The organism is Halobacterium bonnevillei, assembly GCF_009831555.1.
GTDB lineage: Archaea > Halobacteriota > Halobacteria > Halobacteriales > Halobacteriaceae > Halobacterium > Halobacterium bonnevillei.
On the sequence record NZ_WUUU01000006.1, the window covers coordinates 1 to 48,775 of the forward strand.

The 48,775-nt window shown below is 60.7% G+C and carries 43 protein-coding genes and 2 pseudogenes; 23 read left to right on the forward strand and 22 right to left on the reverse strand.

Annotated elements, in window-relative coordinates:
• Both GRX66_RS19375 and GRX66_RS02020 read left to right on the forward strand, forming a co-directional pair.
• On the forward strand, positions 1-735 hold a 735-nt coding region (locus GRX66_RS19375), incomplete at its 5' end, for a PAS domain S-box protein (RefSeq protein WP_201292880.1).
• Positions 648-1,709 (forward strand): sensor histidine kinase, encoded by a 1,062-nt coding sequence (locus GRX66_RS02020; RefSeq protein ID WP_201292881.1) that lies wholly within the window; start codon positions 648-650, stop codon positions 1,707-1,709. The genes GRX66_RS19375 and GRX66_RS02020, both read left to right, overlap by 88 nt.
• A gap of 49 nt (positions 1,710-1,758) precedes the next feature.
• Here GRX66_RS02020 and GRX66_RS02025 read toward each other — a convergent pair whose 3' ends face one another.
• Positions 1,759-2,022 carry a hypothetical protein gene (locus tag GRX66_RS02025; RefSeq protein ID WP_159525029.1) on the reverse strand — a complete coding sequence of 88 codons (264 nt, stop codon included), beginning with the start codon at positions 2,020-2,022 and terminating at the stop codon, positions 1,759-1,761.
• A 161-nt stretch (positions 2,023-2,183) separates the two neighbouring features.
• Here GRX66_RS02025 and GRX66_RS02030 point away from each other — a divergent pair, with 161 nt between their 5' ends.
• On the forward strand, positions 2,184-2,453 hold the full coding sequence (locus GRX66_RS02030; protein ID WP_159525030.1) for a DUF7571 family protein: 270 nt from the start codon (positions 2,184-2,186) through the stop codon (positions 2,451-2,453).
• Between the two features lie 290 nt (positions 2,454-2,743).
• Here the strand turns inward: GRX66_RS02030 and GRX66_RS02035 are convergent, their stop codons facing one another.
• Genes GRX66_RS02035 through GRX66_RS02045 form a run of 3 tightly spaced genes read right to left on the reverse strand, consistent with a single transcriptional unit; the run spans position 2,744 to position 5,468 of the window.
• Positions 2,744-3,568, reverse strand: a complete 825-nt coding sequence (locus GRX66_RS02035) for a hypothetical protein (RefSeq protein ID WP_201292882.1) — start codon at positions 3,566-3,568, stop codon at positions 2,744-2,746.
• Entirely contained in the window at positions 3,565-4,014 is a 450-nt protein-coding gene (locus tag GRX66_RS02040) for a hypothetical protein (protein WP_159525031.1), read from the reverse strand. Before GRX66_RS02040 ends, GRX66_RS02035 begins: the two co-directional genes overlap by 4 nt.
• Positions 4,011-5,468: a DUF58 domain-containing protein gene (locus GRX66_RS02045; protein ID WP_159525032.1), complete on the reverse strand. Its 1,458-nt coding sequence runs from the start codon at positions 5,466-5,468 to the stop codon at positions 4,011-4,013. The genes GRX66_RS02040 and GRX66_RS02045 overlap by 4 nt, the downstream gene beginning before the upstream one ends.
• Positions 5,469-5,579: 111 nt before the next feature.
• Between GRX66_RS02045 and GRX66_RS02050 the strand changes: the two genes are divergently transcribed.
• The 3 genes from GRX66_RS02050 to GRX66_RS19380 all read left to right on the forward strand — a co-directional run bounded on the left by GRX66_RS02050 (position 5,580) and on the right by GRX66_RS19380 (position 9,337).
• Positions 5,580-7,706, forward strand: a complete 2,127-nt coding sequence (locus GRX66_RS02050; RefSeq protein WP_159525033.1) for a DUF4129 domain-containing protein — start codon at positions 5,580-5,582, stop codon at positions 7,704-7,706.
• 2 nt (positions 7,707-7,708) lie between these two features.
• Positions 7,709-8,767, forward strand: coding sequence for a DUF1616 domain-containing protein (locus tag GRX66_RS02055; RefSeq protein WP_159525034.1), 1,059 nt, complete (start codon positions 7,709-7,711; stop codon positions 8,765-8,767).
• A 405-nt stretch (positions 8,768-9,172) separates the two neighbouring features.
• The gene (locus GRX66_RS19380) at positions 9,173-9,337 is read left to right on the forward strand and encodes a hypothetical protein (protein ID WP_201292883.1); all 165 of its coding nucleotides are present in this window, start codon (positions 9,173-9,175) and stop codon (positions 9,335-9,337) included.
• 63 nt (positions 9,338-9,400) lie between these two features.
• Here the strand turns inward: GRX66_RS19380 and GRX66_RS20695 are convergent, their stop codons facing one another.
• From GRX66_RS20695 to GRX66_RS02075, 5 genes and pseudogenes are all read right to left on the reverse strand, one after another.
• Positions 9,401-9,916: an FtsX-like permease family protein gene (locus GRX66_RS20695; RefSeq protein WP_449271460.1), complete on the reverse strand. Its 516-nt coding sequence runs from the start codon at positions 9,914-9,916 to the stop codon at positions 9,401-9,403.
• A 12-nt stretch (positions 9,917-9,928) separates the two neighbouring features.
• Positions 9,929-10,627 (reverse strand): annotated as a pseudogene (locus GRX66_RS20700) (ABC transporter permease); the annotation flags it as partial.
• A 2-nt stretch (positions 10,628-10,629) separates the two neighbouring features.
• The gene (locus tag GRX66_RS02065) at positions 10,630-11,859 is read right to left on the reverse strand and encodes an FtsX-like permease family protein (protein WP_159525036.1); all 1,230 of its coding nucleotides are present in this window, start codon (positions 11,857-11,859) and stop codon (positions 10,630-10,632) included.
• On the reverse strand, positions 11,852-12,580 hold the full coding sequence (locus tag GRX66_RS02070) for an ABC transporter ATP-binding protein (RefSeq protein ID WP_159525037.1): 729 nt from the start codon (positions 12,578-12,580) through the stop codon (positions 11,852-11,854). The genes GRX66_RS02065 and GRX66_RS02070 overlap by 8 nt, the downstream gene beginning before the upstream one ends.
• Before the next feature lie 125 nt (positions 12,581-12,705).
• Positions 12,706-15,042, reverse strand: a complete 2,337-nt coding sequence (locus GRX66_RS02075; protein ID WP_159525038.1) for a PGF-pre-PGF domain-containing protein — start codon at positions 15,040-15,042, stop codon at positions 12,706-12,708.
• A 166-nt stretch (positions 15,043-15,208) separates the two neighbouring features.
• On the opposite strand from GRX66_RS02075, the gene GRX66_RS02080 reads away from it, so the two are divergent.
• On the forward strand, positions 15,209-16,276 hold the full coding sequence (locus GRX66_RS02080; protein WP_159525039.1) for a hypothetical protein: 1,068 nt from the start codon (positions 15,209-15,211) through the stop codon (positions 16,274-16,276).
• A gap of 601 nt (positions 16,277-16,877) precedes the next feature.
• Here the strand turns inward: GRX66_RS02080 and GRX66_RS02085 are convergent.
• The 3 genes from GRX66_RS02085 to glmU form a co-directional block, all read right to left on the reverse strand.
• Entirely contained in the window at positions 16,878-18,134 is a 1,257-nt protein-coding gene (locus GRX66_RS02085) for a transposase (protein ID WP_325063918.1), read from the reverse strand.
• A 482-nt stretch (positions 18,135-18,616) separates the two neighbouring features.
• Complete coding sequence (locus GRX66_RS02090; RefSeq protein ID WP_159525040.1) at positions 18,617-19,045, reverse strand: TRAM domain-containing protein; 429 nt, start codon at positions 19,043-19,045, stop codon at positions 18,617-18,619.
• Positions 19,046-19,390: 345 nt separating this feature from the next.
• A complete protein-coding gene (gene glmU / locus GRX66_RS02095) occupies positions 19,391-20,605 on the reverse strand; it encodes a bifunctional sugar-1-phosphate nucleotidylyltransferase/acetyltransferase (RefSeq protein ID WP_394351505.1) in 1,215 nt (404 codons plus the stop codon).
• Positions 20,606-20,915: 310 nt separating this feature from the next.
• Here glmU and GRX66_RS02100 point away from each other — a divergent pair, with 310 nt between their 5' ends.
• The 6 genes from GRX66_RS02100 to GRX66_RS02125 all read left to right on the forward strand — a co-directional run bounded on the left by GRX66_RS02100 (position 20,916) and on the right by GRX66_RS02125 (position 24,454).
• Positions 20,916-21,230 (forward strand): toxin-antitoxin system TumE family protein, encoded by a 315-nt coding sequence (locus tag GRX66_RS02100; RefSeq protein WP_159525042.1) that lies wholly within the window; start codon positions 20,916-20,918, stop codon positions 21,228-21,230.
• A 34-nt stretch (positions 21,231-21,264) separates the two neighbouring features.
• Entirely contained in the window at positions 21,265-21,684 is a 420-nt protein-coding gene (locus tag GRX66_RS02105) for an HVO_A0114 family putative DNA-binding protein (RefSeq protein ID WP_159525043.1), read from the forward strand.
• Between the two features lie 551 nt (positions 21,685-22,235).
• The gene (locus GRX66_RS02110; RefSeq protein WP_159525044.1) at positions 22,236-22,448 is read left to right on the forward strand and encodes a hypothetical protein; all 213 of its coding nucleotides are present in this window, start codon (positions 22,236-22,238) and stop codon (positions 22,446-22,448) included.
• Positions 22,449-22,488: 40 nt separating this feature from the next.
• Complete coding sequence (locus tag GRX66_RS02115; RefSeq protein WP_159525045.1) at positions 22,489-23,001, forward strand: hypothetical protein; 513 nt, start codon at positions 22,489-22,491, stop codon at positions 22,999-23,001.
• Positions 23,002-23,357: 356 nt separating this feature from the next.
• The gene (locus GRX66_RS02120; RefSeq protein ID WP_159525046.1) at positions 23,358-23,897 is read left to right on the forward strand and encodes a winged helix-turn-helix domain-containing protein; all 540 of its coding nucleotides are present in this window, start codon (positions 23,358-23,360) and stop codon (positions 23,895-23,897) included.
• Positions 23,894-24,454: a hypothetical protein gene (locus tag GRX66_RS02125; RefSeq protein WP_233745251.1), complete on the forward strand. Its 561-nt coding sequence runs from the start codon at positions 23,894-23,896 to the stop codon at positions 24,452-24,454. The genes GRX66_RS02120 and GRX66_RS02125 overlap by 4 nt, the downstream gene beginning before the upstream one ends.
• A gap of 452 nt (positions 24,455-24,906) precedes the next feature.
• Here the strand turns inward: GRX66_RS02125 and GRX66_RS02130 are convergent, their stop codons facing one another.
• Entirely contained in the window at positions 24,907-25,344 is a 438-nt protein-coding gene (locus GRX66_RS02130; RefSeq protein WP_159525047.1) for a hypothetical protein, read from the reverse strand.
• 124 nt (positions 25,345-25,468) lie between these two features.
• On the opposite strand from GRX66_RS02130, the pseudogene GRX66_RS20705 reads away from it, so the two are divergent.
• From GRX66_RS20705 to GRX66_RS02150, 4 genes and pseudogenes are all read left to right on the forward strand, one after another.
• Positions 25,469-25,987, forward strand: a pseudogene (locus GRX66_RS20705) (DUF7342 family protein).
• A 320-nt stretch (positions 25,988-26,307) separates the two neighbouring features.
• Complete coding sequence (locus tag GRX66_RS02140; RefSeq protein WP_159525048.1) at positions 26,308-27,357, forward strand: RNA-guided endonuclease TnpB family protein; 1,050 nt, start codon at positions 26,308-26,310, stop codon at positions 27,355-27,357.
• A 467-nt stretch (positions 27,358-27,824) separates the two neighbouring features.
• A complete protein-coding gene (locus GRX66_RS02145; RefSeq protein WP_201292886.1) occupies positions 27,825-28,436 on the forward strand; it encodes a winged helix-turn-helix domain-containing protein in 612 nt (203 codons plus the stop codon).
• A complete protein-coding gene (locus tag GRX66_RS02150; RefSeq protein WP_201292887.1) occupies positions 28,433-28,915 on the forward strand; it encodes a hypothetical protein in 483 nt (160 codons plus the stop codon). The genes GRX66_RS02145 and GRX66_RS02150 overlap by 4 nt, the downstream gene beginning before the upstream one ends.
• Positions 28,916-28,995: 80 nt before the next feature.
• On the opposite strand, the gene GRX66_RS02155 is transcribed toward GRX66_RS02150, so the two are convergent.
• The 6 genes from GRX66_RS02155 to GRX66_RS02180 all read right to left on the reverse strand — a co-directional run bounded on the left by GRX66_RS02155 (position 28,996) and on the right by GRX66_RS02180 (position 37,259).
• Positions 28,996-29,499 carry a ribonuclease H-like domain-containing protein gene (locus GRX66_RS02155; protein ID WP_201292888.1) on the reverse strand — a complete coding sequence of 168 codons (504 nt, stop codon included), beginning with the start codon at positions 29,497-29,499 and terminating at the stop codon, positions 28,996-28,998.
• Between the two features lie 61 nt (positions 29,500-29,560).
• Complete coding sequence (locus GRX66_RS02160; protein WP_159525049.1) at positions 29,561-31,195, reverse strand: outer membrane protein assembly factor BamB family protein; 1,635 nt, start codon at positions 31,193-31,195, stop codon at positions 29,561-29,563.
• A gap of 118 nt (positions 31,196-31,313) precedes the next feature.
• The gene (locus tag GRX66_RS02165; RefSeq protein ID WP_159525050.1) at positions 31,314-32,570 is read right to left on the reverse strand and encodes an RNA-guided endonuclease InsQ/TnpB family protein; all 1,257 of its coding nucleotides are present in this window, start codon (positions 32,568-32,570) and stop codon (positions 31,314-31,316) included.
• A 269-nt stretch (positions 32,571-32,839) separates the two neighbouring features.
• Positions 32,840-34,642 carry a glutamine--fructose-6-phosphate transaminase (isomerizing) gene (gene glmS / locus GRX66_RS02170; protein WP_159525051.1) on the reverse strand — a complete coding sequence of 601 codons (1,803 nt, stop codon included), beginning with the start codon at positions 34,640-34,642 and terminating at the stop codon, positions 32,840-32,842.
• Positions 34,643-34,891: 249 nt separating this feature from the next.
• Positions 34,892-36,055 (reverse strand): sugar phosphate nucleotidyltransferase, encoded by a 1,164-nt coding sequence (locus tag GRX66_RS02175; protein WP_159525052.1) that lies wholly within the window; start codon positions 36,053-36,055, stop codon positions 34,892-34,894.
• A gap of 274 nt (positions 36,056-36,329) precedes the next feature.
• Entirely contained in the window at positions 36,330-37,259 is a 930-nt protein-coding gene (locus GRX66_RS02180; protein ID WP_159525053.1) for an NAD-dependent epimerase/dehydratase family protein, read from the reverse strand.
• A 225-nt stretch (positions 37,260-37,484) separates the two neighbouring features.
• Between GRX66_RS02180 and GRX66_RS02185 the strand changes: the two genes are divergently transcribed.
• Positions 37,485-38,795, forward strand: coding sequence for a glycosyltransferase family 2 protein (locus GRX66_RS02185; RefSeq protein WP_159525054.1), 1,311 nt, complete (start codon positions 37,485-37,487; stop codon positions 38,793-38,795).
• Positions 38,788-39,645, forward strand: a complete 858-nt coding sequence (locus GRX66_RS02190; protein ID WP_159525055.1) for a polysaccharide deacetylase family protein — start codon at positions 38,788-38,790, stop codon at positions 39,643-39,645. Before GRX66_RS02185 ends, GRX66_RS02190 begins: the two co-directional genes overlap by 8 nt.
• Before the next feature lie 759 nt (positions 39,646-40,404).
• Here GRX66_RS02190 and GRX66_RS02195 read toward each other — a convergent pair.
• Positions 40,405-41,562 carry a sulfatase-like hydrolase/transferase gene (locus tag GRX66_RS02195; protein WP_159525056.1) on the reverse strand — a complete coding sequence of 386 codons (1,158 nt, stop codon included), beginning with the start codon at positions 41,560-41,562 and terminating at the stop codon, positions 40,405-40,407.
• 155 nt (positions 41,563-41,717) lie between these two features.
• Here GRX66_RS02195 and GRX66_RS02200 point away from each other — a divergent pair, with 155 nt between their 5' ends.
• The 4 genes from GRX66_RS02200 to GRX66_RS02215 are packed head-to-tail and all read left to right on the forward strand — an operon-like array spanning position 41,718 to position 45,726.
• On the forward strand, positions 41,718-42,848 hold the full coding sequence (locus GRX66_RS02200; protein ID WP_159525057.1) for a glycosyltransferase family 4 protein: 1,131 nt from the start codon (positions 41,718-41,720) through the stop codon (positions 42,846-42,848).
• A gap of 46 nt (positions 42,849-42,894) precedes the next feature.
• The gene (locus GRX66_RS02205; RefSeq protein WP_159525058.1) at positions 42,895-44,016 is read left to right on the forward strand and encodes a DegT/DnrJ/EryC1/StrS family aminotransferase; all 1,122 of its coding nucleotides are present in this window, start codon (positions 42,895-42,897) and stop codon (positions 44,014-44,016) included.
• 20 nt (positions 44,017-44,036) lie between these two features.
• Positions 44,037-45,086, forward strand: a complete 1,050-nt coding sequence (locus GRX66_RS02210) for a lipid II:glycine glycyltransferase FemX (protein ID WP_159525059.1) — start codon at positions 44,037-44,039, stop codon at positions 45,084-45,086.
• Positions 45,079-45,726 carry a hypothetical protein gene (locus GRX66_RS02215; RefSeq protein ID WP_159525060.1) on the forward strand — a complete coding sequence of 216 codons (648 nt, stop codon included), beginning with the start codon at positions 45,079-45,081 and terminating at the stop codon, positions 45,724-45,726. Before GRX66_RS02210 ends, GRX66_RS02215 begins: the two co-directional genes overlap by 8 nt.
• 60 nt (positions 45,727-45,786) lie before the next feature.
• Here GRX66_RS02215 and GRX66_RS02220 read toward each other — a convergent pair whose 3' ends face one another.
• Both GRX66_RS02220 and GRX66_RS02225 read right to left on the reverse strand, forming a co-directional pair.
• Positions 45,787-47,328, reverse strand: a complete 1,542-nt coding sequence (locus GRX66_RS02220) for a hypothetical protein (protein ID WP_159525061.1) — start codon at positions 47,326-47,328, stop codon at positions 45,787-45,789.
• Positions 47,329-47,721: 393 nt separating this feature from the next.
• On the reverse strand, positions 47,722-48,775 hold a 1,054-nt coding region (locus GRX66_RS02225; RefSeq protein ID WP_159525062.1), incomplete at its 5' end, for a sulfatase-like hydrolase/transferase.

Consider the following 48,775-nt stretch of genomic DNA (forward strand, 5'->3'; position numbering starts at 1 on the left):
CACCCGAGCCGCCCGTTCGTACTCTTCGCGGCAGCCGACGAGTGCGGCGACCGAGGGGAGCCCGGCGAGCGGGCGTACGAGCGGCTCGCCCGGCGCATCCGGAAGACGGTCGCGGACAACGAGCAGGGACTGCGCGACACCGCGGACCCCACGCAAGCGCGTCGCCCTGAGACAGCTGTCGACGACACCGACCTGGATGCGGACGCGGATTCGGGGGCGAGCCGCGAAGTGCAGCGGTACGGTGCCGCGTTCGAGCGCGCGAGGGACGCGATGATTGTCGTGGACGAGGACGGGGCGTGCGTCGAGGTGAACGCCAGTGCCTGCGAACTGTTCGGTCTCTCGCGCGAGGACTTGCTCGGCCGCCACCTCGAGGAGTTCGTGCCCGAGGACTACGGCTTCGAGGTGGACTGGCTGGCGTTCGACACGGAGGCGACGGCGACCGGCACGTTTCCGGCCGTGCGGCCGGACGGCGAACGCCGACTGGTCGAGTACGCAGCTACTGCGAACATCGTCCCCGGCGAACACCTCGCCGTCCTGCGAGACGTCACGGAGCGAACGCGACTCCGGGACGCGCTGGAGACCGAGCAGGCGGCGCTCGGCGAGATGTACCGAATCACGGCCGACCGCGAGGCGTCCTTCGAGTCAAGGTGCGGCGCTTACTCGACCTCGGCTGCGACTTGCTCGACGTTCCCTACGGCTTCCTCACGGAGATCGACGGCGACACGCAGACGATAGTCGCCGCGCGCGGCGACCACTCGCTCCTCCAGCCGGGGGCGTCCTGCCCGCTCTCGGAGGCGTACTGCCGGAAGACCATCACGCGCCCGGAACTCGTCACGGTGCAGAACGCGACCGCGGAGGGGTGGAGCGACGACGTCGCCTACGAGCGGTTCGGACTCGGGTGTTACGTCGGTGCGGAGATCACGGTCGAGGACGACACGTACGGGACGTTCTGCTTCGCGGGTCCCGACTCGCGGACCGAACCGTTCTCAGAGACCGAACGGACGTTCGTGGAACTGATGGCGCGGTGGACGAGCTACGAACTCGAGCAGCAGCGCGCGACCGAGCGCCTCCAGCGGCAGAACGAGCGCCTCGAGGAGTTCGCGTCCATGGTCAGCCACGACCTCCGCAGTCCACTGAACGTCGCGCGCGGCTTCCTCGACCTCGCGCGCGACGACGGAGACCCGGAGCAGTTCGACCGCATCGAGCACGCCCACGAGCGCATCGAGCGCATCGTCAGCGACGTTCTCTATCTCGCCCGCGAGGGCGAGGAAATCGGATCGACCGAGCCGGTCGACCTGGCGGACGCCGCGCGCACGTCCTGGGACGTAGTCGCGACGGAGTCCCTTGACGCCACGCTCACCGTCGAGTCCGGCGTCGGGTCGGTCTGCGGGGACCCCGACCGGCTCTACCAGTTGCTGGAGAACCTCTTCCGGAACGCACTGGAACACGGGGGCAACGCCGTCGCGGTCCGCGTCGAGTCGACCGCCGACGGGTTCGCGGTCGAGGACGACGGCCCCGGGATTCCCGCTGACGAACGAGACGCGGTGTTCGAGCGCGGGTTCACGACAAACGAGGAGGGCACGGGGTTCGGGCTCTACATCGTGCGGAACATCGCTGAAGCCCACGGGTGGACGGTCTCCGTCACCGACGGTGCCGATGGCGGTGCGCGATTCGAGTTCGCTGGCGTCGAGCGCGGGACGGACTGCTGAGGGTCACGCGGCGCGTTGCCATCCAGTCGAGGGCGAATCGCTGTCGGAGTCAGGGTTTCAGCGGGAGTTCGGCGCGGCCGTCCGTGCGCATCACGTCCCGGTTTCGGTCCGGCCAGGCCAGCAGTCGGACCCGGAGCAGGTCGCCGTCCGCTGTTTTCGGGTCGGGTCCGCCGAGTTTCGCGCTCGCGGTCAGGACGAGCCAGCCGCCGTAGCCGGCGACGACAGTCACCCACGTCAACACCGCAATCGACACGAAGAGCTTCCAGAGCCGCCGGCCGAGATTCTGTTCGTTCTCGCCAGGAGGGCTTGTCATGGCTGATGGGTTCTCGGGCAGCGCTATAAACGTACGCGGGGCGTTTCGACGGCTGCAATCGGTTGGGGGGACGGTCACTGTTGCCGTGCGAGTACTGTCACCGTTCTTTCCGGAGGGGGCAGACCTTTGTGGGGTGGTCTCATGGGACAAATTGCATCGCCATGAAACCGTGCCACAACTGCCAGGCGGTCATCGACGAGTACATCCTGGACAAACGACTCGAACCCCTGCGCGACCTCACAGTCGACGACTTCAACGTCTGCGCGGACTGTGCGACCGTCGTAGCTGACGCGTGCGTGGAGTGTGGCGGCGCGGTCTACGTCCCCAGAAGCGTCTCGACGACCCCCGACTACTGTCCGGCGTGCCGCTCGGACCTCATCGAGCGCACCGGCGACGACCCCGGGTGGCATCGCGACGCGATCACGACCTGAGCGGCGCGGCCAGAACTCGTTTCGGATTTTTCTCGGCGGCTCCAGGGCGGGATACCGGCCAGGAACGAATTCGGGCAAGTGGCCATGAACGCCTGCAACGCTGTCCTGCTGTCCAAATCGCTCCGGTCATCAGTCCAGGATTCGGTCGGAGCGTCGGTATCGGAATCCGTTTCTGAGCGTGCGCGGCCCGTGGCGAATCGGCGTAATTTCGACGCGGTGGAACCACCAGCGGGGTGGGAGTAGGGAGCGACGTTCGTCGACACCCATAGTCGGACCCGGGCTGTGCTCGGTCAGGCAGTTTCGAAGGCGACCGTGGTGTCGTCGACGTGGGAGACGGCGATTGGGGTGTCCTGGGTTTGAGCGAGTCCACAGCCGAGCACCGAGACGACTGGGTGGTCGAAGTCGGAGAGTGAGCCGAACGCCGACCCCTCGATGGTGACGACGACGCGGTCGTCAGCGGTGCTTTCGGCGACTCTGATCGCGTCTGCAACTTCGAACTGTTCGACGACCGCGTCGCCGAGTTGCGAGACGGCCGCGCGCAAGGTGTCCGGCGCTGGGCCTGTCCGCGTGCGGTCGAGTTCCGCGACCAGGCGCTGGCCGGACGGTGTCAGTGCGACGCCGCGTTCCGCGTCGCTCCCGGTCAGGAAGACGGCGTCGAGTGACTCGGGAATCGAATACTCTTGGTGCTGTGGGACGAACAACCGTGGGCCGTCCGGCGCGGGGACGTAGACGCTCGTCGCCTGCAATCCGAGTTCGTCGCGGAGCTGCGCGCCGTTGGATGCGACTGCGTCGTAGACGCTCTCGCTGACGCCGACGGTCAGGACGCGTTCCGGCGTGAGATACCACGTGAGAACGCCGCCGAACACGCCGATCGCGCCGAGCACGAAGAGGACGTCGCGGACGCCACGCAACAGGCCGCCGGCGAGGAATGCGAGGACGCCGATCCCGAGCAGTGCAGCGGCAGTCCGGCGGTACGACGTCTGCCGTGCGCGTACGTACTCGGTTCGGAGGCGTTCGTTCTCCTCCCGTAGCACGGCCAGTTGCGTGCGGACCGCTTCGAGATCCGATTCCTCCGGTCGCTCGTCGGACGTACTAGATTTCGGTGTGTTACTCATCCTGAGAGTTGTCCGGTGGTCAGTAGCTCGTATCGATGCACGCCGTACAGCGCCATGCCCGTGCCGGCGAGGCTGACGAGCGCAGCGCCCCACAGGGCGGTCGTGTGTGTTAGCCAGACGGCGCCGGCGAGCGCGGCAACGCCGCCGACTGCAATTCCGTACGTTCGTGCCTGCAGGGGGAGTCGCGGGTCACTAATCGCGAGCGCGAGCACGCCGAGTTCGCCGACGAGAACGATTGGTGGATACGGGGGGTTCGTCACGGCTGCGAGGCCGGCTTGCGCGAAGACGAACGCGAACACTGGCGGGGCAGTGAGCCACGCGATGACGACCGCGGCGGCGAACACTCCGCCCGGAAGTCCGCCGATTGCAACGAGTGTCGGTACTACTACGAGCAGGGCGAGCACGCCGAGTCCTCGTTGGGGGGACAGCCAGTTGCGTGGGTTCATTGGGTTGCTCGCTGCGTGTGTGTGGTCGCCAGCAGTGCTTCGAGTCGGTCGCTGGGGCCGACCTCGAACGCCGTCACGGCCCTGGTCGCCTCGAGTTGTTGTCTGAACGTCTCGAAGTCGCGGTATTCGCCGTAGGCCGCTTCGATGTCCCGGAATTCGGTCGTGTCGAACAACACCGATGGGAGGAGGAACACTGTGACGAACGTCTCCGGGGTGGCGGCCGCGCGAACCGTTTCGAGCAGTTCGGCCCGGTTCGTGTCGTCCGTGACGACGACGAGCCAGGAATCGCCGCTGTTGTCCGCGAGCCGCGTCTGAACGGCCTGGAACAACGGGTCGTCGGCGCGCCGGTCCACATAGCCGGCGACGTCGGCGAAGTACGACCGGAGGGTGCGTGCAAACTCGTCGTCGCTGTCGAGGCCGGCGGCGAGCCTGCGGGCGTCGCGGCTGGAGCGCGGAAGCGCCCGATTGGCACTGCGATTCGAGCGACTAGTGGGTGGCGGCGAGGATTCCGGCGCGGTTGTGAGGTCGAGTAGCTCCTGTCTGATGCGGCGGTAGTGCGCGGCGTCGGCTGCCGGAGTGGTGGGGCCGCTGACGTGGTCGTCCGAAACGAGTGTGAGGCCGAGTGGGTCGTCGAGGCCGGCGGCGTAGTCCGTGAGCCAGGTCGCGACTTCGCGGGCGTAGTCCAGTTTGGTCTGCCCGTCCGGTCCGGTCCGCATCTGGGCTCGGTGGTCGACGATGAGCTGGGTTTGGCGCGTGGTTTCCGCTTCGTACTCGCGAATGTAGGGGTCGCCGAGCCGTGCGGTGGCGTTCCAGTCGATTCGATTGGTCGGGTCGCCGGGCATGTACTCGCGGAGTTCGCCCGGGTCGAATCCGGACCCGCCCTGGTTCGCATCGTGGTCGCCGAAAGCCACTGCGATGCGTTCGCCGCCCGTTCCGACGTGAATGTCGCGGGGAACCCGTGGTTCAGCGGTCAGTGTACACTGGTTCCCGAGCGGGAGGGATTCCTCGAAGAGGCCGCGAGCACTTCGCATTCGTACTCGCGGTGGCGAGATCTCGTAGCTCCCGGCAACGCTGATTCGGAGTGGGAGCGAGATGAGTTCTGTTTCGCCCGCCAGGTCGTGTTCGTGGTCGGCTTCGACTGTCAGTGCGGGATGGGGGGTGACAGTGAGTGTCGCGTCCAGGGTTTCGAGTAGCGGTTCGTGGTCCGGGTTCGTCCGGATTTCGAGTGTTGTGGCGTCGTCGACGAGGACCGCGTCCCGGGTGAGTGACTGCGTAATCGGTGCACTGCGGGAGAGTTGGGTCAGTTGGTTCGTGAACGTGAGCTGTTCGATGAGCGCCCAGGCGCCGATGCCGAGCGGGATGCCCACCCAGAGCACGTCCCCGAAAAGGAGTGCCAACGCGGCGCCTGCGGTCCCCAGGGCGGCAATCACCCAGAAGCGCCGAGTTGGCTCCATCAGCAAAGGGAACCGACTGCGAGTAGTTGAATGTATTGAAACTCGCCATCCTCGGAGGGCGTGGAATCGGGGAGCGGAAAAGGTATATCCGCCGCTACCTATCCCTCCGTTGTGTTTCGCGCCGGCGCTCGAGGCGTCATCCTCGCGCTCGCAGTTCTGGGGCTAATCGCGGCATCCGCGGGTGCAGTGCCGCAGGCGGCAGTCGCAGCTTCGACCGTCGACGACCCGTCGGTGAAGTCGATGGCGGCTACGCCGCAGAATAACTCGACGACGACGGCTATTCAACAGGAAAATCCGGATTCTGTCGGGGAAGATGGCGACCAGGAGGCGCTGGAGAACTGGCTGGGCGACCGACTCGCGAGTCGCCTCGGTGAGAGCGCCGTTCAGATCAGTGAGGGCCAGTACGAACAAGCGCAGGGCCTCCTCGGGGACGAGTACAACGACCAGTTATCGAAGTACGTGGACGTGGCCGGCGACACGGACGGCGAGAGTGCTGCCGAGGAGCGCCGCAAGCAATTCAACGAGACTGCCGAGGCGCAATCGGAGTACGCCGAAACCGCTTCGGAGTACCAGCAAACGTACGAGGCCTACCAGGAGGCGAAAGCAGTCGGTGACGAAGAGCGCGCACGCCGGCTGGCCCGCAAACTCCTGAATCTCTCAACGACGACCGAGCGCCTCAATCGCACCCTCCAGGAGAACTACGGGAACATCTCCGCGAACACGGGCGTTTCATTAGACGACGAACAGCAGGGACTCGCGAACCGAACGCAGAATATCACCGAGCAGGCTGACATCGTCGTCGAAGAGTCGTTTACGTCGACGACAATCACCGCGCGCGCAGACGCCGAGGGGTCGTATTCCGACCCGATTCGGATTTCCGGAAGCGTCGACACGACCGATTCCATTCCGCCAAACGGCACCGTTGGGGTACGGATACACGACCAAGTTCTCACGACAGCCGTCCGGGAGAATGGAACGTTCAGCGTCCAGTATCGGCCACTGACTGCCCCGACTGGGCAGGTAACAGGCGACGTGGCGTACGTTCCGGAGCCGACCAGTACGCACCTCGGTTCGAATACGACGGTTCAGACCAATCTGACGCAGGCTCAACCGAGGTTGCAGATCAACGATACGACGACGGCAGCGCGCTACGGTGCGCGAATTCGCACGACGGGGCGGGTGATGGTGGCCGACCAGCCGCTCCGGAATGCGACCGTACTACTGGAAGTGGACGGGGCGCGGTTCGCGACTGCGCGGACGAATGCGTCAGGCCACTACGAACTAACGCGGACACTGCCTGCGCGCATCACGCAGGGCTCACACTCGCTTGCGGTTCGAGTTGGCGAGACGGGGACGGCGCTCGCTCCGGATGCGCGTGCAGCGCCGTTACGCGTCGACGAGACGGAGACCGCGATTACGGTGACCGCGAGCCCTGGGACGGACGACATCCGGGTTCGTGGCCGGTTACAGACTGCAGACGGTGTCGGCGTCAGCGGCCAGACTCTCTCGTTGACGCGCGAAGGCTCCATTGTCCGGTCAGTCGAGACGAACGAGTCGGGATACTTCAGCGCCGCAATAGACCCGCCCGAAAACACGGCCGGGACTACGAGTGTCCAGATTGGGGCGACGTTCGATGGTAGCGGGACGAACCTCGAGGACGCACGCCAACAGACATCGGTGACGGGAGCCTTCGGCTCGAGCGGTTCCGGCGGTAGTTCTAGCGTCCTCCCCTGGGCGGCTGGCATCGGGGGCGTTGCTGTCCTCCTCGTCGGTGGGTTCGCCTTCTATCGGTCACGGTACCAGCGTGGGACGCCAGCCACGGACGACGCGAACGCGCCAGCGGCCGACGCACCCGCGTCCAAAGGCGCTCCAGAGGCGAGGTCAGCGGCGGAGCCGGAATGGCAGGACCGCTTGACTGCGGTGCAAGCGTATCTAGACGACAACGACAGCGAGCAGGCTGTGCGTACGCTCTACGGCGCGGTCCGTGCTGCGTATACGCTCCCAGGGGATACCGCCAAGACGCACTGGGAGTTCTACACGGCCGTCAGCGACGAGCTGGAGGCGGACGCCCGGGGCACGCTCCGGCAGTTGACTGAGCTGTACGAATCCGTGCAGTTCGGCGGAGAGACGGCGGATCGCTCGCAGGTTTCGACACTGCTCTCTGAGGTACAACAGCGCTTCGAATCCGACGGTACAGACCGAAACCAGCATCCGGCTCCGTCGGAGAGTGACGACTAACGATGGCGGACGACTCCACGTGGCGCCTGCTCATTCCGGCGCCGCTCCGACAGCTCCCCGCCGACCTCGTCGCGGTCATTGCGCTCGTGCTGGCGACGGTGATGGTCGTGGTCACACCAGTCCTTGACGAGACGCCGCTCCGCGTCGTGCTTGGCTTGCCGTTCGTCCTCTTTCTCCCGGGCTACGCCCTCATTGCAGCCCTGTTCCCGGAGGCGGGCGACAGCCCGACCGACCAGCCAGCGGACGACGCCACTCTCGAGGGCGACGACGATTCCGAACGGGACACCGAAGACTCCGAACGCGACGGCATCGACGGCATCGAACGCGTCGCCCTGTCCTTCGGGCTCAGCATCGCTGTCGTGCCGCTCATCGGACTCGTGCTGAACTTCACGCCCTTCGGCATCCGGCTGCTCCCCGTCCTCGTGAGCGTGGCCGGCGTCACGCTCGCACTGACTGCAGTCGCGGCCCACCGTCGGCGAGCGCTGCCCCCGGACGAGCGGTTCCGGGTCCCGTACCGGGCGTGGCTGCAGACCACGCGCCAGGAGTTCACGAGCCCGGACTCGCGCCTCGACGGCGTCCTCAACATTCTCCTCGTTGTGAGCATTCTGCTGGCCGTGTCCAGCGTCGCGTACGCCGTCGCGGTCCCGAAGCAGGGCGAGGCATTCACCGAATCCTACCTCCTCACGGAGCAAGAGAACGGGACGCTCGTCGCAGATAACTACCCGACCGAGTACACGGTCGGTGAACCACGGCCGATTATCGTCGGGATCGGGAATCAGGAGCACCGGGACGTGGAGTATTCGCTCGTGGTCGAACTCCAGGACGTTCGCGTGCAGAACAATTCGTCGACGGTCCTGGCCGAGGAAGAACTCCGGCGACTCCGGACGAACGTCGCCGCAGGCGAGACCTGGCACCACGAACTCAACGTCACGCCAAGTATGCAGGGCGAACGCCTCCGGCTGGCGTTCCTCGTCTACATGGGTGACCCGCCGGCCGAACCAACTGTCGAGAACGCGTACCGCGAGACCCACCTCTGGGTGAACGTTTCCGCACCCGAATAAACGTCCACGTCGCTAGCAGCCATCAGCCAGACCGCCACCCAGCGGGCCGTGGCCTGATACCGTCTCATTTACGTCGGCGCTGCTGGCCGAGGCAAACAGGTACCAGCATCCCGATAGCTGGGCCAAGGTGACAATCGCATATGCCACGGTCACGTACTCTCCAGTCCGAAACGTCGGCGTGAGGTGTCTAGACGTCTAGAACGCTCCTCGCGCTACTTCTGTGTGGCTAAGGCAGCCAACTCGAAACACAGCGTACCACCACGCGGCGCTCCGCGTAACCGTCCGGTGGGGTGTGCGAATATCCGCCGGATTGTTCTAGCCTCACTGACTAGAATCTCAAACTCAGCGTGGAGCTAACAGCTGTTGGAAAAGTCTATATAATTGGAATTTGTGGGTGGCGGTACTATGAGTGAGTTGTGTGAGGGCTGTAAAGACCATTTAGAAGCCGCAATTGAGGAACCTGATCCTGCTGAAAAGAACTATCACATTCGACAAGTGCTGCAGGCATGTGGAATCGAGGACGTTCCAAATGATGTGAATGTGGAGCTGAACCCGATAGCCGAAACGTAGCGAAGCGACTTCACTCTCCCATTCTGTGCAGACCCTTGTAGTCTCACGGTGAGGAAAATGTAGTCACCGCTGGAGGACGGCGAGCGGTTCGATGCTGGCCGCCCGCCACCCGGCGACGAGGGCGCTGCTCACGCCAGCCAGGATGGCGATGGCGGCGCCGGCCGCGAGCACGCCGGGGGTGAGTTGGACGAGGCCGTCGAAGCCGACGAGCCAGCTTGCAGCGTAGTTGAGGGCGACGCTGGCCGGAAGTGTGACGAGCAAGCCGACCGCGGCCCCGAGGATGCCGTAGCAGAGTCCCTGGGTGCCGACGATTCCGACGACGACGAACCGGGAGACGCCGACCGCTCGTATCGCCGCCAGCGTCGCCTGTTCCTGGAGGACGAGTAGCGTGAGCAGGTTCACGGTCAGCGCGATGCCCGAGAGGACCGCGAGGCCGACGAGGACGACGCCGGCGGCGAGGAGGATGATTCGTTCGGCGAGGATCGCCTGGAGCTGTTCCGTGTTCGTGCGGACGGTGTACTGTGGGTATTCGGCTTCGAGGCGGTCAGCGACGGCCGCGGTGTCGGCGCTGTCGGCCACGTCGACCGTGATGAGCGAGACGCGGTCGGTGTTCGCGTTCCCGGTCATCGCCTGGAGTTCCGCCAGCGGGATGGAGACGGTGGGAGTGTTCAGGAATCGCGTGAACGTCGAGGACGTCCCGGCGACGGTGTAGGTCGTCCGGCGGGCATCGACGACTGTGCCCCCGACGTGCAACTGGTCGCCGTTCGAGGTGTTGAACCGTGCTTGGAGTTGCGTGCCGACGACGAGCTTGCGGGCGGGCGTCCCGTTGTACGCGCCCTCGTTGTAGAACGCCGTGTCGGGGCCGAATCCGTCTCCGGACGTGAGTGCGAGGCCGCCGCTAGATCGCGCGCCGACGGCGACGACGGTGTCGAGCGAGTCGGGGTCTGCCCCGACGTAGACGGTTTGGAAGAGCAGTGGCGCGGCGGTGTTGATCGTGTCCCGTTGCGTGAGCGTCCGGCTGACGTTGTGGGCGTCGACGATGCCGGTGTCGAAGCCGCCGATGGTTCCTGGTTGGATGCGGGTCGGGCCGCCGGATATCCAGAGGTCGCGGTCGGCGGCGTCGAATTTCTGCTGGCCCGTTTCGGCGACGCCGACGCCGAGACTGCCCAGGAGTGTGGTCGCGACGACTGCGAGTGTCACGCCGAGGACGGCGAGGACGGTTCGCGTGCGGTCGTGGCGGAGTCGCGCGACGGCGAGTCCGACGGCGGCGCGGATGCGGGTCCCTGGCATGGTCACGTTTTGAGGGTGTCTGTGACGCTGCCGCGCGTCGTGAGCCACAGCAAGTACGGCGTGGTCAAGACGGCGACGACGAGCGCCATCGTGAGGCCGAGGCCGACGAACTCGACGGGGTAGACGGCGACGAGCGTGTTTTCGAAGACGGTTCCGACGGCGGTGTTCGCGGCGAAGACGCCGAAGCGGCCGAGAACGACGCCGAGGACGCCGCCCACCAGCGCCAGGAGGCCGACCTGTGCGAACAGCAGGAATGCGCGGCTCCTGGCGCTGAAGCCGATTGCAGAGAGTGTCGCCCAGAGTCGTCGGTCCGTGGTGACTTCCAGTCCCAGCGTGGTGGCGACGAAGAGCACGCCGACGACGAGGGCGACGATGAAGCCGGCGGCGGCGAGCGCCAGTGCGAGGTCGGAGTCCGTGACGCTCGTCAGGCCGGTGTCCGAGCGCGTCACGACGGACGAGTGGTCGTAGACGCCGGCGAGGTCGTCCTCGATGTTGGGGTTCGTGGACGCGACGAGAATCTGGTCGGCTGTGTCACTGGCGGTCGCGCCGGTGAGCGTCTGGAGTTCCGAGAGGTGCATCACTGCGACGGGGACGTCGCCGAACCCGGATTCGCCGCCGTCCGTGACCGCGGCGACAGTGAACTCCCGGGTGCTGGTCGCCTGGCCCCGGACCCTGACGGAGTCCGAGGGGGTGGCGTTCAACAGTGCACCTGCGCCGTCCGAAATAACAACTTCGCCCGTCCAGGGGCCGTCGTAGGTGCCGTTCTCGTAGTGTGGGTCGCCGGGGGTGAGGGCGCTCGTATTCACGCCGGCAACGGTGAGGCCGTCGTGTGCGACAACGCCCGCGACGATGACGTATTCGGTCGTGCCCCGGTGTGAGAGTTGCAGGAGCTGCATGGAGACTGGCGACGCGTAGACGACGTCACTGCGGCTCGTGAGGCGGTCACCGACAGCGTGGACGTCGCCGAACCGCGGGCCGCCGACCGAGACGGGGAGCGTGGAACTGGATTCGCCTTCCGGGACGATCCAGTAGTCGACGTTCGAGCCGGCGACAGAGCCCTGGTCCGCGATTGCGACGCTGACGCCGCTGACGGTCAGGCACAGCGCGACCGCGAATGCGATGCCCAGAATCGTGACAGCAGTGCGGCGGGGTGCGGTCTGTCGGAGGCGCTGTGCGACGAGGCGGCCACCGAGGCCGACCAGTGACCTGGCGCGGGTGAGGCGCTCACGCATCGATTCGTTCGCCGTCGCGGAGCTCGAGGACGCGATCGGCGATCGCGAGCGTTGGCTCGTCGTGTGATGCCAGCACCACGGCGGTGTCGTCGGCTGCGGCGGCTTCGAACAGTTCGAGAATCCGGGCGCCGGTCTCGGTGTCCAACTCGCCGGTGGGTTCGTCCGCGATGATGATCGCCGGGTCCGTGACGAGCGCGCGGGCAATCGCGACGCGCTGTTGTTCACCGCCGCTGAGTTGGCCCGGCGTGTGGCTCTGGCGCTGGCCGAGGCCGACGCGGTGCAGGACCGCGCTGGCCTGGTCGTGGCGCTTGGATTTCGGTACGCCGCGTTCGACCAGCGGGAGCGCGACGTTGGAGAGTGCGGGCAGCGAGGACAGCAGGTAGAATCGCTGGAAGACGATGCCGATCGAATCCAGGCGGAGCCTGGCGCGCTCACGGGCAGTCAGGTCGGTCGTCGGCCGGCCAGTGATGTGGACGGTGCCGCTCGTGGGCGTGTCGAGTGCGCCGAGGAGGTGGAGGAGGGTCGACTTGCCGCTGCCGCTCGGGCCTTTGATGCCAAGGATCTCGCCTGGCTCGACGGTCAAGTCGATGTCCTCGAGCGCGGTGACGTCGGGGCGATCTGAGGCGCCGTTCGACCGCCAGCGAGTGTGCTGGTGGCCGCGCGTGTAGGTTCGCGTGACTGCGTGGCAAGACAGAACGGCGTCCTCAGCAGGTGGGGACATGTAGGCTGTACTGGAATTGCGGTACCGCGCTCTTAGTGTAGTTGATTTCTCGCTATGCAAGCGAGCGTCGTCTGAAGCGATTCCGGTCCGGAAGCGAGCGACGCCTGAGGGGTTGTGTCAGGTCCTCAGAGTCGGCGGTCTATCTCCTCGTCGAAGTACCCCTGCGTGTAGAGGTACGCGAGCGCGCCGAGTGCGGCGAGCAGGAGGATGACGGCCAGCCAGATCAGCGGGCTGATTCCGCCGCCACCGTCGCCGCCGGGTGTCGTCGTTTCGTCCGGCGCCGTCGTCGTCTGCGTGGTCGTCGGTTCAGTGGTTTCCTGGCTACTCACGCTGACCGTTCCTGCCTCAGTGCCACTGACACTGACGCTGTAGTCGCCAACCTCGTCCATCGTTCTGGTGAAGGTGACCGTCGTCTGTTCGCCAGCGCCGAGTTCGACGGTGGTCGAGTCGACGGGCGTGTCGTCGACCTGGAGAGAGGCCGTGAACTCGCCGGCGGCCGACCCCTGGTTCTCGATAGTCGCGGTGACCTCGATGGAGTCGCCGACCTGGACCTCCGTGGTCGAGAGGGACGCGTCAGTCACCTGCATGTCTGTTTGCGCTGCGCCCGTGCGGCTGATCGCGTACTTCGAAAGGCCGGGCGAGTCAGCCGTGTAGCGGTGGGCGGTCTCAGTTTCGCCGACGTGCCTGGTGTCGAGTTCGCGCCAGCCGTTGTCCTCGTAGCGGTACAGCGACACCTCGCTGGGCTCGAGTCCGCGGTCCTCGAGGCGCTGTTTGCTGACCGAGAAGTCGTAGGTCGCTCCGCCGACGTTCTCGTTGGGGATGCTGTGCGTGATCTCGAAGTACCCGAGGTCGCCGTCACGTGACACCGACGGGACGCCGGGGTCAGTGGTCGTGGTGACCTCAAGTCCGCCGCTGGAATCCTGGTTAAACGTGAGGTTCACGCCGTTCACGCTGGCGCCGTCGCGTTCCAGCTCGGATTCGTTCGTCGGAACTGTCACCGTAACCGTGTCTCCAGCACTCGCCTCGGGGAGGTTCACGGTAATACGGCCGTCCTGTTTTTCAACAGATGCTCCGGAGCCCCCACCCTCAACGCGGGGAGTCTCAGGCTGCTCACCAATTGGCTTGGTCGGTGGCTTGATGACGGGAGGCTTCTTGGGTTCGTCCTCATCACCGTCGTCTGGTGGCGTGGTATCGCCGTCGTCGCCGTCGTCACCATCGCCAGTGTCGGTCTTAAGGTCAAGCGTGCCGACGTCCGTGCGGATGTCGCCGGTGGATTCGCCACCGGTGGTCACGACCCACGTGTACTGGCCGGTCGACCAGTTCCCGAAGGTGTCCACGGAGATGGTGACCGAGCCATCGACGCCGGATTTCCCGATGACTGATGCGTCGAGGACGTCGCCGCTACCGATTACCTCGGTGTTCGGTTGGTCGACGGACTGATCGTCCGATTGGGTGTTGATTTCGTCGACGAGGAAGTCGATGGTACTAGCTGCGGACGTCGACCCGGACATCCGGCCGTCGTTGAAGGTCGTGCCCAGGACCGAGACCGGGCCGTCGAAGTCGGCGACCCCGTTGACCTCGGAGATGGAGTGCCGGATCGTGATGTCGCTGGCGTTGAGCGAGGAGTCGACTGGTTCGGTCACTCGGAAGACTGTCTCGGAGTTCGTGACCGTGTCCGTCTCGTAGAGCAGGACCGAGACGTTCGTGTCCGTGGCGCCCGTGTTCACCGTGAACGTGGCGTCGTCGCCGGGCTCGATTTCCTGCGAGCCGACGTCGACGTCTGCGGGGCCTTCCTCGACGAGCGCGCCGTCCATGCCGATGATCGTCGTGTCACCGGACACGGAGATGTCGCCGCCGTTGGCTGGCGCATCGAATGCGCTGCCCGTCGCGAGGAACAGCGCGTAGGTGCCCGACTCGGAGAACTGGACCGACGTGTCCAGGTTCCCGTTAGTCACCTGTGGCGTGTCTTTGACCCAGAAGGTCGCGTTCTGGTTCGCGTTCTCCTCGGTGAAGAGGTCCTGGGCGTCCCCGATGGAGTCTGGGAGTGCGTCCGTCGAATCCCCGTCACCGCTGGGTTCGAGGCGCGCGATGACGAGCTGCGTGTCGTTTCCGTTGAAGTCGCTCGTGCCGGCACCGGCGACGCTCTCGAAGGAAGCGCTGACCGTGTCGCCGGGCTGGTAGACGCCGAGTTCGCTCTGCCGGATGGAGACCGGGCCGCTGTTGAACTCGGTGAGTTCGACGTCCATTGCGCCGTTCGCGACGGATTTCGCTGCGTCGCCCGTGTCGAGCCGGAACGGGAGCGGCGCGCGCTCCCAGACCTCGACGTTATCTGTTGCGCTGTACGTCTGCGGTGATTGCGCACTTGTCGCTGTGACTGCCCCCACGGCCGCGGTCATCGGACTGGTGACCATGGCCACCACGACGACGAGGGTGAGTACACGCTTCGCCCTGCTCTGTGTCATACTACCTATATCCTCAGGGCGTTGGCATAGTCCTTACGACACTGCTAACTCAGATTTAATGACTCCCTAGACCGCCCCCTAGCCGAGAGTTCTTCCACGAACGGCGATATATCGTCGACGGGGAATCTCGGAAAGCATTTCTGGTCGCCCAGCGACGTAAGTCGTAATGAATCGAGCTGTCGGGGCGATCATTTGCTGCCTCTTGGTCGGGACGGCCGGCGCAGCCGGACTGAGCGCCCAAGACGGGAGCTTCACTGTCGCGATTGCCGACAGCATCGACACACCGTCCCAGGAAGTCACCATCGACGGCGACTCGTACACTGTCAACTCCATTGCACGCATCTCCCAGGGCGAGGAGCTGACTGTCCGCACCGACGGCCCGGACGACGAATCGTATCGGGTGTACATACACTCGGTCGAGGACGGCTCCCGGAGCGTCTACGACACGAAACACGTGTCGGCGGACGGGAGCCGGAGCGTCTCCTTCGACACGTCGTCGTTCGAGGCCGGGAGCTACGTCGTCTCGATCTACCACGACGGCACGTACTACGACCCCCACCCGCTGGTCATTCCCGCCTACGACGTCACTGTTTCAGTCCCGGACAGCGTGGCGGCGTCAGGCACACTCGAAATCACGCCCTCCCTCACGGAGGCGACGGGTGACGAGACAGTCGACAGCGTCGAGATCGTCGTTGCGAACGACGACACGACCCGTCGCCTCGAAGCCACCCAATCTGGCGAGTCGTACGTCGCGCACCTGAACCTCGACTCGATTCCGACCGGCGACTACCAGGTCCACGCGGTGGTGTACGGAACGGAAGCGACGCCGGGAGAGACGAACGAAGTGATCGGAATCTCCGACGCCACTGGATTGACCGTCGAAGCCGAATCCGCTTCGACGACCTCGGGCGGGACTGGCGGCAGTTCGACGACGTCTGCACCAACTGAGTCGACGACCGAGGCGACACCGACGGAGACCACAGCTGGAACGACGGACCGCGAGACGACAGCTTCGTCGACGACGACCCAGGCGACGACGCCTGCGTCGACGACTGAATCGACGCCGCAGTCGACGACCGACACGACAGAAGAGTCCCCCTCTTCTGCAACCGTGATTACGCCGGGTACTGAGACCTCCCCCACGACTCCGTCGGACTCGAACGGTGTCGTCGGTGGCACACCGCTGTATCTGCTGGCCTTACTCGCGAGTATCGCGTTGCTACTCCGGTCGTAGTGCTACTCAGGTCGTAGCGGCTGTAGGACTACCTGTGAACGAGACCCCTGTTGGATTCCCGCCGACTCGGTCTGACGCCGGCCAGATCGTAGCTCCAGCGTCCAGTGAATTCGTGGCGGACGCTACGGTCCGCCGACGAGGCTACCAGTAGTTGCCAATACGGTTTCTTTATTCAAGCTAGGTGGTGAAACTGCCGCTCAAAACAGATGAGCTACTAATCGCTCAGTGTAGCTGCTGAATTGGAAGAACCGTTCTATGATACCCTTATGAAGTGGGCGGTCTCCCATATTAGGGTTACTCCGACGAAGATTACAAGTGCTCCGGCTGCTTCATGACTCGTCGGCACTGAGGTGACGTAGCTATTGATAAACTTCAGAACTGTTTGCGAAGCAGTTCCAAACGGGGGAAGTACTTCCCACGTATATTTTGATAGGACGGATCCAGCAACCAACGCAATCAACGCAGACACCGGATGCGAGCCAGTAGCTTTGGTTGGCATATTTTGGCAATGCCACAACCAGTCACTTAATTTTACGGTGCGGCCAACGTGACATCCTCCTCGCCGTAAACGGCGAGGCTTCCCACGCATGGGGAATACCAGTTAGTCGTCACTGGCAGAGGGTTCTGACTCTTCGTAGGCCGTGAGCGTCATCTGCGCTGGGGCGCTCTTCTCACGGTGAGTCGTGGCGGTGTCACAACCGCGCCCATCCCGTGGCGAGTCATCGCGTTCCGTCTTGTCAAGCGGGACGCTCTCTCCCCACGGGTCAATCCGTCGTGCGATATTCGCGGACGCGTTGATGTCAGCCTGAAACGTCGAAACGTGACAGTCGTCGTTCGGACACCGGAACTCGGCTTGGAAGTCCCGCCGACCGATGCGGTGGCACGAGTGGCACATCTGAGACGTGTGCGTCGGATTCACGTACTCGACCGGGATGCCTGCTTCCGTCGCCTTGTCCTCGATGCGTCCTTGGAGCCGGGCGAACGCCCACGAGTGAAGCCGACGGTTCATGTACTTCCCGTAGTCGAGACGTTCGCGGATGTGCGTCAAGTCCTCCATCACCAACACCGGGTTCTCGAACTGTCGGGCGTACTCGACGGCCTGCCGGGACGCCTTCTCAACGATGTCGGTGAGCGCGTTCTGGTAGTGGCTGAATCGGTCGTCAATCCGCCACTCGGATGCGTCGCGCTCTTGGAGTCGTTTCAGGGTCGTGTGCATCTCTTTGCGGAGCTGCTTCGCTTTGCTTCCGCTACACACGAACGGGTCAGTCGGAGAACCGTCCTTGAGGGCACAGCCCGTGATGAGGGCGGTTTCTCCGATGTCTAAGCCGATGTGCGTGGTGGTACCTTCCGTCGCTGGTTCTTCGACCGGGTACTCGACGGTGACGTGTAGTACCCAGTTCTTCCGGTGCTTCTGAAGCCGTATCTCGCCCGCCTTCGCGTCCTCCGATACGAGGTCGTGCCAGAGGTCTTCCTGTTCGGGGTTGATGCGGAGCGGTATCCAGAAGTTCGTTCCCCGACCGGGACGGGGAACCCACCACGTGAACTCGTAGTCGCGTTCGTCGGAGTGGTCGAATGTCGCGGCTTGGTTCGTGAGCCGTATCGGGTGGCCGTCGTCCAACTCCTTGGCGTTGTACGTCTTGCGGAGTTTTGGAACGTAGTTGCAGAGAGCAGCTTTGGCCTGATACGGCAGGTCGTAGGGCGTCACGATGTCGCTCACCGCCGACATGGTACTTACCCCGGCGTCGAACGCCTCTTGCAGACCGCCACGGTACGTTTTGAGTAGGTCGTCGAGTTTCGACTGCTTGTGGGCTGTCGGTGGGGCGAACGTCGCTTGAAGCGTCTTAGTTATCGTTGTCACTGGCGTCTAATCCTTTCTCGATTAGCTCAGCGTAGGCACGAGGATGTCGGATGCCATTGTCGCGGGCGTAGTCTTTCACCCGTTCATGGAGGTCGCTCCCTCGCTCCATATCGATTTCAGTTCGCACAATCCTTTGTACGTTTTCTTGGCACTAATAACTTCCGTTCGGTATTTTGGCTGCTGTAGACTGTGGGTTGCGTAGTCGAGTGACGCGATTCACGCCCGCCGTGAACGGCGGGATTCTCTCGCTGTTTAAAGATAGCTACCGGTCTGTTCGTTATTTCCGGTATCGGCCTGAGTCTGTGTGGGTATCTCTGGTTTCGGCAGCGTGAGATGCGGTATCCACTTGCCTTGTTGGTTGGTCTACAGGCGGAGCAGGCCGAGTGCCTCGGGGCTTGAACCCGAGGCGGTTCACGTAGCGATCTGGTGGTTCGGTTTCAGACACCGAACTGAACAATGAAATCGCGCTACAACTACTGCTACTAATCGTAGTAACTGATCCGTTCGACGACGTCGGCGAACGCGACAGTCTCCTGGACGTCGGTCACTTCGACGGTGACTCGTTCGCCCTTGTCGGTGTCAGAGACGATCACGACGAATCCTCGTTCGACGCGAGCGATTCCGTCGCCCTGGTCGCCCAGCGATTCGATTTCGACGTCCCGCCGGTCACCCACTTCGACCGGTGGTTCAGGATGGCCACGGTCCGCGTGCGCTTCTGAATCAGCACCAGGAGCACCAGACGCGGTACTATCGGTTTCTTGTGGCGATGGGGTGGGAAGGACTGCAAGCCGGTAGGTCTCACCCGCGACTAGATTACCCTGCTCCTGGCTGGGAATCTGGAACACGTAGGAATCGTCCTGTTCGTCGACTTCCGTGGTAAAGAGACACTGGAGTTGGTCTGGAATTTCCATACAATTAGTCTTATCATGGATTTTCGTTCCCGGTATTTGGTTCCATGGAATTCATCCAGCTACTACTGTCTCTTCACGGAACGGGCGTACTCGTCCCGTCACTAAGGCCCTCACTGGGTTGAACCATCCATGACAGATAACGCATGGAGCGGACGGAGCGGAAGACACAGCCGATTGTTCGCCAGTATTCCATTACAGAGAATCGAGGAGAAAGCCCCGCCATGGATCGGAAGGCGCCACTCGATCTAGTGGGCTCCGAGCCGCTGTTCAAGATGTATCGTAAAGAAATCGTAAGTTCGGAAATCCTAATTTCTAAATTCGGAAGCTCCGAGATGAATTTGACGGTCAGCGTTGGGGTTTGTTTTCGAGAGGGGTGTCGGGCTCGTGATTCGCACCGGTGTCGTCTCGGTGTTTGTCTCGGGTGACGACTTCGCCGGGGGTGGTTCGTGCGTTCGTCCCGAGTGTGACGCCGGCGTTGAGGCTCGTGTTGATGCCCGTTTTGGCTCCGTGGCCGACGACGACGCCGAACTTCCGGCGGTGCGTGTCCGTCATCTCGCCTTTGACCTGGACGCGGACGGTCTGGTCGTCGTGGCGGAGGTTCGCGACCTTGGTTCCGGCGCCGAAGTTCACGTTCCGGCCGAGGACGCTGTCGCCGACGTAGGAGAGATGCCCGACTGCGGTGTCGGCCATGAGGATCGAGTTCTTGACCTCCACGCCGTTGCCGACCCGGACGTTGGGGCCGATGACGGTGCTGCCGCGGACGTATGCGTTCGGCCCGACGTCGGCGCCAGCCTGGATGCGGACCGGGCCTTCGATGTAGGCGCCATCGCGGACGCGCGCGCCTTCTTCAACGACGACGTCCCCGTGTAGCGTCGCGTTGGGTTCGACGTCGCCGTGGATTGTGCGCTCGCAGTCCTCGAGGCGGGTTTCGGTGGCGTCCAACAGCTCCCACGGGCGGCCGATGTCCAGCCAGTCGCCGTCGTATTCGACGGCGGTCACCGGTGTCTCGTCGCTGATGGCGTACTGCAGGGAGTCCGTGATTTCGTATTCGCCGCGCTCGCTGCGCTCGGTCCGGTCGATGTACTCGAAGATGTCGGGCGTGAAGCGATAGAGCCCGAGGTTGGCGAGGTTCGTCGGCGGATCGGACGGCTTCTCGACGATAGTCGTGACCTGTGCGCCGTCTGTGTCGACGACGCCGTATGAGCGTGGGTCCTCGACTGGCATGACGGCGATGGCGGTCGTGGTTGCGGTCGCGAGTCGCTCGACGAGGGCTGGCGTGAGATAGACGTCGCCGTTCAGCGCCAGGAACGGGCCATCGATGTGGGGTTGTGCTTGCTGAATCGCGTGTGCGGTTCCGAGCTGGGCGTCCTGGGTGACGTACTTGATTGGCGTGCCCTGGTAGTTGGACCCGAAGTGTGCTTCGAGCTGGTCGGCCTCATACCCGACGACCAGGACGAACTCGTCAACGTGCGGTACGGCGACATCGAGGACGTGTTCGACAATCGGGGTGCCGCCGACCGGGAGGAGCGGTTTCGGCAACCCGTCCGTCAACGGCCCCATTCGCGTTCCCTGTCCGGCAGCAACGACGACAGCTTGCATTACTCTACCCCGACCACTGGAACGCATTAAGCAACGGGGGTCCAGAACAAGGTAACGTTGAGATTAGTTGGTTCCACGTGAGGGCGAAGGTTTGCAGTCATGTTTCGGGGGAGTCAGGCGTTGCGTGACGATTGATGTTGAGTTGGGAGAGAACCGCGTTTGGAACGGTGAAGTCTGCGTCTTCGGATCAGTGAACACCCCACACAAGTGTTTCTGTTGGGCGTATGCCCAACACACTTATCGTGTTGAGGGGCAAACCAACAGGTACGGTATGGTGCAGGAGCTCACGCACCGCTACACCCACGTCGAAGCCGGGCTCGTCGAGAACGTCGTCATCCGACGGACGACCCACACAGACGCCTACCCGTCCGGCTGGAAGTACACCCTCCATCTGGGAACGCTGCAGGATCTGACGCTCATCCGGTACGACAACGCTCACGAAGATACCAAAGGCCACGAACTCCACACTGCTGCCGGGGACGCAGACGTTGAGTTCCCTGGCATGGAGGAACTCATCGTTGAGTTTTGGGCCAGTGCTGACGAATACTGGGACACGATTGGTGGCAACCCACCCCGTCCCTATTGACAGCAGAGACAACCCACATCCAACACACCCGACCATGACCACGCTTCACATCACCGTCGGCGACCGAGCACAGCTCCGAGAGGATACGCTCCACTTCATTCAGACTGCCGAGGCTGATGAACTGGACGAAAGCGATAAGCGTGCAGTACTCCAGTTCGGGACCTATGACGATCTCGTCGACAGCCTCACTCCGCTACGCCTCGAGCTCATCCAGGCGATCGCCAAAGAGCGCCCTTCAAGTATGCGGGAGGCTGCACGACTCGTCGACCGCGATGTCTCCGACGTTCATGCAGATCTGAAACAGCTGGAGGTGCTGGGTATCCTCGAACTCAAGGAAGGTGGCCCCGGGGGAGCGATCCAGCCAGTTGTCCCCTTCGATAAAATCGAGATGCACATCGACTACCCCCTTCTCGACGACGTCGACGCAGACAGCACTCCCGCTAGCGCTGACTAGCCACCCGATTTTCACCCTCTGAGAGGGTGCGAGGACGGTGAGAAAGCGCCCGTGGAGAGTGCAGGACTGACTCAAAGCAACAACCAAATCGAGCAGTTGAGTCACCTTCCAGTGGAGTAACGACGTCTCAAACCGAGTACGTTGAGTAGACGGCGAACATCGCCTACACGAGTGTGACAACTCGCACACGACCACCGCGTCCTCGTCGCCACGCGAGGAAGCTGAGTAGACTCAGGCCTGCCGCGAGAACGAAAATACCGAGACTAACGTACTGTTCGAGGAGTTGGGCGAGTGGCATACGTTGGTATCTGTACAGACGGCCGGCGGGACGTACTCAGTAATCGATACACGTCAACCGAGGGGGGTAGCCGGGAAAACGATTGGCGTTCAATCGTCGAATCCAAGCAATCCATTGCGCAGGTCAGCCTCGTCTTCTGTTGGTTGATACAGTCTGCACTGCGTCGGCTGTCGGACGGTTGGTACCACAGGACCGGGCACTCACGTTGTACACACGGTAAGGGCTAAGCGGTGTGGCTCACAATGTACACACAATGAGTAGCGACAAAAAGCGCGTCCAGTTTCGGGCGCCGCACCGGCTTGTCGACCGAACCGATGCGCTCGCGGACGTCCTCGGGGAGGACCGAACAGATATTCTCGTAACTGCGCTCCCTTCGGGAACTGCGGTTGTTCCTGCAAAGCGCGTCTTGGAAGCAGGAAGCCCCTGCCTCAAGGAGCCGCCCAAGGCGGCGAGTAGGCAGGGGTAGTTCACACGAGGACTTCATCGACGACGTCGCCGACGCATAGATGCCGCGACTCGTCGCAGACGCGTCCGCCCTCGTGAGTCTCGGTGTCGTAACTGAAGCCAATCCCGACTCACTCGCGCTCTGTCTGGCCCGATACGAGGTTGTCGTCCCAACGGTGGTCGTCGAGGAACTTCAGGAGATTGCCTCTTTCGATGACGTCCACGGTCGTGCTGCAACTACCGTTCTCGACCGAACTGAGACTCTCGAAACGCGGTCAGTGGGACTCGACGCCGAATTTCCGCTCGACGACGGTGAAAATGCGGCGATCACCCTTTCGAACGACCTTGATGCCGCCTTGTTGCTTTGTGATGAGTTCACCCAGCTCGGCTTGATTCACGCATCGCTCGTTGATACCCGGTTTGTGACGACGCCAACACTACTCTCAGTCTTCGTTCGAAACGGCCAGCTGTCACCTGCCGATGCTCAGGTGCTCCTCGACGAGATCAGTGACGCTCGCAGTTGGGATGCGAACAGCTACGTGCAACGCGCCCGCTCATTGCTCGCCAAGTCCTAAGGACCCCCTCACGTCTGGGATTGACTCTTGTCAATCATATGAGCTACCTGCTGACATTCTCGGGTCGGTCCCGCAAATGGTGGGGTTATCCCCTACCCGGACGGGTTCGAGGGCAAGTTCACTGGCAACCCCCTCCAAGAGCGATCCTCCTAGGGTGAGCGAACTAGGGTGGTGTCGTTGACCCGACAGTCTGGGGAGATAAGAGGATATATTTTGCCTCGAGAAGGAAATATGTGTTCTTAGGGTGACATCACTGCGTTGACCTCCTCGTTCTTCGTGATCCTTCGTAGGAAAACCTATAGTGGAATAATTTTGCTTTGGAAAATATTATGTTCTTTCGTGGCGTGGTGTAGGGTATGACGGACTCACGTGACGCGGAAGACGAACCGGCGTATGTTTCGCGGTGGAAGGAAGCAACCACGGGATTCGACCGGGTCCGGTCGGTTGCGTCGTCGCTCGAGGAGCCGCGGACAGCGGGCTGGATCGCCGATGAATCACATGTCTCTGAGCCGACGACGCGGAATCATCTCGAACGGCTCGTCGACCTCGGCGTGCTCGTCACCGACGAATCAACACGGGGCAAAACGTACTATCCGGACCCAGTCTACACGCGCCTGACTGCGATCCAGGAACTCGTCGCAGAGAACTCCGAAGCTGACCTCACCCAACAGGCAACAGCCATCCAAGCGGATATCGAGACCTGGAAAGCCGAATACGACCCCGAGTCACCGCGGTCGCTTCGTGCATCCGTCACGGAGGATATCTCCGTTGAAGACGCCCAACAGCGGCTGCGCATCGCGGCAGATTGGGAGTCCGCACAGTACCAACTCTCGCTGCTTCGGGACGCGATCGACCACTACGAAACGTATACTGCCCATCCACCCGCCTCTGCATGACTCCCGTGGACGGACCGGATGACGGTAGTAAGCAGACTGCCATCGATAGTCGGCTCGGCCGCCAGCCACACCGACCTGATGGCGGTCGGGAGTCGCCACAGGAAGACGCTGCGCAACGACACCGGATTCTGCGATCCCTGCGCGAGCAACTCGAACGCCATCCAGCCATCAAATCCGCGTGGGGGAGTCCGGACGGGCAGTATGCTGAACTTGCGACGGACGTCGACCCGGCACAGTTCGGGCGCGATAGTGAATCAGCGTCGCTACGGGTGACGTGGCAGCCCGATCCGCAGCTTCCACCGGAGACGAGTCTCGACGACCGCCGCCGGACATCACTCACGTCGAACTTCAAAATCCACTACAGCGAGTCGTCGGGGGTCGACTGTGGCGTCCATCTCGAACCGAATCCACACGTCGACGGTCATCTCCACTATCAGGAGCGTCCCGCACCAACCGACGAGTACGACTATGACGAAGTATCGCTTACGGCGACAGCGCCCGTCGGTGTGCTCTGGGAGGGCCTCGAAATTATCGCCGATCGGCTTCAGCAGGTGTAGACTAGATAGAGTGGAGATGTCTGGAAAATCGCCATAATGAGGCGTATCATGTGAACGGATAATTCGTTACCGACTCATAGGATGACACTCTCTTTGATGGTGAGCGAAAACATGAGGATGGGCTACGTATCGCGGACACTGAGAGGGTCACTGCGTGGGGAGTAGATCATTCGTGAAAGCTGATTGAAACCTCGTTGCCTCGTTCATCGAGATGCACGATGGAGAGATTCCCGCCAGCAGTTGTAGCGGCCAATTTCGCATACCAAGGGCCGAGTCCATCGGAATGAATCAGGCTGGTGAGAACCTGCCTTTAACGAGTGTGTTGTTCCGGAAAGACAGATAGATAATATTTCGGAGTGTCAGGCGGCTACGGGGATGGTCGAAGCGATGGCGGTCGCATTGAATGAGATTGCGTGAATCGACTGTCGCCACTGGGTGAATGCCCACCGTCGTTACAGCACGTCGTGAGGACCAGCCGTGTCCAGTTGGGTTGTCAGCTGGTGGTGTGTGTCGAGGCCGGTTCGGAATCGATTGATGAGCTCGGATTGGTGCTCGGGGCAGACGAGAATCGCGACAGCACCGCCGGCAACCGGAACGAGCGGCTGATGCGGCGTATGTGCGGCGAGGCCACAACTGGGACAGCGAACGCCGCCAGCTGGTCGATGGTCGAGGAGGTCAGCAGTCGCGTCCGTTGTGTAGCCACAGATCGAGGCGAACTGCTGGCGATGATCGTCACACCCGATGATGGGGGCTGTCAGCTGGTCGACCAACAGAAACGACAGCATGTCGCGTTCCGGCGACTGGAGCGCTCCTTCGCAGGCGTCACACTGCATCGGCGGCAGCTCCGCGGGTTCCGCTGGGTCGTGGGGCGGCGAATCTCCGGAATCCATCTGAAGGCAGGCTTCGGTTCCGGCCCGAGACGGGTAAGTGATGGGGAGACCAGCGGACTTGGGTACCAATAGTGGCTTAGCCAACAATGGTGTTGACCACGGACATGTTGGATACGGCGTTCCTGTGTCAGGCGACGCTCGTCGGGACGGCCCGCCGTCGTTCGATCGCCCATTCGAAGGCGGGGACACGAAACAGCGCGTGTACGGCGCGATCCTCCACGCCCGTGAGCCGATGACGGCCGCTGAGATCGCCGAACGTGCAGACTGCTCTGAGGAGTCCGCACGGACGCACCTTGCCTTCTACGCCGACCTCGGCATCGTCATCCACCACGACGGCCGCCCCGCTCGATAGGAGCGCAACGACGACTACTTCGAGTGGCGGCGAATGAATGAACTGGCGAACGAACACACCGTCGAAGAACTACAGGCTCGGGTTTCAGAACTCACCGACCAAATCGAAGCATATCGCGAGGAGTACGACGCTGACTCGCCCGCCGAGGTTGATGTCCTCGAATACGACGCCGAGGACGTTGACGACGTGTATGCAGACCTTGGGGACTGGGCGACCGCTATCGAGGAGCGCTGGCTCCACGAGCGCGCCCGCCAGAAGGCGACCAGCTCGACAGCGCCATCGCAAGGCTGACGATGGTGCCGGCCGACGACGGCGCGAGTCCCGCGCCACTCGACCGGGCAGTGTTAGGAGTGGGAGGAGGTCAATACCCGGGCGATGTGTCTGCTCGATTTGAGATACGGTGGTATTGCAATGACAATTTCACCGTTCACTGTCAAGAAGAGCGCCAAGAGAGTGTGGAAGGGTCGGTGGGACCGTTACGGAAGTGCGAGGAGAAAGCCCCGCCCTTTAGGGCGGGGATGAATCCGACAGTCGATGACACAATCCACCGACGATAGCACGGCCTGATATTCCAACATATCCTTAAGCAATCACGTCCAATCACAAGTGTAATGGTCACGGTGACTGTCACCGCGAAGTTCCACAACCCATCCCTCTCACGGCGCAAAGAGTGGCAACGCGCTACCCGCCTCTACCGTGACACCAAACAGTTCTGTATCGACGGATGGGAGAATGGCGACTTCGGCAAATCCGTGACCACGGCCAGCATCAACAACGACCTCTACTCGGCCATCCAGAACCAAGCCATCCGAGAGGCGAAATCCGACCACAGCAAGGACGGAGAGGTTCGCTACCGAGAAAGTCAGCCGTTCGCAATCAACAACCAGAACTGGGAACTCGACACGACCAAGAACGGCACGGTCGTCGTCGGCTTCCCGTGCGTCTCCCAATGGTGGTACACCCCAATAGAGGTGTACGACGACATAGCTGACTCTGTAGACCGACTGGCCGAGGGTGACGCCGAGAAGACCCGACTGCAAGTGTACCGTCGCGGAGACGACTGGTACTGTACGTTCAATACCGAGTACGACACCAACACGTCAGGTGAGACGCCAATTGGTGTGGATATTGGTGAACGGCATATCCTCGCTGTAACCGCCTACGGTGAGGGTGAGTCGATGCTGGTGTCGGGTGGTGAGGCGAAGTACGTTCGACGCAAATATCGTTCCCTACGCGAGTCGCTCTCCGGAGCGGGTGCGCTTCGCGCACGCAACCGCGTGGGTGACAAAGAACAGCGTCGAATCAAGGACTTGAACCACAACCTCTCCCGTCGCCTCATCACGTTCGCGGAACAGTTCGAGAATCCCGTCATTCGGCTGGAAGACCTCGAAGGCATCCGCGAGAACAGTTCGTGGTCGGGCGTCCACTCGTGGCACTTCCACCAACTCCAACAGTTCATCACGTACAAGGCCGAACGCGCTGGAATCCGCGTCGAGACGGTCGATGCGTACCACACCAGCCAGCAGTGTTCGGTGTGTGGGTCGATGGGAACCCGTGATGGCGACCACTTTTCGTGTTCGGAGTGTGGTCGAGGACGCCACGCCGACCTGAACGCTTCAGAAAATATCGCTCAACGGGAGGGTGACCCATGCACGGGCTAACGCTTCGGGCGAGTCGAACCGTGCTACCTCGCTGGTTGAATAGCCAGCCGTCGTTGACGCCCGCAGATTGCGGGGAGGAAGGCCCCATTGACAGGGCTACACGCGCTGGAAAGCACACCGTTGGTCACAACTCGGTAACGACCTTCGACGTTCCACGCGAAAGCGTCCTTGAGAACCGAGGAAACGCGCAACCTGAATATCCCCTTCGGGGAATCCTCGCCCTTTAGCGCGGGGAGGATGTCAACCCAGCAGTCACAACGAACGAGATCGCTTTCATTCGCCGCCGGACGCAAATCGTGTTGACGCAGGGACGCACAGTGGCCCCCAGACCAACGTGACGTCTGCCGCCCTGCCCTCGATTCCGTCGAAGAACGAGTCGAAGCTCTGTAGGGCCAGCAGTGAGGAGTCGAGAGAACAAAATACTGGCCCACAGATTATTATACTAGTCTCTCGTTGTTTGGCATATCATGTCCGAGGAGATGGCCCCGCCCTATCGAATGGTCCCGGATGGCGGGACCGAACATCGCAACGTAAACGATGTCGTTGAAGAAGAATGGGTTGAGGAGACGACGCCGTTTGAACGAGTGTACGAAATCATCCGCACTACCTACAACCCTGCATCCGCCGGAGAGATCGCCGACCGCGCGCGCGTCTCGGCAACCACGGCGCGAAAGCACCTGCGAACGCTCGAAAGCGCTGGCGAAGTAACAACCTCCCAAGATGGGCAGACGACGTGTTATCGACGATCGGAAACGGCAATTGTCACCGAACATGCACAGTCGCTGCTCGCAGAACTGTCCCCCGAAGAGATCGCCTCCGGCATTGCTGATATGAAGGCACAGATACAGGAGTGGCGTGAGGAGTATGGTGTCGATTCACCTGAAGAATTCGCCCGTGAACGAGACGTCGACGACGTCGACAGCGACTACGGTGCCCTCCTCACGGAATGGCAAACGACGCGACGCAACCTCGCACTCGCACAAGCAACACTCGCAATCGGTGAAGCAAGCAATACTGGCCACCTGACTGGCACAGATACCGACGATGAAGGCGATAGCGATCCATCCATCGTCGTATGACCAGCGACGAGACTCCTTCTCAACAGTCTCAGTCGGTCGAACAATCCGAGGTATTTGGGCCGATTGACGCCGGGGCGTTGCGTGAGATTCGCGACCTGATCATGGAGCAGGAGCCGCTGGCCGAGACAGCGTCACTAGATGACCCGTTGAATCCACAGACGCTCTCGGTCGAACTGTCCGATGGAGTCGGTGCAGCGTCAACTGCTCGGATCGACATCCGGTGGAGTCTAACCGAAAACTATGCGATCCACTACACGGACGACCGGAATCAGAATTTCCGGTTCGATTGCCACCCGAAACCGGACGCGCCGAGACGACACTTCCATCCACCACCCGACGCTCCCAGCCGTCCCGTCGAGGAATCCTGTATTGCTGTGTCTGAGGCCGGCCTTGTGACGCGAGCGATTCTCCAACGATGGCGATACGCCTATACCAACGAGACGTTCGAGGGAATCTACGACGCTGAGACCCCGCCATAGCTCTACCCCTTGACGATAGGCCTGTCCTCCTTGTCCTACTGGCGGGGGACTCGTGCTTTCGGAACAGATACAACCAGCCCTCAGACGATCGGTTCGAGCGGTTTCATCGTGAAATCTGACTTTGAGCAATACCGTTCTGCGAGTTCCATCAACGCTCGAGTCCGTCGGATATCGGCGACGTTGTGAGTGATGAGTAGCTCGTAAGCGCTCTCCTTCCATGCGGTGACCGCCTCGCAACTGTCGGTGAATGGATCCAGCTCGTTCAACTTGGCGCCAATCAGTTCCTCGTAGACGCCACTCAGCGTACCCTCACTCGTATTGAAACGTGTCTCGAAGACATCCATCACGTCGACGGATGGCAACGTTCCAAACGGCCACTCGAGCCCGTGCGTACAGAGGCGAGTCCGGAAAAACGGCAAGTCAAATCCGCCGTTCCACCGCTCACCGTTGTACGCGACGAGCTTTGCATCGCGTTGGGTGAATGTCGATGTGACGAACGTTGCCAGTTCGTTCAGAAGCTCCTGTTCGCTGTCGTGGAGTGAGCACTGTACTGGTGTCTCGAGCGTGTGGCACTGTTTTTGCACGATTAACGGGAAACCCACTCTGTAGGGGGTTTGTAGTGATTTTAAACGAGAACGCAGGCGGTCAAGTGGTGAGGACGAACACGTCTTCGGGCCAGTTCCCCACGAGTGTCACGTCTTGGATGGTGACTGGGAGCGAGACACGGCCACCATCTGGGGTTGCTTGCGCTACGTCGAGGGCCCAGACGCCCCAGTCACCGACATAAACCGTGTCTCCATGGATGGCAGTGGTCTGGTGGACCTCACCCGGTGTCTGGTGGTGGGTGCGTTCGTCACCGGTGGTGGCGTCGATGGTGTAGACCCCCGAGTCCGTTGCGGCGTACACCTCTGAGTCCCCGGCGATTGGGTCGGCGGTGAGTTCGGTTTCGGCCCGGAACTGCCACTCGATGTCACCTGTCGGTGCGTCGAGCGCGTGGAGTGTTCGGTCGTCGTGGCGGACGTAGACAGTGCCATTCGAGACGATTGGCGCACGCTCCAGCCCTGTTGTGGTCTCTGCGGTCCACTGTTTGGTCCCGTCTGTGGTGTCGATTGCGTGGAAGCCACCGCGGGCGCCGCTCACGTACGCCGTACCGGATGCGATGGTCGGTTTGAGGAACGTATAGTCGATTCCGGTCGTTTTGTACCGCCACTCAGTGTCGCCAGTTGTGGTGTCGAGTTTGTAGAGTGAGCCGCGTCCCTGGACGCCGCCCACCGCGTAGAGCGCGTCGCTGGTCCGGGTGAGAGCAACAATGTGATTCGAGGGGAGTTCAGTGTGCCAGTGGCTGGTGCCGTCGGCGTTAATGGCGTACACGAGGCCGCGGTCGCCGGCAACGTAGACGGTGTCCTCGTCGACAACGGGATTCGTATCGATGTCCGTCTCAGTCGTGTATGCCCATCGTTCGGTCCCGTCCGTGGTTGCGAATGCGTGGAGGGTGTTGGTCTCGGTGGCGACGTAGACGGTGTCTCCGTTCGGGGTGACGCCACCGCTGTCTGTGGCAAGCGGGTCGAGGCCGGCGGTCCATCGCTCCGCTCCGTCGGCGGCGTCTAGGGCCAGCACGCCCTCAGCGTGGACAGCGTAGATCGTAGTGCCGTCGAGGTGTGGTGTGCGGAATGCGTCGTAGGTGTTGGTGGACCATGCGAGTGGGGCGTCTGGGAGGACCGTCGGGTAGTCGGTGCCGACGACGACAGCGCCGATTTGGCCAAGCTGCTCGTGCGGGCGGCACACGTAGCGATGGATTCCGGTGTCTTCGAAGGTATGTGCGAACGTGGCGTCGTCGCCCTCAAAGAGGTCGGATTCGAAGATTCCGTCTTTCGCGACGACGTCGTGTGCCGTCTCGTCGTCTACGTCCCAGGTAACGGTCGCTCCGGGGTCGACCTGGACTGCAACCGGGTCGAACGTGTACTGGCCACTGGACTCGATGCTGGTGACAGTGACGTCCGTCTGGCCGTACGCTGCGACGGTTTCGGGGTCCGAGTTGGCCTGTGATAGCCAGCCGTCGTAATCGGGGCGGGGCGGTCGACTTCCAGCCTCTCCACCACCACTTTCACTGGTGTCCTTGCTCGTTGACGGGGCGTCTGTCGACGCCGCTGTTGGTTCCGGCGACGATTGTGTCGTTGCCGCTGAATCATCTGGAGTCGATGATGAACAGCCTGCGAGTCCTGAACTCAGTCCGGCGAGGGTGAGAAGGTAGGTTCGTCTGGTCGTGTCCGTGTCGGGCATACGGGGACGTGAAAGTGACAGCGAATAAAGGCTAGTGTGTAAACTACCCCACCCTACTTTGCTCACCCTAGCGGGTTCGCTCGTTGAGGGTGGGGGCTTTGATGTGGACTCCCGGCGATCAACTCTCGGCGGTTGGCCGATAGCCGTCGCCGTTCAGCGTCCCACCATTTATACGCACGTCTACTGGTGCGTCTGCCCTCCCCGACGTGGGCGAGGAACGCAGTCTGTGTTCTCGCTTCCGCATATACCGCAGGCCGACGTTTTTCGCGCCGTTATAGTCTGCGTTGATTTCGTACCCACACTTCAGACACCGGAACTGCTCGCCGTCACGATTGTCTTCGTGAGTAAACCCACAGTCAGTACGAGAACATCGCTGACTGGTGTGGTCGGGTTCGACCTGCTCAACCGCCACACCACGTTCTGGAGCTTTATACTCGACGTACTCGACAAGCCGGCGAAATGCCCAGCTGTGATGCCAGTCAGCGTGGGGTAGCCGCTCTCGAATGTCAGTCAAGTCCTCGAACACGATCACGTCGCAGTCGTGGTCAACCGCCTCCTCAACGATCTCGTTGGCGACCGTGTGGATGTACTGTTTCCGCCATAGTCGCTCTCGCTTTCCAAGTCGAAGCAAGGCGTTATGCGCGGCTTGTGTCCCACGCTGTTGCATCTCTGCCCGTCGCTTCTCGAACTCCTGTATCCAGTGGTCGTACTCGTCACCGCTCCAGAACATGCCGGTGCTGGCGACGGCAAGGCTGTTCACGCCGAGGTCGATACCGAGGACTGTTTGGTGCGCGGTATCGTTCGAACCCTCGATTTCAACAGCGTCACCGCCTGTATATACCTTCCGCGTTTTGACGTGGAAGTAGAATTCGTCGGTAGCTTGGTCGTACTGGAGTGTACTCGTCCGAAACTCGTAGTCCTCCGACAGGACGAACTCCTCGTATGGTGTTGGACTGTCTGCTGGTAACTCAAAGCCACATTCGATGCGTCCGTTCACCGTCGAAAGCGAGATTTTGTTGCGGTAGAACGTCGCACTGCGCTTGTCGTACACCAGACTCCACGAGGTGAACTCCGGCTTGTTCGTCCGTTTGCCCTGTTTCCAGCGGTCAACACCACTATCGACGGCGTGGACGGCACGCCGGATGGCTTCTTGGACAAGATTCGCGGTCAGGTCTGTTTCGTCACGGAGTCGGTCGTACAACGCATCCCTGGCTGTCACGTTCGAGGTGATACAGTCTTCGTAGTCGGTATTGTCCCAACAGTAGTCACTAGCCCCGTTCGCACAGTAGAGGAATTGCTCGGCAGTTTCGTGGAGGTCGTCACGGTACTCGTCGGGAACGACGAGTTTGACCGGCGCGGTACGCCTGACCTCCATATTTCAGATGTTGTTTCGACGGTACTTAATAATCCGGGAGTCAGACAGCGACAATCCCGTCATGTGTGTCGCGGAGTGTCGGCTTCCTCCCCGGCCTACTCGCTTCGCGCTTCCGACCAGTCGGAAGCTCTCGCTCCTTGAGGCCGGGGGCTCCGCCTCGAAACTGCTGAGAACGCCGCCAGCGCCGCCACCCCACGGCAATCCAATTACGGGAGACGGCGCCGGCATTGATGCGTTCGAGGACAGACCGAATGCTGGCTCGATAGTGGTTACTCGACGGTGACGCTTTTCGCGAGGTTCCGGGGTTTGTCGATGGAGCGGTCTTTCTCGTTCGCGATGTAGTACGCGAACAGCTGGAGGGCGACGTTCGCGACGACCGGCTCCATCGGCCCGCACTGGGGGATGTCGAAAGTGGTGTCGACGTGGCTGGTCGTTGCGGGGTCGCTGGAGACGCCGATGACGGGTGCGCCACGGGATTTGACCTCCTTCACGTTGTTCAGCGTCTTCTCTGGGCGCGTCTGTTCCGTTAGGAGGGCGATCACGGGTGTGTTCGGTGTGACGAGCGCGAGGGGGCCGTGTTTGAGTTCGCCTGCTGGGAAGCCTTCGGCGTGGTCGTAGGAGATCTCTTTGAGTTTGAGCGCGCTCTCCAGCGCGACTGGGTGGCCGGCATCCCGGCCGATGTAGAAGAACGAATCGCTGTCGGCGTACGCCTGGGCGGTCTCCTTGATTGCTTGTTCCTGGTCGAGGACTTGTTGGACTGCGCCGGGAAGGTCGCGGACGCTGCTGAGGAGTTCGCTGGCGTTCTCGGTCGAGATGCTGTCGCGGACTTGCCCGAGGTAGACGGTGAGGAGGGTTACGGTGGCGACCTGGGAGACGAAGGTCTTGGTTGCGGCGACCCCGATTTCGGGGCCAGCGCGGATGAAGACGGTGTCGTCTGCTTCTCGTGTGACTGTGCTGCCGAGCGTGTTTGTGAGTGCGAGGGTGCGTGCGCCCGAGCGTTTGGCTTCGCGGAGTGCGGAGAGCGTGTCGGCGGTCTCTCCGCTCTGGGTGATGGCGAGAACGAGTGTGCGCCACGGGTCGCGGCCGCCGTTGAAGGTGTACTCGCTGGCGATTTCGACGCTCACGCGAACGTCGGCGTGTTCCTCGAGGAGTTCCGCGGCGTAGAGGCCGGCGTGATACGACGTTCCGCACGCGATGATTTGGATTTCCTCGACGGACTGCAGGTACGCTTCGGGCAGGTCGACGTCGAGGTCGACGCTAGTAGCGAGTTCGTTGATGCGGCCGGAGATCGCTTGCCGGAGTGCGGGTGGCTGTTCGTGGATCTCCTTGAGCATGTAGTGGTCGTAGCCGCCCTTTCCGGCGGCGTCAGCGTCCCAATCGAGCGTCTCGGTGTCCCGTTCGACCTCTTCGCCGTCGTTGTAAATCGTGACGTCGTCGTCCGTGAGGTGTGCGAGGTCGCCGGATTCGAGGTAGGTCACGCGGTCGGTGTGTTCGATGAATGCGGTGGCGTCGCTACCGATGTATGTCGCGTCGTCGCTGTGGCCGAGGAGGAGTGGGCTGTCCTCACGGACGACGACGACGCCATCGTGGCCGGCCGCGGTGACCGCAATTGCGTAGCTGCCCTCTAGTTCTTGGGTTGTGCGTTGGACGGCTGTGAGGAGGGACACGTCGTCTGCGAGGTGGGTCTCGATGAGGTGTGGGATGACTTCGGTGTCGGTGTCGCTCTCGAAGATGTGGGATTCGCGGAGCTCAGACTTGAGGTCGTCGTAGTTTTCGATGATGCCGTTGTGGACGACAGCTACGTCACCCGTGCAGTCCGTGTGTGGGTGCGCGTTCTTCGTCGTCGGTTCCCCGTGCGTACTCCAGCGCGTGTGCCCAATCCCAGTCGATGGGTTCTCCGTCTGCGGGACCGTGAGTTCGTTGACCTCGCCTTCGGTTTTGCTGACGGTGACGTCGTCGCTGGCGAGCGCGATGCCCACCGAGTCGTAGCCCCTGTATTCGAGGTTCTGCAACCCCTGATGGACGATACTGCCAGCATCCCCCGGCCCGATGTAGCCCGCGATCCCACACATAGTCAGTTGGTAGTGGTGATGTCTCTGGTGCACTTAGTTGTTCGCTAAATGTGATTTTGTTAGGATCGGTGATCGACCGTAATCTCAGGATAATTTCCTCTATGCGAGTGGGGGTGAATCGCGGCGTTCAATGAGCGATTAAATCCAGTACGAGCCGATGGTGCCGCTCAGGCTAACTATGACGAACTGCCGGGCGATCACTGGAGCTGGCCGCAGAAGGACTGAATCTGATGTTACTCGTGGTCTCTGTCATCCTCTCGTCACAGTGGCGTTGTCGTCGATGCGTCCCGAGACGAGCGAGGCGCTCCCGATGGTCGCGTGGTTGCCGATGATGGTGCCGGGCTCGACAGTGGCGTTTCCGCCGATGCTGACGTTGTCTCCGAGGAGGCCGCCGAAGGTGACGTCGTGGTAGACCGCATCGTTGAGAACGACGTCCGTCCTGCCGCCCTCGACGGTCGTGTTCGGGCCGATTGTCGTGTTTGCCCCGATGATGCAGTCCGTTAGGACTGCGCCAGCGTTGATCGTCGCGTCCGACAACACTACCGCATTTTCTAGTACTGCTCCAGGGCCGACGCTCACGTTGTCCCCGAGTGTGACGCCCGGGAGGATAGCTGCCTGTGGATGGACGGTGACGTCGTCCCCGATGGTCGCGGCCGTTGCGACGACTGCGGAATCGTCGACGGTAGTCGAAGGGGTGTACGTCGAGTCCTCTCTGTCGATTAGTGAGTCGTTTACTTCGAGGAGGTCCCAGGGTTCAGAGACGTCGAGCCACGTCCCACGGTATTGGACGGCCCTGACGCGCTGGTCGGCCATGAGATTCGAAAGCGTATCCGTCAGCGCCTGTTCGCCCCTGCTGTCGGTCCGGCGGATCGCAGCGAAGATGTCCGGACTGAACGCGTAGACGCCAGCGTTGATGAAATCCGACTTCGTGAGCTCGGGAATCGGTTGCTCCTCAATCGTTGCAACGTCTCGTCCGTCCAGTTCGACGACTCCGTACCGGCTCGGTTCATCGACGCGAGTGACGCTCATCACGGTGTCGTCTGTCTCGACGTGGCGGTCCCAGACGCGTTCGAGGAGTTCGCTCTCGATGATGCGATCGCCGTTCAGCGCGATGAACGACTCCCCGACCTGTGACTCCGCCTGGAGCAAGGCGTGCCCGGTGCCCAGTTGTTGCTGCTGGACGACGTACGAGATCTCGAGGTCGTAGTCGTGGCCGTTCCCGAAGTGACTCTGGACGCGCTCCTGGTTCGACCCGACAACGAGTACCACTCTCTCGGCGCCTGCAGCGTCCAGTGCGTCGACGATGTGTTCGAGGATGGGGCGGTTCGCGACTGGAATCATCGGCTTTGGGCGATTTTCGGTCAACGGCCACAGCCGCCGTCCCTTCCCAGCCGCCAGAACTACTGCTTGCATTATCGAGGTAATCTCTGTGCCGGTGTAAATCTCTTCGCACGGCGGCCGACCGGCGCGGGAGTAGTTGTTCTATGGAAATCATTTTAGGCGGAGCTTTCGAGTGGCCACCAATGGTTCGCTATCCTCGCCGTGTGCGGAACGCCCGCGTGAAATGCATCAGTTGCAACGCGCCGGCCGCAGAAACGACAGACGACCAGTTCGTCTGCGTCGAATGCGGAACCTCTGTTCTCGAACGGACGACAACGACCGACCGGGAGCCAATCGCCGCAGACGACTAATCCTCGGCGTTTGTGCGCTCGGACAGCGATCGAAGTCCCTCCCGGATCGAAATTGTCGGTTCGTACCCCAGTTCGGTTTGCGCTCTCGAAATGTCCGCGACACTCTCGTCGATGTCACCCTGACGTGGATCGGTATGCGCCGTTGGGGAGTTCGAATCGGCGAGCTCAGCGACCAGTTCTGCGAGTTCGTTGATGGTGGTCGACGTTCCCGTTCCGACGTTGTAAGCATTGCCGACGTGTTCGGTGGTCGCAGCCAGGAGGTTCGCCGCAACGACGTCCGAGATGTGGACGAAGTCGCGGGTTTGGGTGCCGTCTCCGTCTATCGTGATCGGGTTGCCGGTGCGGGCTTGCTTGCGGAAGATGGAGATGACGCCGGCGTAGTCACCGCCGGTTTGGCGGGGGCCGTAGATATTGAAGTAGCGGAGTGCAACGGTCTCGACTCCGTAGAGGTCGTGGTAGAGGCGGGCGTAGTGGTCGATTGTGAGTTTGTCCAGCCCGTACGGTGAGGTCGGCTCCTTCGACTCGTCCTCGGGAATCGGTACTGTATCCGGGTGTCCGTAGATTGCAGCACTCGACGCGAGCACGACGCGGAAGTCTCGCTGACGAGCGAGCTCCAAGAGTTCGAGTGTCGCGGTCGTATTCGTCTCGTGGGAGTCGACGGGTCGGTCTACCGATTGTTCGACGCTGACAATCGCGGCCTCGTGGAACACGATGTCGACGGACTCGGTCAGGTCGTCTAGGACGCCCGGTTCGCGAATGTCGGCTTCGTGGACCGTCGCGCCGTCCGGGACGTATTCGCGTTTCCCGGAGGAGAGGTTGTCGAGAATGGTGACGTCATTCTCGGGAAGCAGTGCGTCAGCGACGTGGCTTCCGACGAATCCCGCGCCACCGGTGACAAGGATATCTCGGTCCTCAATGTGAGCCATCGTCTCGGCGTCACGCTGGAGCACTATTAGAGTACTACTTAACGAATCAGCGAGGATAGAATAGACAGCCAAACCTTCATATTGTCGTGAATTTAAACAGCCGTTATGGGTCATTTCGCCGGGGCAAAGACAGTTAGGGGGAATCGACCGCCACAGGGCGGATCCACCGGGAGAAAATCTCGGTGCAGTGTGGGATGGGTGTAGATGACGTCGACAGACTCGGGTATGAAGCGAGAACCACGTAGCGAATCCTCGGCGAGCGAGGTCGAATCCGAAACGGGGGACCAACCGGCAATCGGTCTAGTTGCGGACGCAGATCCACGGGTGCTGGAAAACGTCGTCGAGGCCCAAGAACGCGGCTTTGATGTCCTCCTCCTCGATCCGAGAGAGAGCGGTTCGACAGTTGTGCGTGTTGCCGCGAAACTCGGGGCGGACGTATTCAGTCCGCCGGCAAAAGAAGTCCCGGACGCAGATTTCGCTCAGTACCTTCGATTGCGCGCGAACGCGAAAACCGACCGCGGCGTCATTGTCGCCACGGACAGCGCTCGACCGATTGACTTCGAGGAGAGTATCGCCGCACACCGGGATGGCGTGGAGGTCACTGATGCAGTGACAGTTGCGGAAGGCGACTCCGTCGGCGTCCTCGTTGGGGTGCCAGCGTACAACGAAGAGGGTGCGATCCAGGACGTCGTCGCTGAAGCCCAAGAGTACGCTGACGAGGTCCTCGTGGTCGACGACGCCAGCCAGGATGCGACGGCGCAGGTGGCTCGCAAATCCGGTGCCACGGTCGTCGAGCACACCCGGAACAAAGGGTACGGCGGTGCACTAAAATCAGTCTTCGAGGAAGCCGACGCATGGAATGCAAGCCATCTCGTTATTCTGGATGGCGATGGGCAACACGACCCTAGTGACATCCCCAAAGCAGTGCAGACCCAAGAATCGACAGCGGCGGACATTGTCATCGGCAGTCGCTTTGCAGCTGGCTCGGAGACGGACCTCCCGCTGTATCGTCGATTCGGGCTGTTCGTGGTGAACACGCTGACGAACCTCTCGATGGGTGTCGTTCGGCGAGATTCGTGGACGCGCGACACCCAGAGTGGGTTCCGCACGTACAACCGGAGTGCGATCGAAACCTTGAGTCAGGACAACTCCATCGGTGACGGAATGAGTGCAAGTACGGATATCCTCTTCCACGCCCACGAGCACGGATACGACCTCGAGGAGATTGGGACAACTATTGATTACGACGTCGACGATCCGAGCAGCCACAACCCGGTTAGTCACGGATTGACGCTCGTGAGTAACATCCTGAAGACGATCGAACGCGAGCGGCCAATGACAACCCTCGGGCTTCCCGGATTCACGAGTGCCTTCGTGGGGATCGGGTTCGGCTACTGGACATTCTCGAACTTCATCACCAGCGGTACATTCCCGATTGGGCTCGCCGTCACCTCGGTGTTCTTCGTCCTCGCTGGCATCTTCGCTTGCTTTACGGCCATCATTCTCCACTCGCTGAACACGCACCTCGATGACTGACAGCGCGACCAGTTGGGACGCGAACACCGGGAAGGGACGCGACTGCGAGTGGCCCGAGTCTCCCGTTGTGTACCTCACAGTCGACTACGAGTGCGACTACGGCACCGCGTTGACGGAGAACACCTACGGAGCGCTCGAGGAGACGCCGTGGCTCGCTTCGCTGCTCGAATGCCTCGACGTTCCGCTCACCTGCTTCGTGCAAACGGAAGTACTGGAGGAGAAACCTGAACAATTAGAGCGTCTTCGTACAGCTGATGTTCCTGTGACGTTTCATCCGCACTCTCACACTCATCGGCCACGAGGAGAAACCGACATCGGTGAAGAAGTTGCTGTATCAACAGCAGTTTACGAGGAGTTCTTTGGGAGGAGTCCTGTTGGCTACCGGTTCCCGAACGGGAACATTCGACCGTCCGATTACGAGCAACTCGCTGAGCATGGCTACGAATTTGACGCGAGCGTCTTTCCCTCATGGCGGCCAGGCCACTTCGACAACAGAGGCGCGCCGACGCGGCCAAAGTATCTGTCTGAATACGACCTCTTCGAGATTCCGTTCACCGTTTACTCTGACCGTGTCAGAGTCCCAACTGCGCTCTCATATTGCCGCCTCCTTGGTCGGCCATTCACAGAGCTATTACTTAGGAGACCACCACCGGTTATCATATTCAACATCCACATGCACGATATAGTCAATCCGTCCGCATTCGCTGAATTGTCTCCGCTGTACCGTGGGATTTACTCGCGAAACAGGGATTCGAAAGAGTTGTTCGCGTCCTCACTAGAGCGATTGCATTCTATGGAATTCGAGTTCCATCAGATTGACGACGCTCACACCGCGTTGAGGAACCAGTAGTACAGCGGTCTAATTATTAAGCGGGAGCTGATACCCCAAACTCCGTCATCACTTTCTTCGTCAATTTCCTCACAGCTCTTGTCTAGACTGGCGGAAAATTTCGTCGAGGAAGCAATCAATGAGTTCATGAACAGATGCACTCACGACGTTCACTGGCCGCACGAGATCGTAGAATCATAATCACTCTTCCAGGCAGGTGCCTCACAGGGCGGAATGACTCCTGATTAACGATTCCAAGAGTGACTAGAAGCCCGCATTTGATTGGGGTGAATATCAATATCTATTATATGTTTTATGGTGTATAAAGATGTTCGGTGGCCGCGCTCCATAGGTTAACATAGTAGATAGTCGTAGGTCCAAGCCGTTTCGCTTGTTCTCCAGGACGGGAATCACCAAAATGTTTAGTATCAACCTAGCACCCCATCGGCTTGTGAGCGACCTTGAACCTCGGGTAACCCCATCACAAAGTCCAATACTCCATAATCCTACAAACCACCGAAGACATTATCAGTAGTGGCTGAGGATTTCACAACTCAATTTAGTAGCGGAGTGCTTCCAAATTCTAAGTATCACTCTATCGTATATGCAACAGATCTAAAACGGTTTCGTCCGGCAAAAGGGAATATTCACCCCTCGGAACCGAACATCTTCTCGCTCCATACGCGCTATCTCGATATCCTAGCCGAGGATGCTCTTTCGAGATATGGATTCTGACAAGACGCTTGGACCAGACATGCAGGAACAGGCCAAAACCAGCATTTATAGATATCCCAGGTCTTCTAGATTCTCCTTCGTCGCCTGGTCCATGTCCAACTCGTCACGGCCGACAGAAACCGTTATATCGTCAAGCATCTTGCGAGCCTCTTTCGCGCTGAACCCTGGATTTCCAATCGAATACTGTCCTGAGAGCAAGAGTTTGATACCTTTTGGGTTTCTTGCGCGACGGACCTGGATACCGGCGGGGATTTTGGTCAGATAGCCTCCGAGCAGTTTGAGTCGTGCCCACGGATTAGATTCGTTAAATACCCTTCCTCCCTGCCAATCCCAGACGCTGGAGAGAGTGTAGTGGAAAGTGCCGCTGAACGAGGGATACGGCCGGTCGTAAAAATTCAGTCCAGTCTTCGCATCGAACACTGGGTCAAAGACAGGGCCACCATCCGTATTCGGGGCTGTGAGCGACCCCAAGTCCGCCACCGTCTCATGTAGATCGACGTGTCGCATCAGGTTAGGAGTATCCACATTGTCAAGTCCGGGATGGATCAATGTCGTTGGGACTCGGACGAGTTCAGGAGCGGCGGGATGAGACTCGCAAACGTGGCCATATTCACCCAGGAATTCGCCGTGGTCTGAAATAAACACAATCAGCGTGTCCTCAAGAATACCGCGGTCGCGAAGCGTGTTAATGACCCGGTTCCGAAAACGATTTACGGAACTGTCCACGGCCCGGGCGTAGTCTTCGCGCAGTTGTGACTCGTCGCCGGCATTCTGTTTGAGATAGGAGCGAACAGATCCTGTCGTGGCAAGTTCTTCATCGAACTCGTTGAGTGGTGCGTGACCGCCGGGGTCACGCATGAACCAGCCGAAGGGCTCCTCTATGTCCTGAAGGTCAACCCTGTCGTATCGGTCCAATAAGTAGTTGTAAATTTCGTTGTTGAAATTTCCGGATTCGGCGCTGATTCCAGTGTGTTCGAATGCGTCAAGGATGGTCGGCGTCCCTTTTGGCAAGGAGTCAGTAAATCCACGGACGCCGTGGTTCGGGAGGTAGAGTCCTGTGAGAAGGCTGGCGATAGAAGTCGGTGTGTGCAGCGACGACGCCAGCGTACGGACTGTCACACCCATCTCACGAACTGCATCTGGGTGGTAATCCCATCGAACGCCATCGGACATGAACACGACGAGATTCCGAAATTCAACCATTCGTTGGCGAACATTCGAAAAGGGGCCCAATGAGTATTCTGATTCGTGTAGGGATACCAAGATTGTTCAAGACTGAACCCGAAACCCTCGCGTCGTCCAACTATCCGCGATTTCGAAGGAATCATACACGCAGGCGAATCACTTTTGAACAGGAGATGAGGGTGCTTCACGCCACGGGGACGTTCCTGCCGGTCAAAGGGGGATGTCCGTACTTTATCCACCACCTGACCCGACACCTTGAACAGTGTGGGGACACTTGCCGTGTTGTTACGACCGACCAGGGTGGCGATGTGACGGCTGATACGGTAGCGACGGACCGGTCCGGGTCCCGGAAAGTAGCGGGGTTTCCCGTGTCACCTGGCTATCCACTTACGCTTCGCCGAGCCATCGCCGATTTCGAACCTGATATCGTCCACACCCACTATCCGCTGCCGTTCTTCCCGGAAACAGCGGCGCTGTGTGCTGAGCTCGCTGACGTACCACTCGTGTTGACCTGTCATGGGGCCTTCGAGATGAACTGGACGAGTCTAATCGGTGCGTTCGGTAGTATCTACAATCGGTCGCTGTTACACGCCTCGCTCCGGGCGGCGGACCGGATCCACGTCTCTAACGACGCCATCCCCGGCGAGTTCGGGCTGTTCGATCGCTACAAGTCGAAACTGACAACGGTCCCAATGGGCGTCGATACGGCGTGGTATGACCCAGATGCCGTCGACGGAGACCCGCCGTATCCGATTGATTCCGGTACGATGGTAGTACTTTTCGTCGGCACCTTCCGTCGATACAAGGGTCTTGACACCCTTATAGCAGCATTCGACCAAATAGAAGGAATCGATTCCCGCCTCGTTCTGGTAGGAGATGGACCGCTGCGTGAGGACGTCAAGGAGGCTGTTACCGAGCGGGGACTCGGGGGGCGCGTCACAATTACGGGCCATCTTAACGACGAGACCCTTCGACGGGCCTACGCTGGGGCTGATGCGTTCGTCCTCCCCTCTCCGACGATGTCCGAGAGTTTCGGGCTCGTTGCTCTCGAAGCGATGGCGATGGGGCTCCCGACACTCGTCACGTCGGAGAGTGGTGTCGGCCGCGTACTTGCTCAAGAGACAGCAGGAATCGTCGTCGAGCCAAACGCACCTGAAACGCTTGCACGCGAAATCGAGTCGATACTGACCAACAAACAGCGTTATCAAGGCCAGGTCAAGGCGGGCAAAACGCTCGTCGCCGATCGCTTTGCCTGGAAATCGATAGTCGAATGCTATCGGACCCTCTACCGAGAGGTGGCCTAATGGTTACCGCTGTGATTGTCAGCGGATTAAGGAGGGTGTGTTGAGCGTGCGAGCCGTAACCGAATGGATTCCAGTAGGTGTCCGCGACATCTGGGAAGCAACCAGCGACGACGAGTGTCCCACTGCCCCGGTCGTGGACCGAATCGAAGCCAACGTTACGTCGGAAATGGCATTTCCGACTGCACGCGCAGCACTAGTCGCAGCACTCACTGACGCGGGCCTCAACGCGGACGACGAAGTCGTTCTCCCAGCCTATACGTGCCACGCGCTTGTCTCAGCTGTCGAGGCCGTCGCTACCCCCCGGTTCGTCGATATTGAGCCGACATCGTTCACGATGGACCTGGATGCTCTCGCGGCTGTCGCTCCGACAGCCGTAGCTGTCGTCCCGGTGCACCTGTTTGGGGCACTAGTGGATATGAGTCGGATACGCGAGATTGCTGAGCAACACGACTTAGTCGTCATTGAGGACGCCGCACAGGCGCTCGGTGCCGCGGTCAGTACTTCGACGGTCGGTTCCCACTCCGATTACTGCGTGTTCAGCTTCCGGTTCTCGAAAGAGGTGACCACGCACAAGGGCGGTCTACTGGTTGGGTCGGATATAGGCCCTCTGACTCCAACATCGCCTGACTACACAGCGATACCCCGGCTTGCGGCGACGAAGGTTGCGGACGGCGCGCTGGGCGTGATACCCGGGCGCGTGTATGAACAGCTCCGGCGGCAGGTACTGGACCCTTTTTTTACCTCGACGGCAGCGGTCATCGGTGAGACCGCTCCACGCCCGTTGACACCGGCGCAGCGACGATTGCTCGACCGCCAGCTAGCCGAACTGGCCGACCGCGTCCAGACACGGCGTGACCACGCAAGGCGATACGCAATGAATCTGGAAGGCCCAATACAGATGCCGGTTGATTCTCCCAATCACACGTACTTTAGATACCCAGTCCTTGTGCCGCCGGAACAGCGGGCGAATATCTGTCGTGCGCTCCGCCGCAAGGGGGTCGGCGTCTCGACGATGTACGACTATACGGTCGCGCCGGAGGGAGAGGCCGACATTGCTGAGCGCGTTGCAGCCAGCGTGGTGAATCTCCCAGTCCACGCCGGCCTCGATACATCCACGGTCGAGCGTATCAGCACAGTTTTCAATCGCGTCATCAAACGTCACGGATGAGCGCGACGTGTGAGGGGAAGATGACCATTGAGAACTCGCTGGAACTCGTTTCGCTACAGGACGCAGACACCAGTACTTGGACGAGGATCGTCAAGTCTCACGACCAATCGACGCCGTTTCACACGCTAGCTTGGAAGCGTGCCATCGAGCGCGCATTCGACTACGACTCACGGTATCGTCTGGTTCAGCGTGACGGTGTAATTGTTGGTGTCGTCCCAGGTTTCGAGACCGGAGGCGTGTTCGGGACTGATATTGTCCAGCCGTTCTGTGAGTACGGCTATCCGCTGCTCGAACCTGATGTCGAATCAATACCGGTGTTGCAGGCCATGGCGAATGACCGCGGACGGTTCGACACGAGAATCGTCAAGGAGGCTCCCCAAAGCAGAATGGTCGGCTACAGCGACGCCGGGTTTGGGGGGATCCACACGGGCGTCACGTTCCGACTACTGCTCGACCGCCCCTACGAGGATCTTTTTGAGCAGGCTTTCGAGACGGAGGTCCGACGAAACGTCGGACTTGCACATGATGCTGGCTTGTCCGTTCGGACAGTTTCGGACCACCAAGGAATCACCGAGTACTACAACCTTTATCTGGCGACAATGCAGCGACTCGGGAGTCCGCAGTTTCCACGCTCGTTCTTCCACGGCCTGTTCGACGAGTTTGGTACGGACTGCACGGTGTTGCTCGCCGACCTGGACGGGACGGCCGTAGGTGGTGTCCTAATCCTCTCGCAAGGCTCTGAGAGCGTCATTTGGAGTAGTGCCTCGGACGAGGCACACTGGGATCGTTCGCCCAACCACCTGCTGTACTCGACGGCAATCGAAAGAGCCTGCGAAAAGCGGGCCGCGATCGATTTCGGGCGGACGAGTCCTGAATCGGGGGTGCACACCTTCAAGCGACAGTTCGGCGGCCGTGAGCGGAGCCTAGTGAGCATGGTGTCACCCCCACATCGGGTCGGTGCGGGGTCACTCAGCCAGTACCGCCACCTCGAATCGGTCGTGACACAACTGGCACCCTTGATTACGTACGATTGGGTCGGCCCACGACTCAAGGAGTGGATCCATGAATAGCATGATTACGGCCCTGCTCGTCGCGGGAGTGATTCTCGCTGTGACCAACGCTTACTGGTATCGGCGAGAGAAAGCACTTCGGGATGGACTCGAAACGAGCGTAGGATGGGACGAGACAATTGCGGGGTTAGACGGCGCCGATACCGCTGACAGACGACTCGACGCGGTTGCAGACATTTTGGATACATCCGTCGAGGACGTTCCTGCGGCCGCCAGGTCGCTGGATTCGAAGGTCCGTGACCTCCAGCGTTCTGTTGAGGAAACCCGCGAGACATGGGCCGGGATCGCTGCGAACGCACTGAGGACGGATGCAGTCGAGCCGGACGATGTGCTCGTCGTGCATCTGGTCGGCGGCACTGGTGAGGACGCCCGAGCGCTCTCGTCAGCTCTCGACCAAGACAATCTTACCGCCGTCTGTGCGCACGAAGACGTGACGTTCGTCCTGACAGCTGGAACCATGAGTGACGAGTCGGCCATCGCCGTCGCTCGGGCGGCAATGGTAGACGCTCCAGGTGGGGTCGGTGGGTCAGAGACGCTGGCTCAAGGCGGTGGCGATACCGACTGCTTTGACTCCATTGAGGAGGCCCTGGCGGAAAAGGCCGGCAACAATCTCACCGTCGTCTCGCTTGGCCGTAATTGAGTCGAAGAATACGCAAGGACCACGATAACGGCCATTAGCGGCGTTTCTACCGGTCCTTAGTCAGTTTTTGGTGGCGTTCGTGACGCGATAAATGTTCACGTTGCCGTTCTGGTAGATTCGGTTCGTCGTTGGGTCCGCTTCAAGTCGCTCGAAGTCCTCGCGGACGAACACGCCCCATTCGGGATGGACCTCCAAACGATTCAAACGGCCCGCAGCCGTGTCGATGTAGTAGGCGTCCCCGAACTGTGCACCGAGCGTTGTGTTCCCGAAATGGGGTGGGACGGTGGTTCGTCGATCGCCTGGTGCGTACCGGACGTTGTCACTTCGTCGTACTCGCTCTCTTGCCGTAAGGAAAAATTGCATAAACCGATCCGGTCGGCGGGCGAGCGTAACCGTTCCATGTTCCGCTGACTTATTTTCGAGATACCACTCCCAGCCGTCAAGTTCACTCTCGACAATATTGTTGTTGCCGGATGCGACCCAGGGGCTGCTCTGGAGGCTGGCCTGGTGCAGTAACAGACCTGCCGTGAGCGAACTACTTATGAGGAGAAATACAGCAGCAGCTGTTAGGAAGTGGTCTCGCCGTATTCGACGGACCCACCGAAACGACACGAACAGAAAGATACCAACGAACAGCGGAATAATCATCTTTATCATGAGAAGCGCTCGACCGTATCCGAGTCCGAGTCCTCCCCCGACAAATTCTAGCGGGGTCCAGAGACCCCCGATGGCAAATATGAAAAATAGAATCGGTGGAATTCGGGGGGTTTCAACCCTGTGTTGCGGGAGGAGAACAAACATCCCCCCAAGTCCTCCTAGCATAAGCAACAGTATCGTCGGCCCCCGCGTTTTGAGTACAAGGAGACCGAACTCGAATAAAGTGAACCCAAACTCCTCGAACAGAACCGATGTCTGCTGTGTCGCGGCGGAACCACCGGTCGCGGCCAAGCCAAACAGACGGCCTACAGCCATTTTGAAGTACGGCGCATGCGTCCACCAAAGGTAGCCAGGCACACCGACGAGGAACGGTAGGAGGAGCACTACTCCTGAGAGTTTTCGTAACCGGATGACTCCAAACTGGGGGAGCCACTCGCGGAGTCCTGGCAAGTGGAGTATCACCGCAAGTCCTGCGACGAAAGTCAGCATCACTGGCGGGAGTTGGTGGAAGGGCCACAGTGAGACGGCAACTACTACGAACAGGAATAGAAAGCGACGACTCTCTGCCACAGTGGTCACTCGTGCCAGAAGGAGTAGCGCCAGAACAAACAGTGTCTCGAAGGCCATGTTTGACGGTGCGATACCAGTAAAAACCACCAACAAGGCGCCATAAACGCCGTACACGCCGGGGATGTTGTAGCTCCTACAGAACGTTCCGGATAGGAGCAAGAAGACGAAGGCACTGAACAGATCTACAACGCCAAACGCAACGAAGGATTCATTGAACACCAGAAGGGTCCTGGTGACGCTATCGAGTACGATGAACAGGAGATGAAACATCGGCCGGTACTGATTGCTGAAGTGTACACGTGAAGTAGAGATGATACTTCCGTGGAACTGAATCGTCCTAATGTCGCCGGCATGTGAGAGCATATCGCCGGCCATTATTTTATACCCCAAAAGCAATGGCAAGACCATAACGAGCAGAACTTGAGTAACAACTGGCAATAGCGCCAATAGTGCCGTTCGATGTCGCTCACTGGAAAGATAACATAGGGAGAGAATAGTTCCAGAAACGGTAGCGAAGATGGCGAGTGCGAGGAGGGCGTCTGGTAGCTGTCTGTACACCGAAATCTGATATCCGTTTCGGAACTGGAGGATGGTAAGAATCTCAATCGACATAACGACCAGTGCCCACGATACCAGCAGCTTCTGTACACCTGCGGTATCAAACGGGAGTCGTTGATGTAAAGAGACCATTCGGTTCTTTATTTTGTGTCGACTGTTATCATACTTATATTGTACGTTCGAAATCTCACAAAATCGACAGCGTTGCCGTCACATTTTGTAGCCGAGTTGCTCCAAGCGACGCTCCGCCTCGCGTGTGAATCCACCTTCCAGGCGTGGCAAAGCTGACGGCTCCGTGACAATCGACTCGGCATACTCAACGAGGGGATCCGGGACTGTATCCCCGTTGAGTGGGCACCGCTCACCGCGATCGCTGGCGACGTGATAGCCCGTGTCGGTCGGCGTCTCGATCACGCTCATATCAGCGTCCGGTGTTAGTGAGCGAGTCACGTACTTATACTCCCCATTTCTCACTGCGACGGAGTGGCCGTGACTGTCCAGCGCGTCCGACACGACTGGGACATCTGCTGTCTTGTCATCGAAGTGTGTTTCATACCCACTTGATGAGGGAAAGTCCGGAGGATTGATGCCGACCATCTCAGCAATGAGTTCACCGAGCCAGGCCAACGAGAACGGGTGTGAAATGCGTTTAGACTCACCAGAACAGTTGTCAATGAGCAGTGGAACGTGGAGAAGTTCGTCGTAGAGATAGTGGCGCGGATGGCCGTACCTGTCGCGATCGAACAAAGCCTCGCCGTGGTCGCCGGTGACGACTAGGCAAGTGTTCCCCCAGACGCCCTCCTGTCGGAGATTGTCGATAATGGCACCAATCTGTCTATCGACGTATCGAACAGCATTATCGTATATAACCTCCGAACGTGCGTCGAACTGGTTTGTAGATGCGTGGCTGTCGACCGCGAACTGTTGCCGGAGAGAATATCGATGGAGTGTGTCATCGTTATTAGCGACCGTCGGATGGATTGGCCGGTGAATGTCCATTAGATGCGTCCAAGCGAAAAACGGGGCGTCGTTAGCTTCAATATTGTTGGTGAGTGCTTCGACGACGGTTGAACCGCGGGCAGAGGGCCACTCAGTGAGATACTGGTAGTATCGGCTAAGGGCGACGACTGGAGCGCTTTCGGCCAGTGATCCTTTTCGAGATTTAACGCTGTCAGATAGAGTCGCCCGTAACGAACCAGCACTACCTTCATCTCCGCCAGTCGCTCGGTCTGTCTTGCCATCTAGCCGGAGATTTTCGAATTCG

Excerpts from the sequence above, each read along its gene's own strand:
- GRX66_RS02025 (WP_159525029.1), bottom strand. The coding sequence starts at position 2,022 with ATGACAAGCCCTCCTGGCGAGAACGAACAGAATCTCGGCCGGCGGCTC.
- GRX66_RS02030 (WP_159525030.1), top strand. The coding sequence starts at position 2,184 with ATGAAACCGTGCCACAACTGCCAGGCGGTCATCGACGAGTACATCCTG.
- GRX66_RS02035 (WP_201292882.1), bottom strand. The coding sequence starts at position 3,568 with ATGAGTAACACACCGAAATCTAGTACGTCCGACGAGCGACCGGAGGAA.
- GRX66_RS02040 (WP_159525031.1), bottom strand. The coding sequence starts at position 4,014 with ATGAACCCACGCAACTGGCTGTCCCCCCAACGAGGACTCGGCGTGCTC.
- GRX66_RS02045 (WP_159525032.1), bottom strand. The coding sequence starts at position 5,468 with ATGGAGCCAACTCGGCGCTTCTGGGTGATTGCCGCCCTGGGGACCGCA.
- GRX66_RS02055 (WP_159525034.1), top strand. The coding sequence starts at position 7,709 with ATGGCGGACGACTCCACGTGGCGCCTGCTCATTCCGGCGCCGCTCCGA.
- GRX66_RS19380 (WP_201292883.1), top strand. The coding sequence starts at position 9,173 with ATGAGTGAGTTGTGTGAGGGCTGTAAAGACCATTTAGAAGCCGCAATT.
- GRX66_RS02065 (WP_159525036.1), bottom strand. The coding sequence starts at position 11,859 with ATGCGTGAGCGCCTCACCCGCGCCAGGTCACTGGTCGGCCTCGGTGGC.
- GRX66_RS02070 (WP_159525037.1), bottom strand. The coding sequence starts at position 12,580 with ATGTCCCCACCTGCTGAGGACGCCGTTCTGTCTTGCCACGCAGTCACG.
- GRX66_RS02075 (WP_159525038.1), bottom strand. The coding sequence starts at position 15,042 with ATGACACAGAGCAGGGCGAAGCGTGTACTCACCCTCGTCGTCGTGGTG.
- GRX66_RS02080 (WP_159525039.1), top strand. The coding sequence starts at position 15,209 with ATGAATCGAGCTGTCGGGGCGATCATTTGCTGCCTCTTGGTCGGGACG.
- GRX66_RS02090 (WP_159525040.1), bottom strand. The coding sequence starts at position 19,045 with ATGGAAATTCCAGACCAACTCCAGTGTCTCTTTACCACGGAAGTCGAC.
- glmU (WP_394351505.1), bottom strand. The coding sequence starts at position 20,605 with ATGGGGCCGTTGACGGACGGGTTGCCGAAACCGCTCCTCCCGGTCGGC.
- GRX66_RS02100 (WP_159525042.1), top strand. The coding sequence starts at position 20,916 with ATGGTGCAGGAGCTCACGCACCGCTACACCCACGTCGAAGCCGGGCTC.
- GRX66_RS02105 (WP_159525043.1), top strand. The coding sequence starts at position 21,265 with ATGACCACGCTTCACATCACCGTCGGCGACCGAGCACAGCTCCGAGAG.
- GRX66_RS02110 (WP_159525044.1), top strand. The coding sequence starts at position 22,236 with ATGAGTAGCGACAAAAAGCGCGTCCAGTTTCGGGCGCCGCACCGGCTT.
- GRX66_RS02115 (WP_159525045.1), top strand. The coding sequence starts at position 22,489 with ATGCCGCGACTCGTCGCAGACGCGTCCGCCCTCGTGAGTCTCGGTGTC.
- GRX66_RS02120 (WP_159525046.1), top strand. The coding sequence starts at position 23,358 with ATGACGGACTCACGTGACGCGGAAGACGAACCGGCGTATGTTTCGCGG.
- GRX66_RS02125 (WP_233745251.1), top strand. The coding sequence starts at position 23,894 with ATGACTCCCGTGGACGGACCGGATGACGGTAGTAAGCAGACTGCCATC.
- GRX66_RS02130 (WP_159525047.1), bottom strand. The coding sequence starts at position 25,344 with ATGGATTCCGGAGATTCGCCGCCCCACGACCCAGCGGAACCCGCGGAG.
- GRX66_RS02140 (WP_159525048.1), top strand. The coding sequence starts at position 26,308 with ATGGTCACGGTGACTGTCACCGCGAAGTTCCACAACCCATCCCTCTCA.
- GRX66_RS02145 (WP_201292886.1), top strand. The coding sequence starts at position 27,825 with ATGTCCGAGGAGATGGCCCCGCCCTATCGAATGGTCCCGGATGGCGGG.
- GRX66_RS02150 (WP_201292887.1), top strand. The coding sequence starts at position 28,433 with ATGACCAGCGACGAGACTCCTTCTCAACAGTCTCAGTCGGTCGAACAA.
- GRX66_RS02160 (WP_159525049.1), bottom strand. The coding sequence starts at position 31,195 with ATGCCCGACACGGACACGACCAGACGAACCTACCTTCTCACCCTCGCC.
- GRX66_RS02165 (WP_159525050.1), bottom strand. The coding sequence starts at position 32,570 with ATGGAGGTCAGGCGTACCGCGCCGGTCAAACTCGTCGTTCCCGACGAG.
- glmS (WP_159525051.1), bottom strand. The coding sequence starts at position 34,642 with ATGTGTGGGATCGCGGGCTACATCGGGCCGGGGGATGCTGGCAGTATC.
- GRX66_RS02175 (WP_159525052.1), bottom strand. The coding sequence starts at position 36,055 with ATGCAAGCAGTAGTTCTGGCGGCTGGGAAGGGACGGCGGCTGTGGCCG.
- GRX66_RS02180 (WP_159525053.1), bottom strand. The coding sequence starts at position 37,259 with ATGGCTCACATTGAGGACCGAGATATCCTTGTCACCGGTGGCGCGGGA.
- GRX66_RS02185 (WP_159525054.1), top strand. The coding sequence starts at position 37,485 with ATGAAGCGAGAACCACGTAGCGAATCCTCGGCGAGCGAGGTCGAATCC.
- GRX66_RS02190 (WP_159525055.1), top strand. The coding sequence starts at position 38,788 with ATGACTGACAGCGCGACCAGTTGGGACGCGAACACCGGGAAGGGACGC.
- GRX66_RS02195 (WP_159525056.1), bottom strand. The coding sequence starts at position 41,562 with ATGGTTGAATTTCGGAATCTCGTCGTGTTCATGTCCGATGGCGTTCGA.
- GRX66_RS02200 (WP_159525057.1), top strand. The coding sequence starts at position 41,718 with ATGAGGGTGCTTCACGCCACGGGGACGTTCCTGCCGGTCAAAGGGGGA.
- GRX66_RS02210 (WP_159525059.1), top strand. The coding sequence starts at position 44,037 with ATGACCATTGAGAACTCGCTGGAACTCGTTTCGCTACAGGACGCAGAC.
- GRX66_RS02215 (WP_159525060.1), top strand. The coding sequence starts at position 45,079 with ATGAATAGCATGATTACGGCCCTGCTCGTCGCGGGAGTGATTCTCGCT.
- GRX66_RS02220 (WP_159525061.1), bottom strand. The coding sequence starts at position 47,328 with ATGGCCGGCGATATGCTCTCACATGCCGGCGACATTAGGACGATTCAG.